At 44.1% G+C, this 57,671-nt stretch carries 46 protein-coding genes, 1 tRNA gene and 1 pseudogene (2 of these 48 only partly in view); 26 read left to right on the plus strand and 22 right to left on the minus strand.

Annotated features, from left to right (window positions below):
* Positions 1 to 19, minus strand: partial view of a glutathione-disulfide reductase gene (gene gorA / locus AB9H30_RS05730; protein ID WP_371193685.1) — the start only. Its footprint begins 1,340 nt before the window's first position; 19 of the gene's 1,359 nt are visible here — the first part of the coding sequence; it begins with the start codon at positions 17 to 19; its stop codon lies beyond the left edge, outside the window.
* A 212-nt stretch (positions 20 to 231) separates the two neighbouring features.
* On the opposite strand from gorA, the gene prlC reads away from it, so the two are divergent.
* The 6 genes from prlC to ubiB all read left to right on the plus strand — a co-directional run bounded on the left by prlC (position 232) and on the right by ubiB (position 8,094).
* On the plus strand, positions 232 to 2,322 hold the full coding sequence (gene prlC / locus AB9H30_RS05735; RefSeq protein WP_371193686.1) for an oligopeptidase A: 2,091 nt from the start codon (positions 232 to 234) through the stop codon (positions 2,320 to 2,322).
* 35 nt (positions 2,323 to 2,357) lie between these two features.
* Positions 2,358 to 3,059, plus strand: a complete 702-nt coding sequence (locus AB9H30_RS05740; RefSeq protein ID WP_371193687.1) for a DNA-3-methyladenine glycosylase I — start codon at positions 2,358 to 2,360, stop codon at positions 3,057 to 3,059.
* Positions 3,060 to 3,181: 122 nt separating this feature from the next.
* Positions 3,182 to 4,891 (plus strand): hypothetical protein, encoded by a 1,710-nt coding sequence (locus AB9H30_RS05745; protein ID WP_371193688.1) that lies wholly within the window; start codon positions 3,182 to 3,184, stop codon positions 4,889 to 4,891.
* A gap of 147 nt (positions 4,892 to 5,038) precedes the next feature.
* Complete coding sequence (gene ubiE / locus AB9H30_RS05750; protein WP_371193689.1) at positions 5,039 to 5,821, plus strand: bifunctional demethylmenaquinone methyltransferase/2-methoxy-6-polyprenyl-1,4-benzoquinol methylase UbiE; 783 nt, start codon at positions 5,039 to 5,041, stop codon at positions 5,819 to 5,821.
* Positions 5,822 to 6,466 carry an SCP2 domain-containing protein gene (locus AB9H30_RS05755; protein ID WP_371193690.1) on the plus strand — a complete coding sequence of 215 codons (645 nt, stop codon included), beginning with the start codon at positions 5,822 to 5,824 and terminating at the stop codon, positions 6,464 to 6,466.
* The gene (gene ubiB / locus AB9H30_RS05760; RefSeq protein WP_371193691.1) at positions 6,463 to 8,094 is read left to right on the plus strand and encodes a ubiquinone biosynthesis regulatory protein kinase UbiB; all 1,632 of its coding nucleotides are present in this window, start codon (positions 6,463 to 6,465) and stop codon (positions 8,092 to 8,094) included. The genes AB9H30_RS05755 and ubiB overlap by 4 nt, the downstream gene beginning before the upstream one ends.
* Positions 8,095 to 8,105: 11 nt before the next feature.
* Here the strand turns inward: ubiB and AB9H30_RS05765 are convergent, their stop codons facing one another.
* Positions 8,106 to 9,614, minus strand: coding sequence for a guanosine-5'-triphosphate,3'-diphosphate pyrophosphatase (locus AB9H30_RS05765; protein WP_371193692.1), 1,509 nt, complete (start codon positions 9,612 to 9,614; stop codon positions 8,106 to 8,108).
* Between the two features lie 27 nt (positions 9,615 to 9,641).
* Positions 9,642 to 10,943 (minus strand): ATP-dependent RNA helicase RhlB, encoded by a 1,302-nt coding sequence (gene rhlB, locus AB9H30_RS05770; RefSeq protein WP_371193693.1) that lies wholly within the window; start codon positions 10,941 to 10,943, stop codon positions 9,642 to 9,644.
* Positions 10,944 to 11,042: 99 nt separating this feature from the next.
* On the opposite strand from rhlB, the gene trxA reads away from it, so the two are divergent.
* Together trxA and rho are read left to right on the plus strand one after the other, a co-directional pair.
* Positions 11,043 to 11,369: a thioredoxin TrxA gene (trxA, locus tag AB9H30_RS05775; protein ID WP_371193694.1), complete on the plus strand. Its 327-nt coding sequence runs from the start codon at positions 11,043 to 11,045 to the stop codon at positions 11,367 to 11,369.
* Between the two features lie 319 nt (positions 11,370 to 11,688).
* Positions 11,689 to 12,954, plus strand: a complete 1,266-nt coding sequence (gene rho, locus AB9H30_RS05780; protein ID WP_371193695.1) for a transcription termination factor Rho — start codon at positions 11,689 to 11,691, stop codon at positions 12,952 to 12,954.
* Positions 12,955 to 13,021: 67 nt separating this feature from the next.
* Here the strand turns inward: rho and AB9H30_RS05785 are convergent, their stop codons facing one another.
* Both AB9H30_RS05785 and AB9H30_RS05790 read right to left on the minus strand, forming a co-directional pair.
* Positions 13,022 to 14,098, minus strand: coding sequence for an SMP-30/gluconolactonase/LRE family protein (locus AB9H30_RS05785; RefSeq protein WP_371193696.1), 1,077 nt, complete (start codon positions 14,096 to 14,098; stop codon positions 13,022 to 13,024).
* 11 nt (positions 14,099 to 14,109) lie between these two features.
* Positions 14,110 to 17,457 (minus strand): S41 family peptidase, encoded by a 3,348-nt coding sequence (locus tag AB9H30_RS05790; protein ID WP_371193697.1) that lies wholly within the window; start codon positions 17,455 to 17,457, stop codon positions 14,110 to 14,112.
* Positions 17,458 to 17,582: 125 nt separating this feature from the next.
* On the opposite strand from AB9H30_RS05790, the pseudogene AB9H30_RS05795 reads away from it, so the two are divergent.
* The 8 genes and pseudogenes from AB9H30_RS05795 to AB9H30_RS05830 form a co-directional block, all read left to right on the plus strand.
* A pseudogene (locus tag AB9H30_RS05795) lies at positions 17,583 to 18,017 on the plus strand (M20/M25/M40 family metallo-hydrolase); the annotation flags it as partial.
* Between the two features lie 173 nt (positions 18,018 to 18,190).
* Positions 18,191 to 18,679 (plus strand): 5-(carboxyamino)imidazole ribonucleotide mutase, encoded by a 489-nt coding sequence (gene purE / locus AB9H30_RS05800; protein WP_371193698.1) that lies wholly within the window; start codon positions 18,191 to 18,193, stop codon positions 18,677 to 18,679.
* Positions 18,676 to 19,821, plus strand: a complete 1,146-nt coding sequence (locus tag AB9H30_RS05805; RefSeq protein WP_371193699.1) for a 5-(carboxyamino)imidazole ribonucleotide synthase — start codon at positions 18,676 to 18,678, stop codon at positions 19,819 to 19,821. Before purE ends, AB9H30_RS05805 begins: the two co-directional genes overlap by 4 nt.
* Before the next feature lie 53 nt (positions 19,822 to 19,874).
* A tRNA-Thr gene (locus AB9H30_RS05810) sits at positions 19,875 to 19,950 on the plus strand.
* Between the two features lie 354 nt (positions 19,951 to 20,304).
* On the plus strand, positions 20,305 to 20,775 hold the full coding sequence (locus tag AB9H30_RS05815) for an isoprenylcysteine carboxylmethyltransferase family protein (protein ID WP_371193700.1): 471 nt from the start codon (positions 20,305 to 20,307) through the stop codon (positions 20,773 to 20,775).
* A 228-nt stretch (positions 20,776 to 21,003) separates the two neighbouring features.
* Positions 21,004 to 21,474 carry a copper chaperone PCu(A)C gene (locus AB9H30_RS05820; RefSeq protein ID WP_371193701.1) on the plus strand — a complete coding sequence of 157 codons (471 nt, stop codon included), beginning with the start codon at positions 21,004 to 21,006 and terminating at the stop codon, positions 21,472 to 21,474.
* Between the two features lie 47 nt (positions 21,475 to 21,521).
* On the plus strand, positions 21,522 to 22,004 hold the full coding sequence (locus tag AB9H30_RS05825; RefSeq protein WP_371193702.1) for a Dps family protein: 483 nt from the start codon (positions 21,522 to 21,524) through the stop codon (positions 22,002 to 22,004).
* Between the two features lie 3 nt (positions 22,005 to 22,007).
* Entirely contained in the window at positions 22,008 to 23,102 is a 1,095-nt protein-coding gene (locus AB9H30_RS05830) for a PQQ-dependent sugar dehydrogenase (RefSeq protein WP_371193703.1), read from the plus strand.
* A 118-nt stretch (positions 23,103 to 23,220) separates the two neighbouring features.
* On the opposite strand, the gene AB9H30_RS05835 is transcribed toward AB9H30_RS05830, so the two are convergent.
* The gene (locus tag AB9H30_RS05835) at positions 23,221 to 23,529 is read right to left on the minus strand and encodes an Mpo1-like protein (RefSeq protein WP_371193704.1); all 309 of its coding nucleotides are present in this window, start codon (positions 23,527 to 23,529) and stop codon (positions 23,221 to 23,223) included.
* 138 nt (positions 23,530 to 23,667) lie between these two features.
* Between AB9H30_RS05835 and AB9H30_RS05840 the strand changes: the two genes are divergently transcribed.
* The 5 genes from AB9H30_RS05840 (at position 23,668) to AB9H30_RS05860 (ending at position 28,167) form a co-directional block, all read left to right on the plus strand.
* Positions 23,668 to 24,525 carry a co-chaperone YbbN gene (locus AB9H30_RS05840; protein ID WP_371193705.1) on the plus strand — a complete coding sequence of 286 codons (858 nt, stop codon included), beginning with the start codon at positions 23,668 to 23,670 and terminating at the stop codon, positions 24,523 to 24,525.
* Between the two features lie 22 nt (positions 24,526 to 24,547).
* Entirely contained in the window at positions 24,548 to 24,733 is a 186-nt protein-coding gene (locus tag AB9H30_RS05845; protein WP_371193706.1) for a DUF2065 domain-containing protein, read from the plus strand.
* Between the two features lie 136 nt (positions 24,734 to 24,869).
* Positions 24,870 to 26,171, plus strand: coding sequence for an adenylosuccinate synthase (locus AB9H30_RS05850; protein WP_371193707.1), 1,302 nt, complete (start codon positions 24,870 to 24,872; stop codon positions 26,169 to 26,171).
* A 137-nt stretch (positions 26,172 to 26,308) separates the two neighbouring features.
* On the plus strand, positions 26,309 to 27,754 hold the full coding sequence (locus AB9H30_RS05855; RefSeq protein ID WP_371193708.1) for an aldehyde dehydrogenase family protein: 1,446 nt from the start codon (positions 26,309 to 26,311) through the stop codon (positions 27,752 to 27,754).
* Entirely contained in the window at positions 27,751 to 28,167 is a 417-nt protein-coding gene (locus AB9H30_RS05860) for a VOC family protein (protein ID WP_371193709.1), read from the plus strand. Before AB9H30_RS05855 ends, AB9H30_RS05860 begins: the two co-directional genes overlap by 4 nt.
* A gap of 24 nt (positions 28,168 to 28,191) precedes the next feature.
* On the opposite strand, the gene AB9H30_RS05865 is transcribed toward AB9H30_RS05860, so the two are convergent.
* The 4 genes from AB9H30_RS05865 to AB9H30_RS05880 all read right to left on the minus strand — a co-directional run bounded on the left by AB9H30_RS05865 (position 28,192) and on the right by AB9H30_RS05880 (position 36,632).
* Positions 28,192 to 29,562: a Na+/H+ antiporter NhaC family protein gene (locus AB9H30_RS05865; protein WP_371193710.1), complete on the minus strand. Its 1,371-nt coding sequence runs from the start codon at positions 29,560 to 29,562 to the stop codon at positions 28,192 to 28,194.
* Complete coding sequence (gene pbp4b, locus AB9H30_RS05870) at positions 29,562 to 32,081, minus strand: penicillin binding protein PBP4B (protein ID WP_371193711.1); 2,520 nt, start codon at positions 32,079 to 32,081, stop codon at positions 29,562 to 29,564. The genes AB9H30_RS05865 and pbp4b overlap by 1 nt, the downstream gene beginning before the upstream one ends.
* Before the next feature lie 53 nt (positions 32,082 to 32,134).
* On the minus strand, positions 32,135 to 33,643 hold the full coding sequence (locus AB9H30_RS05875) for a tryptophan halogenase family protein (protein ID WP_371193712.1): 1,509 nt from the start codon (positions 33,641 to 33,643) through the stop codon (positions 32,135 to 32,137).
* 109 nt (positions 33,644 to 33,752) lie between these two features.
* A complete protein-coding gene (locus AB9H30_RS05880; RefSeq protein ID WP_371193713.1) occupies positions 33,753 to 36,632 on the minus strand; it encodes a TonB-dependent receptor domain-containing protein in 2,880 nt (959 codons plus the stop codon).
* A 328-nt stretch (positions 36,633 to 36,960) separates the two neighbouring features.
* Between AB9H30_RS05880 and AB9H30_RS05885 the strand changes: the two genes are divergently transcribed.
* Positions 36,961 to 38,832 carry a glycoside hydrolase family 3 N-terminal domain-containing protein gene (locus AB9H30_RS05885; protein WP_371193714.1) on the plus strand — a complete coding sequence of 624 codons (1,872 nt, stop codon included), beginning with the start codon at positions 36,961 to 36,963 and terminating at the stop codon, positions 38,830 to 38,832.
* A gap of 5 nt (positions 38,833 to 38,837) precedes the next feature.
* On the opposite strand, the gene AB9H30_RS05890 is transcribed toward AB9H30_RS05885, so the two are convergent.
* A complete protein-coding gene (locus tag AB9H30_RS05890) occupies positions 38,838 to 40,166 on the minus strand; it encodes a M14 family zinc carboxypeptidase (protein WP_371193715.1) in 1,329 nt (442 codons plus the stop codon).
* Between the two features lie 126 nt (positions 40,167 to 40,292).
* Here AB9H30_RS05890 and AB9H30_RS05895 point away from each other — a divergent pair, with 126 nt between their 5' ends.
* On the plus strand, positions 40,293 to 41,141 hold the full coding sequence (locus AB9H30_RS05895) for an SIS domain-containing protein (protein WP_371193716.1): 849 nt from the start codon (positions 40,293 to 40,295) through the stop codon (positions 41,139 to 41,141).
* Here AB9H30_RS05895 and AB9H30_RS05900 read toward each other — a convergent pair.
* From AB9H30_RS05900 to ubiD, 11 genes are all read right to left on the minus strand, one after another.
* Positions 41,138 to 42,373 (minus strand): exo-beta-N-acetylmuramidase NamZ domain-containing protein, encoded by a 1,236-nt coding sequence (locus AB9H30_RS05900; protein ID WP_371193717.1) that lies wholly within the window; start codon positions 42,371 to 42,373, stop codon positions 41,138 to 41,140. The two genes, AB9H30_RS05895 and AB9H30_RS05900, sit on opposite strands and share 4 nt — an antisense overlap.
* 4 nt (positions 42,374 to 42,377) lie before the next feature.
* Positions 42,378 to 43,301, minus strand: coding sequence for an N-acetylmuramic acid 6-phosphate etherase (gene murQ, locus AB9H30_RS05905; RefSeq protein WP_371193718.1), 924 nt, complete (start codon positions 43,299 to 43,301; stop codon positions 42,378 to 42,380).
* Positions 43,301 to 44,884, minus strand: coding sequence for a sodium:solute symporter (locus AB9H30_RS05910; protein ID WP_371193719.1), 1,584 nt, complete (start codon positions 44,882 to 44,884; stop codon positions 43,301 to 43,303). The genes murQ and AB9H30_RS05910 overlap by 1 nt, the downstream gene beginning before the upstream one ends.
* Before the next feature lie 32 nt (positions 44,885 to 44,916).
* Positions 44,917 to 46,029 (minus strand): alanine racemase, encoded by a 1,113-nt coding sequence (alr, locus tag AB9H30_RS05915; RefSeq protein ID WP_371193720.1) that lies wholly within the window; start codon positions 46,027 to 46,029, stop codon positions 44,917 to 44,919.
* On the minus strand, positions 46,026 to 47,180 hold the full coding sequence (locus tag AB9H30_RS05920; RefSeq protein WP_371193721.1) for a dipeptide epimerase: 1,155 nt from the start codon (positions 47,178 to 47,180) through the stop codon (positions 46,026 to 46,028). Before AB9H30_RS05920 ends, alr begins: the two co-directional genes overlap by 4 nt.
* A 4-nt stretch (positions 47,181 to 47,184) precedes the next feature.
* Positions 47,185 to 48,510 carry a hypothetical protein gene (locus AB9H30_RS05925; protein WP_371193722.1) on the minus strand — a complete coding sequence of 442 codons (1,326 nt, stop codon included), beginning with the start codon at positions 48,508 to 48,510 and terminating at the stop codon, positions 47,185 to 47,187.
* 190 nt (positions 48,511 to 48,700) lie between these two features.
* Positions 48,701 to 49,174, minus strand: coding sequence for a thioredoxin family protein (locus AB9H30_RS05930; protein WP_371193723.1), 474 nt, complete (start codon positions 49,172 to 49,174; stop codon positions 48,701 to 48,703).
* A gap of 100 nt (positions 49,175 to 49,274) precedes the next feature.
* Entirely contained in the window at positions 49,275 to 50,063 is a 789-nt protein-coding gene (locus AB9H30_RS05935; RefSeq protein ID WP_371193724.1) for a substrate-binding periplasmic protein, read from the minus strand.
* Between the two features lie 71 nt (positions 50,064 to 50,134).
* On the minus strand, positions 50,135 to 51,529 hold the full coding sequence (locus AB9H30_RS05940) for a M28 family metallopeptidase (protein WP_371193725.1): 1,395 nt from the start codon (positions 51,527 to 51,529) through the stop codon (positions 50,135 to 50,137).
* A 52-nt stretch (positions 51,530 to 51,581) separates the two neighbouring features.
* Positions 51,582 to 52,277 (minus strand): NAD(P)H-flavin reductase, encoded by a 696-nt coding sequence (gene fre, locus AB9H30_RS05945; protein ID WP_371193726.1) that lies wholly within the window; start codon positions 52,275 to 52,277, stop codon positions 51,582 to 51,584.
* A 51-nt stretch (positions 52,278 to 52,328) separates the two neighbouring features.
* Complete coding sequence (ubiD, locus tag AB9H30_RS05950) at positions 52,329 to 53,798, minus strand: 4-hydroxy-3-polyprenylbenzoate decarboxylase (RefSeq protein ID WP_371193727.1); 1,470 nt, start codon at positions 53,796 to 53,798, stop codon at positions 52,329 to 52,331.
* A gap of 206 nt (positions 53,799 to 54,004) precedes the next feature.
* On the opposite strand from ubiD, the gene AB9H30_RS05955 reads away from it, so the two are divergent.
* From AB9H30_RS05955 to rnr, 3 genes are all read left to right on the plus strand, one after another.
* The gene (locus AB9H30_RS05955; RefSeq protein WP_371193755.1) at positions 54,005 to 54,607 is read left to right on the plus strand and encodes a tetratricopeptide repeat protein; all 603 of its coding nucleotides are present in this window, start codon (positions 54,005 to 54,007) and stop codon (positions 54,605 to 54,607) included.
* A 165-nt stretch (positions 54,608 to 54,772) separates the two neighbouring features.
* On the plus strand, positions 54,773 to 55,768 hold the full coding sequence (locus tag AB9H30_RS05960) for a branched-chain amino acid aminotransferase (protein ID WP_371193728.1): 996 nt from the start codon (positions 54,773 to 54,775) through the stop codon (positions 55,766 to 55,768).
* A 154-nt stretch (positions 55,769 to 55,922) separates the two neighbouring features.
* Positions 55,923 to 57,671: the 5' portion of a ribonuclease R gene (rnr, locus tag AB9H30_RS05965; protein WP_371193729.1), read on the plus strand. It continues 651 nt past the right edge of the window; the window shows 1,749 of its 2,400 coding nt (coding positions 1–1,749); the start codon lies at positions 55,923 to 55,925; its stop codon lies beyond the right edge, outside the window.

Here is a 57,671-nt window from a genome sequence, read left to right on the forward strand (position 1 = left end):
GGTTTTCTGAAGTTGTCATAAATGCCCATTGTTGTGTGTTTTAAATAAACTAATGCAATAACTATGCTGATGAGACCTGATTTTTCAAGGTTTCTTTCACTTTTTATATGCTAGTGCAACGTAAATATAGACTATCTGCGTTAAGGATACCTTGTCTTTTTGTGATCGTCCCCCACCTTTACTACTTATATATTGGGCTTGTTCCCATTCATAGACTTTCAGGTATCCTATATGACTCACAGTATCACCCGTATATCTTCGCAAGAGGCCTTAGTCGACTTGCACGCACTCCCACAGTTTTCAAAAATATCACCTGTAAATATTGTTCAAAGTGTCCAAGATGCGATTGCAAAGTGCAAAGATACAGTGGAGTCGGTGGTCGAAAACGGCGAGATAAGCTACCAGAATTTGATTGAGAGACTGGATCAAGCCGACGATGAACTTAGTCAACTTTGGTCGCCAATTGGGCATATGAATTCGGTGCTTAGTTCAGATGAATTGCGAGAGGCTCACGATGCCTGCTTGCCCTTGCTGTCAGAGTATTCAACCTACTTAGGTCAACACGAAAAGCTATGTGCGCTATATCAAGCACTACAAAAAAGTGAGCATTACGCTAACCTAAGCCCACCGCAAAAAAAGGTGCTGGATAATGCAGTGAGAGACTTTACGCTTTCGGGTGTGGCTCTGCCTGCCGATAAAAAACAACGATTTGCAGAAATTCGCAGCCAAATGTCTGACTTGTCGTCGACATTCTCAAATAATGTGATGGACGCCACACTTCATTACAGTAAGCATATTGTTGACGAGTCAGCGCTATCGGGACTGCCAGAGTCGGCTAAAGAAGCGGCTGCGCAAGCTGCGCAACAAAAAGACTTAACAGGCTATATTTTCACTTTAGATATACCCAGTTATTTGCCCATCATGATGTATGCCGACGACGCTGCATTGCGCGAAGAAATATATCGTGCTTACAGCACTCGGGCGTCCTCATTAGATGCGTCTAATGGCAAGTTTGACAATACCGACAATATTAACAAAACACTTGCCTTACGATCTGAAATTTCGCAGCTATTAGGTTTTGATAATTATTCAGAATATTCCTTAGCAACCAAAATGGCGGAGTCTACCGAACAAGTCATCGGATTTTTAGAAGACTTAGCCATACGCTCTAAACCTCAAGCCGAGCAAGACGTAGCCGAATTGAAAGCCTACGCTGAAAAAGAATTCGGTGTAAAAGAGCTTAACGCTTGGGATTACACTTACTATTCTGAAAAGCTAAAACAGCAAAAGTATGCGGTCTCTGATGAAGAACTGCGCCCATACTTTCCTGAAGACAAAGTAATTTCTGGCTTATTCGAGGTAGTTTCACGTCTATATTCGTTAACGATTGTAGAAGTGGAAGGAGTGGACACTTGGCACAAAGACGTACGCTTTTTCGAAATTCGTGATACACAGGTCGATGGCAGCATTGGCGGGCTGCGCGGCAGCTTTTATTTAGATTTATATGCACGAGCGAAAAAGCGCGGCGGTGCATGGATGGATGAATGTCGCGTGAAGCGCACAACTGCAGATGGTACTGTGCAATCGCCCGTGGCGTATCTAACGTGTAACTTCAATGCGCCAGTGGGTAAGAAACCTGCGCTATTTACCCACGATGAAGTAGTGACTTTATTCCACGAATTTGGTCATGGAATACACCACATGCTTACAAAAGTGACGGTAGGGGGTGTGTCGGGCATCAATGGCGTGGCCTGGGATGCTGTCGAGTTGCCCAGTCAGTTTTTAGAAAACTGGTGCTGGGAGCCTGAGGCTTTAGCGTTTTTGTCGGGGCATTATGAAACCGGTGAGCCGCTACCTAAAGATTTATTGGGCAAGCTGCTTGCTGCTAAAAACTTTCAGTCAGCGATGCAGATGCTGCGCCAGCTAGAGTTCAGCTTGTTTGACTTTACCTTGCACCAGTTACCTGCAGATGCTGCGAACGTGCGTAAGGTGTTAAACGAAGTTCGTGAGAAAGTGTCAGTGATCATGCCGCCTGAATTTAATCGTTTTGAAAATAGCTTTGGTCATATTTTTGCTGGTGGTTATGCGGCGGGCTACTACAGCTATAAGTGGGCAGAGGTACTATCGTCGGATGCGTTTTCTAAATTTGAAGAAGAAGGTATATTCAATCCTGATACAGGCCGCAGTTTCTTAGAGAATATTTTAGAGAAAGGCGGCTCTCAGGAACCCATGGAGCTATTTGTTGCGTTTAGAGGACGTGAGCCAAGTATAGACGCTTTGCTGCGTCACAGTGGTATTACCGGCGACGCACAGGCGGCTTAACGCACTTAGTGGGCTTTGTTGAGACAAGGGTTTTTATGGCAATAGAACATTTTGACGCGATTTACCAGCGCGTATGCGAGCGTAAAGGCAGCAAGGCGATGGTGGAATCTTTGCTGTCAGCGCCACTTTCTAAACAGGATTTGGCCGGTGTTCCTGACGATCGTTTTCTGGCTGAGTTTACTAAAAAAGTCTTTCAATCTGGCTTTGTGTGGCGTGTAGTCAGACAAAAATGGCCCGATTTTGAGGAAGTGTTCTGGGGCTTTGATGTGGATAAACTGCTGCTTATGCCAGATGAAATGGTTGAGAAAAAAGCGACGGACCCTAAAATTATTCGGAATTTGTCAAAAGTACGCACGATTCGCGAGAATGCGCTGATGATAAAAGAAGTTAGCCGAGAGCATGGCAGTTTTGGCCAGTTTGTCGCGAAGTGGGATAGTCACGATGTAATTAGCCTATGGGATTACCTGAAAACCCATGGAGCCAGACTAGGGGGTAATACTGGTCCTTACGCTTTGCGATTTTTAGGCGCCGATACCTTTTTATTATCTCGCGATGTAGAAGCGTACTTTGTTCAACACAAAATCATCTCAGGCTCGGTGCGCTCAAAGCGCAGCCTCAACGCTATTCAGAGTGCATTTAATAGCTGGCAAGAGCAAAGCGGGCGCTCACTAACAGAGCTCTCGCAATTACTGGCGTACAGTTCGGGCGATAATTATGTTGGAATGCAGGAAAATTAGTTAGGCACAGCCTTTCCATAGTTGTTTTACTTATTGATAATATTTGAGTTTATCTCTATGTCGTGCATACTTTGTTTAGCGTATTTGAACATCGATTTTTTATAGCAAGGGCTGCAAGCAATATGACATCGACATTGCCATTAAATATTGGTATCACTGGACATCGTGATATCCCTAGTAAAGATCATGCTAAACTACAGAAGACCATCATTGATGAGCTAAATAGCATTCAAAAGCGCTTTCCAAACACCACAATCAATGTGTTATGTGGGCTAGCTGAAGGAGCTGATCAACTAGCGGCAAATGCCGCGCTGAGCCAAAACGTAAATGTGATAGCAGTATTACCGTTTGAGCAAAGTAAATACGAAAAAGACTTTACGAGTCCTAATGCCTTGTCTGACTTTAGGAAACTATTGAAGAGATGCACTGATATCAGAGTTTGCCAAACTACTGCTCACTTGCAAGATGAAGAGGCTTATTCCAAACTCGGCCAAACATTGGTTAGCTGTTGCGATATTGTCTTTGCCTTGTGGGATGGCATGATTGAAGTAGATAAAGAAACAAAAACGAACAATGCACTTCCCGGTGGCACAGCAGATGTGGTCACTATGTGCGTTGCGGGCATTATGGATGAAAACAGCCTGCTATTTTCAAAACCAAATCAAACATACTGTAAATGGCTAGTAACTAATAGAGAGCAGCATGAGTCCTTGCCTTGCACTATTGCATCTGAAAAAGAAATAGGTACGTGGAAAAAGCTGCCCATTTCAGGCAACCAAGATGAGGCCATTTTAGAGGATATTTTAAATAAAATAGAACGCTTTAACCTCGATTCGGCGATGATTCCTCAGCAAGATAAGGATGCCAGCGTTACTTACCTTCTGGGTTCGGTAGAAGCTAAAGCCCTTTTTCCGAGTATTCAAAAGCTTATTGACACTTATAGTGTGGCTGACTGTTTGGCACAAGCTCGGCAAAAACAACGGATTTTCTCCCTCAAACTGATCACCATGCTGTCTTTTATCGCAATTGCTGCGCAGCAGGTGTATGTGAGTCTTTATGCGACCGTTGGTTGGTTTGTTGCCCACCTCGCATTGGTGCTATTGGTAATCACAATTTATCGCTTGTTTTTTGCTGGAACCGAATCAAAAGAGGAGCAATTTGTTGAATGGCGAGTGTTTGCCGAAAATTTAAGAGTTCAAATATTTTGGCATATAGCGGGTATCCCTGATAAATGTGCGAATAATTATCGGACGACCAAATTTAACGAAATGGACTGGATAATAGATAATCTTAATAAGCTATGCTTTACCGTTGATCCGCCGAAGGACGCCAATGTGGCCTTCGTCAAAGAGCAGTGGATTGCCGATCAGCGTGACTACTTTTACGGAGAAAAAGGCAAAAGCGGCAGAGCTGCCCAGCTTTTGTCCAAATCCAATCAATATAAAAAAAGCTCAATGGTCTTTTTTTTACTCGCGCTAATAGCAATGGCGTTCAGTACCTTTAAAATTAAGCTAAACCTTCTACCAATGCTTTCGGACGATATGTTTTTTATCATTGTGGCCTTGTTGTTTATCGGCTCCGCTTTGTTTAAGACTTTTTCAGTGCAAATGGGTTTTGAGGAGTTGAGTCAGCGTTACCTAAGAACTGGTTACTTTTTTCAACAGGCAATTAATAGAATGGACTTACTCGATAGGCAAAAAGCCAAAGGGCAAACGCATGCTATTGAAAAATACCAAAATGTAATCAAAATTATTGGTGTCGAAGCACTAAGTGAAAATGCAGCCTGGCTACAGTTGCACAAAATGAACGCCTATCAGGTGCAGATTACTTAAGTGTTGTTAAATCGTTGTCAAAAAACAGATGTGGCTAACGAGCACAAAGATCATTACATCGCACTTACAACGGAATAAGCAGACATCGTTTAATATCCCACGTATTTACGCTACACTTATCGACACTATATCAATGAGTTAATTCCTATGACCACCGAAAGCGTAAATGCCCCCACGCAACCCGAAAATAACGACACCACTGACTTTGGATTTAAGCAAGTTAATAAGGCTGAGAAGGTGTCGATGGTCGCAGATGTATTTCACTCCGTAGCCGCAAAATATGATGTAATGAATGATTTAATGTCGATGGGCATTCATCGTTTATGGAAGCGCTACACCATTGATTGCAGTGGCGTAAAATCGGGTCAACGGGTACTCGATTTAGCTGGTGGTACCGGCGATTTAGCTGCTAAGTTTAGCCGTATCGTCGGTCCAAAGGGGCAGGTCGTGTTAGCTGACATAAACCATTCGATGTTGAAAGTGGGCAAGGAGAAGCTCACCAATATGGGCATCATCGGCAATATCGACTACGTGCAGGCAAATGCTGAAAGTTTGCCGTTTCCCGACAATCATTTTGATTTAATCACAATTGCCTTTGGCTTACGCAATGTTACCGACAAGTCGGCTGCGCTGGCGAGTATGTTTAGAGTGTTAAAGCCGGGTGGTCGCTTATTGGTCTTGGAGTTTTCCAAACCGACCAGCGAAGCGTTAAGCAAAGTCTACGATACCTATTCGTTTCATATTCTTCCGCGCATGGGCCAGCTTGTTGCCAATGATGCTGAAAGCTATCGTTATTTGGCTGAATCTATTCGCATGCACCCAGACCAAGAAACACTTAAATCCATGATGCAAGACGTAGGCTTTGAGCAAACTACTTATGATAACTTAACAGGTGGTATTGTTGCTCTCCATCGAGGGTTTAAATTCTAGATGCCTGCAAATCAAGCGCTTTGTGCGCTAATTGAACTGTCCATAAATCAAGCCTTAGCAGCTTCTTTAAATGGCAAAGAGCTGATTGCTCCACTCGCTGACAAACGGTGTATTTTATTTTTGCAAGAGCTAGAAACAACGCTGGCTTTCCAGTTTTCGAGTGAGCGCATTGACGTGCTCAGCTTAGATACTGTTGAGCCTGAGTATTTGCAAGAAATGCCCGATGATGAAAGCTACATTTCCGTTTCCCTTTTTGCGCTACCAGAGCTAAAAAAAACCAGTCAACTAACCAAGTTAATTAAGCAAGGTAAGCTTGATTTTTATGGCGATTTAGGAATTGTTCAAAAGTTTTCTCAGGTATTCGCCAACATCGAATTTGATATTGAAGAAAGTCTTTCACACTACATTGGCGATGCGTCCGCTTACACCGTTATGAGTCAATCCAAGAAGTGGCAAACGCATGCGAAAAAACAAGTGGCTTTGTTCATGCAAATGGTCTCTGACGCCGCGCTAGAAGAAAAACCCATTGCGGTTCGCCCGATTATGCTGGCAAACTTTGTAGATGAAGTCCGGCTACTTAAAATGGACACTGAGCGCCTTGAGGCGAAACTCAATCAATTTGCGTTAGCAAGGGAAAATAAATGAAAATTGGTCGGATGTATCGTATTGGCAGCGTTTTGCTTGAGCACGGCTTAGATGAGCTTATCCCAAAACGATTTAGACCTTGGTATTTTAGGTTTTGGCGTAAGTGTCTGTTTTGGTTGCCCAATAAGCACAAAGGTGAATCACAAGGGCGCAGGTTGCGTTTGGCTTTGGAAACGTTGGGCCCAGTTTATACAAAGTTTGGGCAAATGCTATCGACCCGCCGAGATTTATTAACGCCCGATATAGCCAATGAATTGATGTTGCTTCAAGATAAAGTCCCGCCCTTTGACTCAAGCTTAGCTCAGAATATCATCAAAGATTCCTTGGGTATAAAAGACTTGAACGAGCTGTTTGATAACTTTGATCCCAAGCCACTTGCTTCCGCTTCGGTTGCTCAAGTACATAGTGCAAGACTCAAAGAAAACAATGAAGAAATCGTAATCAAAGTGTTACGTCCCGGCATTAAGCAAACCATTGAGCTAGACGTGGATTTGATTCTGTCTTTTGCAAAAATAGTTCAACGCTGGCTGCCTGATGGCAAAAGGCTTAGGCCAGTTGAAGTGGTAACAGAATATCGCCGAACTATTCTAGACGAGCTGGACTTGCTGCGCGAAGCGGCAAACGGTATTCAGATCAAACGTAACTTTGAAGGCTCTGCCGCCTTGTATGTGCCACATTTTTACAGCGATTATTGCACTAAAAATGTGATTGTTTTAGAGCGCATTTACGGCATTCCTGTGTCTGATATAGATGCGTTGATTGCCCAAGGAACTAATCTTAAAATTCTTGCGGAGCGCGGTGTAGAGTTGTTTTTTACCCAAGTATTTCGGGATAGCTTCTTTCACGCAGACATGCATCCAGGTAACATTTTCGTTTCTTACGAACATCCCGAGGATCCTAAGTATATCGGCATTGATTACGGTATCGTAGGTACCTTAAATAAAGAAGATAAGCGATATTTAGCCGAAAATTTTATTGCGTTTTTTAATCGAGACTATCGCAAAGTTGCGCAACTCCATGTCGATTCTGGGTGGGTGCCGGCGAACATTAATGTAGATGATTTTGAAATGGGTATTCGGACAGTATGTGAGCCCATCTTTCAAAAGCCGCTTGCCGATATTTCATTCGGTAATGTGCTAATGCAACTATTCAATACTGCCCGTAGATTTGATATGACGGTTCAGCCGCAGTTAGTGCTGCTGCAAAAAACACTCCTATACGTAGAAGGCTTAGGACGGCAGTTGTATCCTCAACTTGATCTCTGGAAAACTGCTAAACCCTTTCTTGAGAATTGGATGAAAGATCAAATTGGGCCTAAGGCTATGTTCAATCAAATTAAAGAAAATCTACCGTTTTGGTCTGAAAAGCTGCCTGAAATGCCAGACTTAATATATGACACCATGCGGCAAGTAAAACTACTGCCGCGCCAACTCGAAAAGCAACACAAAGAAGAGTTAGCGCAACGTGCACGAATTCAGCAGGCTCGAATTAATGGTCATTTAGCCATCGTATTTAGTGTTGGGACCTTAGCTGCGCACTTGCTCGGTCAGCATCATCTGTATAGTCTAGGATTAGGGCTTATTGCTGTTGTGGCTTGGTACCGTTCGTTCAAGCTACTTTCAGAGTAGACATTAGTCAACTACTCGATAAGCAATTGCCAACCTGCTTTATGTTGTAGCCAGCATTCGTGTACTAATTCGGTATGGATCAGCGGATGGGCAAGCTTCATATTTTTAATGAATGATAAGTGCCACACTCCCTTATCGTCAATAGTTAGGTCAAGCTCTGGCACGGCATCGTCTTTTCTTCGATTGACTAAAATCACGCTAATACGCAATATACGCACGGCGTTTATCAACATTTCTTGCAAGGCTAGTTTGTAATTTGTGAGCACTGATAAATCAATTTCTTGCCTGTGCATTCTGACTAAATCAGTGATCATCATGCGCTGCAGAGAGGTGAAACCGGTGAGTTCAACGTGACTTAATATATATGCGCCATGCTCATGATAAGCTTTGAATCCGATGTGCAGACCTAGTTCATGCAATGCAGCAGCGGTAGCGGTAATGACTTCAGTATCAAAGTCACAAAACGTTGTTTGTTTGCACATTTGCCGACAAAGCTTAGCGGCCACATTTTTTGCTCTACGGCTATGAGCAGGATCGATATGAAAACGAGAAACTAGTTGGTTGATCCCTTGCTCTCGGCGATCGCTCTTTTGATAATTTTCGAGCATGCCATAGAGAATACCTTCGCGAAGTGCGCCTCCTGAAATTTGCATATTTTCAATCTGGAGTGTTTCAAACAGTGCGATTAATATGGCTAATCCACTTGGAAAAATAGCCTGTCTTGCCGGTACTAAACCTTCGATATTAAGTTTTCCAAGATGTTTTGCTGCAATACATTGATGCATTAGGTTATGCAAATAGCTCAAACGAATGGCATCATTTATGCCTTGTTTAACTAATATACCAGTGACTGCTTGAGGCGTGCCAGAGGCCCCTAGGCATTGCTCCCAATCAAAACACAAAAAGGTATCTCGGTGGGCCTCAATCTCACTCTTTGCTTGGTCAATAGCGCCCTCAAAACCGCGGATAGTAATTTCGCCGTCGGCAAAATACCGCTCCATATAGGTGACACAGCCCATATTTAAGCTGGTTAAATATACTGGCTGCAGATCACGCCCTATAATAACTTCAGTGCTCGCGCCGCCGATATCTATGACCAATGAATTGCCTTGGTTTGCAGAGGTATAAGCGACGCCCAAATATATTTGTTTGGCTTCTTCTTCGCCGCTTATAATAGAGACTTTGTGATTAAGAATCGTTTCTGCAGGGGCGATGAAATCAGCGACGTTGCGTGCTAAGCGCAAGGTTGCCGTTGCTACGATTTTGATGTTTTTGGGTGGAATGTCCTGTAACTTTTCGGCGAAATTTCGCAGGCAGTTAAGGCCGCGCTCAATGCTTTCCTTACTTAAGTGATTGTCTTCATCGAGCCCTGCAGCCAGTCTTACTTTTTGTTTGTTTTTACTGACAATTTGCACGCTGCCAGACAGCACGCGCACAATTACCATGTGAAAACTATTTGAACCTAAATCAACAGCGGCATAATACTCATCTTGTATTGCCGGTAATTGAAATTCGCCCATATATACTGCTCTACTATATCTTAATGTTTACGCCTGAGGCTTTCTTGGCGCACGACGACGTGGAGCGTCTTTGCGTGGGCCTCTCGTATTTCGCGCTCCCCCTTTGCCACCTGTTGGTCTGCCGCGCGGACTGCGTGGTTTCATTTTGGGTGGTCTAACATCTTCTAACAGAAACAAAGGGTTATAATCGGTTACGGGTACATCATGTCCAATGTATAGCTCAATCGCAGTTAAGTTTTGTGCATATTTTTCACAAGCAAAACTAATTGCTTTCCCGAGTTCACCAGCTCTGCCAGTTCGACCGATACGATGCACGTAATCTTCAGCATCGTCGGGTAAGTCGTAGTTAAATACGTGGGTGACTTTGTCGATGTGTAAACCGCGAGCGGCGACGTCGGTAGCAACTAAAATATCCAAGTTGCCGTTGGTAAAGTCTTCCAAAATACTTAAACGTTTCTTTTGCTGTACGTCACCGCTTAACAAACCGACTCGATGTCCGTCACCTTCCAACCAGCCTGCAATCCATTCGCAGTCATGTTTAGTGTTGGCAAACACAATCGCTTTATCAGGCCATTCTTCTTCCATAAGCGTTAACAGCAACACCGGCTTGTCTTCGTTAGATGGATAGAACAGCTCTTCGCTAATGCGTGAGTTCGTTTTAGTGTCAGGTGTAGATTCGACGCTAATTGGATTGTTCATGTGTTCGTAGGCAAGTTCCTGCACGCGATAGCTCAGCGTTGCAGAAAACAACATGTTTAATCGTTCGCTTGGCGGAGGCATGCGCCTAAACAAATAGCGGATGTCTTTTATAAAGCCTAAATCGAACATACGGTCGGCTTCATCAAGCACGGCTACTTGGATGTTTTCAAGGCTATATACGTCTTGCTTGTAATAGTCGATGATGCGACCACAAGTGCCTATTAGAATATCGACGCCGGCGGTAAGGGTATCGCGTTGACTTTCGTAACCTTCGCCCCCATATACCACTCCAACTGATAATTCAGTATGTTTACTGAGCAGTTTGGCGTCATTGTATATCTGCACCGCCAATTCTCGAGTAGGCGCCATAATGATGGCCTTTGGGCCATTTTTTGCGTTCTCTTTAGGATTGCTCAGAATATAATGGAATGTAGCGACCAAGAAGGCGATGGTTTTACCCGTGCCTGTTTGCGCTTGACCTGCAACATCTTTTTGTTCCAGCAATAGCGGCAAACTCATGTCTTGTATCGGCGTACATTGAGTAAGTTTAGCTTCATCCAATGCCTTAAGTACTAAGGGGTGGATCGGAAGCGTTGAAAATAACGTATTGGTTAAATGTGTAGTTGGCATAGCTTATAGCTTATCATTGCTTGCATTGAAAACCGGTTCTATATAACACTAGTAGGCAAATCTGAATAAGTCAGACAACATCCTAACTTGGAGAAAAGAATGAGCGACAAAATTATCGCATTAAGTGACGACAAATTCGAAGCCGATGTAATCAAAGCATCTGGTCCTGTTTTAGTTGATTTTTGGGCAGAATGGTGCGGCCCGTGTAAGATGATCGCTCCCATCTTAGAGGAGATCGCGATCGAGTACGAAGGCAAGGTAACAGTTGCTAAGCTGAATGTCGATGAAAATAGTGAAGCACCACCTAGATATGGTATTCGCGGTATCCCAACCTTGCTATTATTTAAAGATGGTGCAGTGGCAGGAACCAAAGTGGGTGCCCTGTCGAAAACCCAATTGAAAGAATTCTTAGACGAACACATTTAAGCCATTTGATAAATGCGATGGTGTAATTAAGCCAATCTGTATGCCCTGAGGCGCACATATTGGCTTTTTTTTAAACTTTTTTATTAATTCATTGGTAAAACTGGACGATAAGTTATTTAGGTGCTACCTTTACAACACTCACCAAGTGTAATCGCTTCGCCTTAGGGCAATTCAAACTAAAAAATATGTATGATGTAAGCCATCAAGCAAATATGTGCGACCTGACCGACGGTTTCGATTACTCAATATCAATTTAACTAAACTTCTTACAAGCAGAATATATTCCGTTTGCCTTTAATAAACTCAAAGACCCTCCAACATGAATTTAACCGAATTAAAAGAAAAACCCATTAGTGAACTAGTCTCCCTAGCTGAATCAATGGGCTTAGAAAACTTAGCACGCGCACGCAAACAAGATATTATCTTCTCTATCCTTAAATCTCATGCCAAAGGTGGCGAAGACATTTTTGGCGATGGCGCTTTAGAAATTTTGCAGGATGGCTTTGGGTTTTTGCGCTCTAGCGACTCTTCATACCTTGCCGGTCCTGACGATATTTATGTTTCACCTAGCCAAATCAGGCGCTTTAATCTTCGCACGGGTGATACGATATCCGGTAAAATCCGTCCACCAAAAGACAGTGAGCGTTATTTCGCCCTGTTAAAGATAAACGAAGTTAATTTTGACCGCCCAGAAAATTCTCGCAATAAAATACTTTTTGAAAACCTGACCCCTCTGCATGCAAATGAACGCTTGCGCATGCAAAGAGGTAACGGCAGTACAGAAGATATTACGGCCCGTGTGTTGGACCTTGCTTCTCCTATTGGACGGGGCCAGCGTGGATTAATTGTGGCACCGCCAAAAGCGGGTAAAACCTTATTGCTACAAAACATCGCCCAATCAATAGCAGCCAATCACCCTGAGTGCCAACTCATGGTTTTGCTGATTGATGAGCGTCCAGAAGAAGTTACCGAAATGCAACGCTTGGTTCAGGGTGAAGTGATTGCTTCGACCTTTGATGAGCCGGCTAGTCGTCATGTACAGGTGGCCGAAATGGTCATTGAAAAAGCTAAGCGATTAGTTGAACATAAAAAAGACGTAGTGATTTTACTCGATTCTATTACGCGTTTAGCGCGAGCATACAACACCGTTATTCCATCATCAGGCAAAGTATTGACCGGTGGTGTAGATGCAAATGCACTGCATAAGCCGAAGCGCTTCTTTGGTGCCGCACGTAATGTTGAAGAAGGCGGAAGTTTAACGATCATCGCAACCGCGTTGATTGATACTGGCTCTAAGATGGATGAAGTGATTTATGAAGAGTTTAAGGGCACGGGTAACATGGAATTGCACCTTAACCGTAAAATTGCTGAAAAGCGGGTATTCCCAGCCATCGATATTAATCGTAGCGGAACACGTCGCGAGGAGCTTCTTACCACTCAAGATGAACTACAAAAAATGTGGATCTTGCGCAAAATAGTGCATGACATGTCTGAAGTCGATGCTATTGAATTTTTAATCAGCCGCTTGTCTATGACTAAAACAAACGATGAGTTCTTTGATTCGATGAAGCGCCAAAAAGGCTAATTTACTCGTAAAGAAAACTAACCTTATCATCCTCAAAGCCTATGAACCTTTTAGTTCATGGGCTTTTTTATTGGACGCTATTGCTTGTAGTAAGCGGCAGAATACCTATGCCATTTGAATGCAGAGACCCAAGGTACAAAGAGCCATTGTGCTCATACGCCGAAGTTACCGTAGTATAGCTATCTGGGGATTGATAGTTGGCCACTACGTTGCCATATAGGTCAAAACCTAATACAAAGCCATATGAGCTACTGGGTTCAAACCATTCTAAAGGAAACGCCCCCATGATGCGGCGCACTGCGGGGTAAGCCGCTAGGCTTTCGACCCGCCAGTCACGCAGACTTACCATTCCGACCCAAAACCGATCGGTACCATTGAAGCTAAGATTATCAGGCATAGCCGGGAGATTATTGGCGAATACTTTAGTCTGGCCTTTGTTTGTTCCGCTTAACTGAAATTTTAATATTCGAGATTTGCCAGTTTCGGCGACTAATAAATATTCATCATTTGGTCCCAGTGTAATGCCGTTGGCAAAAAACAAATTACTCATTAGTTGCGTGGTTTTGCCGCTTGTTGGTGAGTATTTAAAAACACCACCGGTGGCGGTGCCTTCAATAAAATCGTAGATGTAACCATTTAAATCATACCGAGCACTGGCATTAGAAAAATAGATATCGCCATTGGCGGCAATTTCATGGTGGTCAATGAGCAGCAAAGGACTGCCGCCATATTCTTTAACTAAAACAGTAATCTCACCTTCTGGCGTAATAGAGAGCAGGCCTTTCACTGGATCAGATACAATAAGATTACCCAAAGCATCGAGTCTAACGCCAAGTGGCCGTCCACCAGTATTGGCGATTACTTTTAGATCATTTGGGCTGTGCATGGGAAATGCGACTACATCGCCGTTGTTAAGGCCGGTATAGACGATCCCATCAGAACTGACAAACACATCTTCTGGGCCGGCGAGAGCATTCGGGTTGACGACTCTGACATCATCGAGAGTCGTATTTTTCATGAACATGTTCTTCAGGCCGGCATTTGCATCGGGTTGCCAAGATATTGGTCGCACAGGTGAGATAGCATAGAGCACGCCGAAGGCGATAATCAATAAAACTGCCGCTGCAATAAGGGTGTTCTTCATTCGTATTCCTGTTATTTAATATCGTGAGCGGGTGTTTCGACTGATGGAAACGGTAAAGCTTTATAGTCGTTTACTGGCTCAGACACCAGTTTGTTTTGTAAGTACTCGATTGCAGCCATAAGCTGAGCATCTTCACCATTAAAAGTAGCACTCGGTAAATTGGTAACTTCGATATCTGGACTGATACCTCTGCCTTCGGTGATCCAGCGTCCATCCATGGCATATACAGGAAATTCAGCAACTCTAGCAATACCGCCATCGACTACTCGATTACCGCCGCTGAGCCAAACACCAGCGCCGGCGGTTTGTTTGCCGATTACTGTGCCGAGATCAAGGGCTCGAATGCCTGCGGTAAATGTTTCGCCATCTGAATAGGTAAATTGGTCGGCTAACACAACTAAATGACCTCTGAAGGCTTGCTGCATATTCGTTGATTTTCCGCCATCAGTTGATTGCCAAAAGGACCATGCCCTGCGCATAAGTTTTTCAATAATTACGCTGTCGATATTCCCACCGCGATTGCGTCTAACATCAATAATCAGCCCCGGTTTTTCATATTGAGCATAAAATTCTCGCGCGAAACTGGCGATATCATTTGCACCCATGGCATATAGATGAAGATAGCCAATATCACTGTTTATCTGTATTACCTTATTGAGATTAGTAATCACCCAGTCTTGATAACGATATCGAGCTTCTGTTTGATAGCTGGCGGGCACCACAATTGTTTGATGGGATTTGCGTCCACGTTTTAGGTCTAACAGCACTTGAGCGCCAGCGCTATTTAGCAGAGCACTATGAAGTTCCGCGGTATTTTTTATGCTTTTACCGTTGATGGCAGTGATAATATCGCCGTTTTGAGCATTTACGCCGGGCATAGCAAGCGGCGGTGCTTGGCTAAGTTGTTCTCTATCAAACTGATATATTCGCGCAATTTTAACGCCGTTTTTATCGTCTAGATAAGCAGCACCTAAAGAGGCGGGTGCCGGCGCATTCATATCATTACTAATATCCCCACCGCGGACTTGTGAATGCAGAGCGTTTAATTCACCCATCATTTGTTCAAAAATATCGTTGAGTTCGTGCCTAGCGCTTACTCTGCTGAGCAGTGGCATATATTTTTGTTTACTGGCCTGCCAGTCGATACCGCGCATATTGGCATCAAACAAAGAATCACGATGCATTAGCCAGGCGTCTTTAAAGATTTGCTGCCATTCATCCTCTGGCGTAATGGCAAGCGACCAATTTGTCAGTTTTACCGAGACATCATCGGTGTCATCTGGAAATGAAGCGCTGGCCGGGATTACAAATAGCTTAGCGTTTTCGTCGGTTCCTTTTTGAACTAACAGCTGTTTACCATCTCCAGATATCGCTATGTTATTGACACCACCTGTAACATTTTTGAGCTTGTTACCAAAGCCAAACTCAATAGCTTTTAAATCACTGCTGCGTGAGTCATCGCGCTCTAATAAAAATAAATGAGATTCGGTAGCGATCAAGTTTTGATAGTTTCCACTCGGAGCATCGACTTGCCAGAGGCGGGTTTCGATGTTCTCAAAATCAATTTTTGCTGGCGTGTCATTTTCGTCCGCATCATCAGCAATTGGCGTATCTAGCTCGTTAGGCGCAGCAAATGGAAACGAAGAGTTTGTGCCTAAGGAAATTGCAAAAATTTGTCCGCGTTTATCTAACATTTGCCCCATGTTTCGGTCTCCCCAAGGAGAGCCAGGTGTTGGCGTAAAGCTCCTATCCGACAAGAAATATAGCCATTGGGAGTTACTTGAAAACGTTGGAGAATAAGCGTGATATTTTGTTGATGTTAAGAGTTTGTTTTTGCCGCTTTTGATATCTCGCAAATAAATTTGAGCGCGCTCACTGGTACGTGCCTGATACGCGAAACTTAAAAATTGGCTGTCTGGCGAAAAAACAAGGTCGGTAATACTATTTTGCGCCTTAGCATCCATGATGAGTCTATTTTTTCCGCTTGATAAATCGAGTAAAAATACCTTGCCTGACTTATCTGTATGAGCAAGAAGTTCGCCACTCGGCGACAGCCACAGTCCGGTTCGCAAAATGCTACCGTCGTCAGTGAGCTGTTTTGGTGTGTCTTTGCCCCGACCATCGAACTGCCAAATTTCATACTCTCCCGACACATCACTGATGGCGTAAATGTGTTTACCATCTTTGCTCAGAATTCCATGACGACTGCGGGATGTTGGATCGGTAGTAATATTCATCAATCGAGTGGTATCAGTATGCGCAACTGCGATACGTCCTCTGGCCGTTAGCACGACCTTTTTACCATTGTGACCTATGCTGATGTTTTCGAGATATTCTAAGGGATTGTTTATATAATGTGTGCGCAACAAAGTATTGTCTGACTGCAGCAAAATAGAGTAAGTGCTCACTTCATCGGTAGCGAGGTGTAGTTGCTTTAGGTCAGCGCCATGTTGAAAGACAATGCTGTTGTTTGATACAGATGGCGAGCGCACGGCCCAGTCAGTAAAGTTGGTATGTTGGCGAAAATCATCGCCGTTCTTATTCATTGACCATATATTGTCCAAACCAGATTGGTTACTGACAAAAAACAAACGGTCTTGGTAGAGCATCGGATAGCTGACTGAGCCAGAATGTGTGACGCTTAAGTGCCTTGCTTCTCGTTTGCTAGCTAAATCATATGACCATAATTCACCGCTTGCACCACCGCGGTATTGATTGGCGTTATCGCTCGAAATCTGTAAACCAAATTGAATAAAAAACACGGTACTGCCATCTTCAGAGATAGTGCCCTGCACGGCATCTGAAAGCGGTAATGTACTGGTATTAAGGTCGCTAAGATTTAGAGTTTTTAGTTCATAACTGTTGTGCATGCCGGTTGCCGACATTGTGCTGTACAACAAAGTAGTATTATCCACCCAGCCGAGCAGTTTACTTGGCATTAGTTCAAAACTTACTTGACGAGGTGTGCCGCCAATACTCGGCATAACATATACCGATGGGACGCTGGCATAGTCGCTTACAAACGCAAGAGAGTTGCCGTCAGGTGAAATATGAGGCTGACTTTCAACATTAATATGAGAGCTAAGACGCACTGCCATTTGTTCGTTATCAGTGCTGACATCCGCAATCCACAGATCTCCCTGACTCGCAAAGACCAGTGTATTGTCATGCAATGTTGGCTCAGTAAAGTAAGCAGTATTGGCTTGTGCCAACGCATCAGCACTCGAGAACAATGCCACAAATGCTAATAAACTGGCAAGTTTGCGCTTTGCAGACCCGCGTTTAAGTGAATCAAGGAAACGCAAACCAATTTTATCACCCAGGCTTTTAAGACAATAGCTTCGCAACGCTAAATTCATAGTAGTGAAATTCTCATAAGTTATGAAACAGTGCGCAGGATAGCGAGTAAGCCCGATACAGTCAAAATAACTAGTAAAAACTGATAATTTAAGGATGTCGCTCGCAATAAAAATACGCTTAAGCTAAGGTTGTAGGCACTGATAGGCTCATCGAGGTATCGTTGAGTGAACATATGTATGAAGCCATTCCTCGCAAAGTAAAAGGCATTGCCGACAGTATGAATACGGTTGCTGAACTGACTTTACCGTTGGACTATAACTACCCGATTACGTTTAACGATCACGACTTAATGGATCAAATGTTACCTACTTTAGTGCGCACTGCGGGTAGTGACAATGTGATAAATAGTAAGCCAGTGACCGGTGCCGAGGACTTTTCTTTCTTTCAAAAAGAAGTGCCCGGTGTATATTTGTGGGTGGGCGGTAAGCCTCTCGATGTGGCTGAAGAGGATGCTCCAGCGCATCATACACCTGAGTTTTTTGTGGACGACAGCGGTATGAAACTTGGCGTCAAACTACTCACGAACATGACTATCGATTATTTAAATAAGGGTCAATAGCAATTAAATAAACTGAAACTAGCAGCAATATGTGAATGAAAAAGAGTGACAGTTGTCGCTCTTTTTGTTTGTTTTGCCTATAATGTCGAGTTTTCACCACGTGATTGCAGAAACAAGGCGATACAACCGTATATGTATTGTTCTCTCACGTACTATCTTCAAAAGGATACTTCATGGCTCAAGTGGCAATAGTAATGGGTTCTAAGTCTGATTGGCCTACCATGCAGCAGGCAGCAAAAATGTTGCAAAATTTAGGCGTCTCTTTTGAAGCCAAAGTTGTCTCTGCTCACCGCACGCCTGCGTTGCTGACTGAGTTTTCTGAAACCGCTGCCGAAAAAGGCTTTCAGGTAATTATTGCAGGTGCCGGCGGTGCCGCGCATCTACCTGGCATGATTGCGGCCCACACCCACTTACCGGTGTTCGGTTGCCCAGTGCGTTCAAGTCAATTGAGCGGTTTAGATTCATTACTGTCAATCGTACAAATGCCTAAAGGCGTAGCAGTAGGCACGCTTGCGATAGGTGAAGCTGGAGCGGCAAATGCAGGTCTGTTAGCGGCACAGGTTATTGCTTTGACAGACACGCGCGTGCGCGAAAACGTGATTGCCTTCAGACAGAAACAAACCGATACGGTAATCGCAAATCAAAGCTTGGAGCTTGAATGAAAGTACTCGTCTTTGGAGCAGGCCAGCTCGCACAAATGATGTATTTGGCCGCTGCACCATTAGGTGTTGACGTATATGCGGTGGATGTGAATTCACGCGAAGTTGTCAACCCAATGACCAAAGAAAAGCTGGATATGACGATTGAATACGCTGTGTCAGATGTACATGTAGTGACAGCTGAGTTTGAGCATGTGCCTGAAGATTTACTAAATTTGGCTGAAAAAACCGGTAAATTGTTTCCTAATATGAGATCGATTTTAACGGGTGCAGATCGCATTCGCGAAAAACAAATTTTAGACAGCAATCATATAGCCAACTGCCCACACAGTATTGTTTCTCAGATTTCCCAGTTAGACGACGTGCTCAATGCTTTAGGAGATAAACTCATATTTAAAGCAAGCCGTGACGGATACGATGGTTACGGACAGTGGCGACTCTCGCATCGCGATGAGCTCGAACAACTCAAACATGCTTTTGCCAGTTTAGATTTAGTGAAAGTGCCGCTGGTTGCCGAAAAAATGATAGCCTTTGACCGTGAAATTTCAGTGATCGGTGCGCGCAGTGCACACGGCAAAATCGCGTGTTTCAATATCGCTGAAAACTTGCATCACGAGGGGCAACTGCATGTATCTATTGCCCCAGCAACAAATCTTGAGGCTAAGGTACATCAGCAGGCAATAGATATTTTTCAGAGTATTTCAGGCGCGTTAAACTATGTGGGAGTGCTAGCAGTCGAGTTATTTCAAACCAAAGACTCGATCATGGTTAATGAAATAGCACCAAGAGTGCATAACTCCGGACACTGGACGCAGCATGGTGCAGATACCTGCCAGTTCGAGCAACATATTCGAGCAATATTGGGCTTTCCACTCGGAGATACCACGAGCAATAGTGTCACTGCGATGATTAATATCATTGGCTGCACCAGTTTTTCGCGAGATTTAATCAGTATCCCAGGTTGTCATTTACATTGGTATGGCAAAAAATTAAGACCAAAGCGTAAAATGGGTCATATCAACGTGGTTGCATCGAGTTACCTTGAATTGGGTAATAAGCTATTGCAGTTATTGCAGTATTTACCTGAGGAATACTTCCCATTGCTAAAACAGGAGGCATTGCGCTTAATTGAAGTTGATGCTTGACATCCGCTCATAAATTCATAAACTTCGCCGCTCAAAAAGGTTTTAAAAAGTGTGCCGACTTAGCTCAGTTGGTAGAGCAACTGACTTGTAATCAGTAGGTCACCAGTTCGATTCCGGTAGTCGGCACCATTTTAAACTTCCAGCATGAGATTACATTTGCGCTTCGTTTTGATCCAGCTCGAACAGGTGCCTACTGATAAATCAGTAGTGTTTATTGTCAGCAGTTCGATTCCGGTAGTCGGCACCATTTTAAACTTCCAGCATGAGATTACATTTGCGCTTCGTTTTGATCCAGCTCGAACAGGTGCCTACTGATAAATCAGTAGTGTTTATTGTCAGCAGTTCGATTCCGGTAGTCGGCACCATTTTAAACTTCCAACCTAAGATTACATTTGCGCTTTTTATTAAGTACAAATAACACCAAATACTTTAAAGGGACTTAGTAGTATAATTAGGCTTTGTATCTTACTTTAAGTCTATTGTATGTCCTCACATCACTGGTTTGAGTTGAAAATCCCCCCTGTTATTGTATTTATAGCAGCGTTATTTGCTGTTTGGTTAAGCGATAAAATGTTTCCAATGTCAGGCTTACTTTCTGGAATGAACGTATATATCGCGTTAGTTTTTATCATCTTAGGTTTGTTCAGCGGAGTTGCGGGTCTTGTTTCTTTCAAGCTAGCCAAGACCACAGTCAATCCATTGAAACTTGACAAAGCTTCTGCACTGGTTGATTCGGGCATGTATCGATTCAGCCGCAATCCTATGTATTTGGGTATGCTGTTTATTATTCTTGGGCTAATAGTAAGACTCGAGCAACCCTATTCTTTAGTTTGGGCAGTATTATTCATTGCGTTCATGACCAAGTTCCAGATACTCCCAGAAGAACGTGCTTTATCTTTAATTTTTGGTGAGAGCTACTCACACTATAAGCGGCGTGTCCGTCGTTGGCTCTGAGCAATTTAGCGGCACCCTACAGTAGTAATAAAGTAAACTTTTTATCGCTTTTGGTATCCAAAAGCTTGCAAAGTAAAAAGAGTAGTCAAAATTAAGCCATTGTTTGTTTAAATTCGTAATCATAGGCCTCATATACTAACTATAAGGCAATAAACCTTGTAGCTGTGTAGCGCTAGCGTTATTTTTACGTTCCTATCAATAATAAATTAAAATTACGGCAGTATATTTATGAAACATACCTTACTAATCAGTTTCTTCTTGTTGTTTTCAAGCTATAGCCTAGCTCATAACCATGCTGAAAAGTCCATGGCTGAGAATATTGTAATTGAGGCCGCATGGGCCCGAGAAACCTTCAAAATGGCTAAAACGGGTGCCGCTTATATCACACTGAGCAATCCTACTGAAAATGATATTACCTTGGTCTCTGCAAGCGCAGACGAAAGTGTTGCTGGCATGGTCGAAATGCATAATACCGTGGTAGTCGATAATATGATGCGGATGCAAGAGTTAGAAGATGGGCTAATAATCAAAGCAGGTGAAACGATAACCTTTCAGCCAGGCGGCATGCACTTTATGATTATGGGCTTGACCGGCCCATTACTGGGCAACAGTTCCTTCGAACTCGAGCTAGCTTTCGCCGATGACTCGGTTAAATCAACCACGGTAAATGTTCGAGATATGCGAACCGCAGTAGAGTAACAAAAATATACTTTTAACTAGAATAAAAACCAATACCGGAGACCAGCATGTCTAAAATAGATATTGGCATCAACGAGACCGATCGTTATGCAATTGCAGAAGGCCTAAAACGTTTACTGGCAGATTCTTATACACTATACCTTCAAACCCACAACTTTCATTGGAACGTTACAGGTCCGCAGTTTAGAGAGTTACATTTAATGTTTGAAGAACACTACACCGAACTCGCTATTGCGGTAGATGATGTTGCTGAGCGTATCCGTACACTAGACGTTGCGGCGCCAGGCACTTACAAAGCCTTTGCCGAGCTCAGCAGCATTCGCGAGGTAGACGGGGTGCCGAGCGCAACCGAAATGGTAACCCTATTAACACAAGGCCATGAAGCAGTCGTTAAAACCTGTAGAGACGCCTTAAAACTCGCTCAAAATGCAAACGATGAGTCTACTTCGGCATTGGTCAGTGATCGTATGCGTGTGCATGAAAAAACAGCTTGGATGCTTCGTGCAACACAAGCTCCAAAGGGCAACTAAGCTATGAAAAAATATTTGTTCTCAGCCCTAGCAAGCGGATTGATTCTTAGTGCTCAGAGTGCGAGCGCGGTTGAATTTGAAGTGACAGAATTGACTAATGGGTTAAAGCACCCGTGGGGTATCGCTTTTCTGCCTGACGGTAGTGCACTGATTACAGAACGCACTGGTGGTTTACGGCACATGAAACCTGACGGCGTGCTCTCGGAGCCAATTTCAGGCTTACCCGAAGCGGTTACCAAAGGGCAGGGAGGAATGCTAGGTTTAGCGGTGCATCCTAATTTCGCTGAGACCAATGAGGTATACGTTTGCCTATCGGTGGCAGGAGAGGGCGGGCAGTCGAGTGAAGTGCATAAAGGTACGTTAGAAGGTGGCCAATTAACCAATGTTAGCCGCGTGTTTCAGGCACTCCCAAAAGTTGACTCGGCCTTTCATTTTGGCTGCAGAGTTACCTTTGATAAAAAGGGTGACGTGTTTATTTCATTAGGCGACCGGGGTTCATTTAAAGAACGCTCGCAAGAAACAGATGCACATTTTGGTAAAGTCGTCAGAGTGACTCAAGATGGGCAAGCAGTTGCTGACAATCCTTTCATAAACGGTCCTGCACCAGAGATTTATAGCTATGGTCATCGCAATGTTCAAGGAATGACAATGCATCCGGAAACGGGTGAGATATGGACACATGAGCATGGCCCTAAGGGAGGTGATGAAATCAACATTCTAAGTAAGGGTGACAATTACGGTTGGCCGTCAATTACCTATGGGGTGAATTATAATGGCTCAATTATTACCGACGAGACTGAAATGGACGGAATGCGTCAGCCGTTAATTTATTGGGATCCTTCAATTGCACCTAGTGGTATGACTTTTTATAACGGTGATGCGTTTGAGCAATGGCAGGGTGACCTATTTATCGGCTCACTGAAATTCAGGTATCTCAAACACCTAGAAATGGATGGTGATAAGGTTGTCTCACAACGTAATTTGTTAGAAGATCTTGATTACAGGATCCGAGATGTAGTACAAGGTCCAGATGGTAATCTTTATGTGATAACTGATGCCGCCAATGGCAAAGTTTTAAAGATACACCCCACGAAATAAACGACAGTTTTGTCTTCATTAAAAAGGTTTACGGTGTGTTGCTCGTAAACCTTTTTATTTTCCAAAGGATTCGATTTGTTGACGCATAAGTGATGCGTGTTTCACATGTATACCACGATTATTTCAGAGAAACCTTTCCAATCAAGATATCCTTAAACATGACCCAATCCCCTAGAAAGCTATAAAACGGATGTTTAAACGTAGCCGGTTTGTTGTGCTCATAAAAAAAATGTCCGACCCAGGCAAAGCCATAGCCAATAAGTGGAACAAACCAAAGCAGCGTGTACATTCTTGTTGTTATCACAGCAGCGATAAGCGCTAATACACAGCATGACCCTATAAAATGCAGGAGTCTGCAGGTCGCGTTAGCATGCTCCGCTAAGTAGTAGGGATAAAACTCTGAAAATGAATTAAACGGTTTGCTCATATATCAACGGCTCTCAGCTTTGACCAGATGTGTCATAATTATCACGCACTTTTGCACCAAGTTAAATACTAAATATGGTTGCAAAAGTGATTATCATCACCATAATCATCCGTAAGCTAGCAAATTATATGGATGCATATGTTACAACAACACTCTTTGGCAATTGCCCTCAATATCGAGAATTTTAAACAGGTTATTGTTGAAGGCAGTCAACAAAAATTGGTGATCACCTATTTTTGGGCACCTTGGAATGAAGCCTCGGTACAAATGCTTAACACCCTTGAAGCGGTGACGGCACAACATCCAGAGGCTTTAGTACTTGCAACGGTAAATTGCGACGAGCAGCCTGAAATTGTGCAGCAGTTTGGTGTGAAGGATTTACCCACGACGATGTTAATCAAAAATGGACAGCCGGTGGATGGTTTTGCTGGCGCGCAAACGCTAGAGCAACTTCAACAAACATTTTCCCAGCATCTTCCTAGCCCAGAACAAGCGATGTTAGAGCAAGCCGTTACTGCTGGTCAATCAGGAGATATGCAGCAGGCTTTTACACTAGCCAAACAAGCTTTTGATATTAACCCTGAGAATATAGAAAGCCGTTTTTTACTGTCAGACTTTGCTATCGAAACTGGACAGTTAGAGACAGCGAAGGCGCTTATGTCTAAAGTTAGATTGGCCGACCAAGACGCTCGCTACCAATCAATTATGGGCAAGATTGAACTGGCAGAAAAAGCCGCAGAGTCTCCAGAGCTATTGGCCTTGCAAGAAGAATTGACTAAAAACCCTGATGATTTTGATTTAAAAATAAAAGTGGCTATTCAACTGCAGCAAGCACACAAAACAGAGCAGGCACTCGAACTATTATTTGAAGTATTGCATCAAGATTTAAACTTTAGTGACGCAAAAAAAAACACGCTCGATATGATCAATGCGCTACCAGACGGTGAGCCTTTAAAATCTAAATCTCGTCGTAAAATATACAGTTTGTTGTACTAAGTATTAGTCGCGTAAAGTAACTATGGATGCTTTTCTAATAGCAATTTGTTTGCTGATGATTATCGAAGGTTTAGGGCCGCTGCTGTTGCCTAACAAATGGCGAGTACTTTTGCGTGAAATCAGTGAGCAACCTAGTCAAACACTGCGGCGTATTGGCGCGGTATTGATAGTTGCAGGTGTGCTAGGACTTTATTTTATAACGGTTTAAAGACCTGCCTGCCGGCTTCATGTTTTATGGTGATAATGCACATTCGATATTTCTATCAAATTAAACGATATTTACTATCAACATGTTTGCTTAAATTTGCTAGAATCTGCGCCTAATTAATCAACTATTTAATTCCATGGCAAAAAATGTTGTAGTGCTCGGCACCCAATGGGGTGATGAGGGCAAGGGTAAAGTCGTTGACTTACTCACCAATCAAGCGTCTTACGTTGTGAGATATCAGGGAGGCCACAATGCTGGTCACACTCTCGTTATAGATGGCGAAAAGACGGTTTTACATCTTATCCCATCAGGAATATTAAGAGATAACGTTACCTGTGTTATTGGCAATGGTGTGGTATTGAGCCCGCAGGCCTTGCTTACCGAAATGAAAATGCTAGAAGACAAAGGCATTCCGGTAAAAGAGCGTTTGGTTATAAGCGAAGCCTGTCCACTGATCCTCCCCTTTCACGTTGCTCTAGACGTTGCTCGAGAAGTAGCCCGAGGCGCTAAAGCTATCGGTACAACTGGTCGTGGTATTGGTCCTGCATACGAAGATAAAGTGTCTCGCCGTGGATTACGTGTAGGTGATTTGTTTAATCCTCAAGACTTTGCCGCTAAACTTAAAGAGGTCATGGAGTACCACAACTTCATGCTCACAGAATACTACAAACAGCCCGCTGTTGATTATGACACAGTGCTTGCTGAAGCTCTCAGCGTAGCTGACTTATTTAAATCGCTTTCAGTAGACGTAACGGCACTGCTAGAAAATGCGAAAAAGAATAAACAATCGATCATGTTTGAAGGCGCGCAAGGAACTTTGCTTGACATAGACCATGGTACTTATCCCTATGTAACTTCATCTAATACTACTGTTGGCGGCGTTGCGACTGGCGCAGGTTTTGGCCCATTAAGCATCGATTATGTATTGGGGATCGTCAAAGCTTACACTACACGTGTTGGTTCAGGCCCGTTTCCGACTGAGCTAGATTGTGAGATCGGACAACATTTAGGTGTTAAGGGACATGAATTTGGCGCCACAACAGGCCGAAAGCGCCGCACCGGCTGGTTTGATGCGGTTGCAATATGCAGAGCAGTTCAGCTCAACTCAGTAACGGGTTTTTGTTTAACCAAATTGGACGTGCTTGACGGTCTAGACACATTACGCATTTGTGTTGGTTATAAAGATGCCCAGGGTAAAGTAACAACTGCTCCGCCGTTAGCCGCCGAGGGCTACGATGCAATTGAACCTGTGTATGAAGATATGCCTGGTTGGAATGAGCAAACCTTTGGGGTAACTGAATATGAAAAGTTACCGCAGGCAGCTAAAAACTACATTCACCGTATCGAAGAGCTTACCGGTGTCCCTGTAGATATCATTTCGACGGGACCAGATCGCAGTGAGACCATGGTGCTTAGGCATCCATTTGCCGAAGCATAGAACCTATTTGTCTCAAAAACGTCCTAATAGTATTAAAGTAGGCGGTCTTGCATAGCTTAGGCCGCTTTTTTTATCACCAAATGTTGTCGAATCAGAAGTGTTTGTTTGAATTTTACGCTCCCAAAGGAAATTAAATTATGTCTGAAAGTTCTGACACCACACCCTCCGCTGAGCACGGAAATGACCAAAACAATGATTCTTGGCAGCAGCCATTTGATTACGGATCCTTGCTTGAAGGTTTAAATCGTTACTTTTCAAGTCGTGCCACTCGCTCAATAAGCTGGAGAAAGTCTCAGCTAGATGCGTTTCTGAAATTGTTAAATGACAATGAAAAAGCCATTGGTGAAGCCCTCTATCAGGATTTAGGAAAGTGTAAACATGAAGCTTATGTCACTGAAATTGGCTTTTTGAAATCTGACATAAAACATGCTTTGAAACATTTAAAGAAGTGGACTAAAGCGGTAAAGAAGTCGACGCCTTTAGTCGCGCAACCAGCAAAAAGTTTTGTTTATCCTGAGCCACTTGGCTCTGTGCTTATTATTGGTGCGTGGAATTATCCTTTGCAACTGACGCTGAGCCCGCTCATTGCTGCAATTGCGGCTGGAAATTGCGCAGTGGTTAAACCTTCAGAGCTCGCTGTAAATACCTCCGCGATTATTGCTAAATTACTGCCTGAGTACCTTGATAAAAAAGCAGTGATTGTGGTTGAAGGCGGGAAGGAAGAAACAAGTGCATTGCTTGCTCAACCCTTTAACAAGTTCTTCTACACTGGAGGGGAACAAGTCGGCAAAATTGTTATGCGCGCCGCATCTGAACATCTTACTCCAGTTACGCTTGAATTAGGCGGGAAAAGCCCTTGCGTCATTGACAGTGATATTGATTTTGATATCGCAGCGAATCGGATTGTTTGGGGAAAGTGGATGAATGCAGGTCAAACCTGTATTGCACCAGATTATGTTTTGATCAAACAAGAATCTCTCGATGAATTTGTAGCGGCCTTAAAGAAGGCCATTGAATCTCAGTATTCGCTTGATCCTAAGCAACAAGAGGAATACGGAAGGGTCATCAATCAGCGTCATTGTCAGCGTTTGGCCGGTTATTTAGATGGTCAAAACGTCATTTACGGCGGACAAATAGATCTCGATACGTGTTACGTGTCACCCACTTTATTACTAAATCCAGATCCAAACTCAGCCATTATGCAAGAAGAAATATTTGGGCCTTTGCTGCCGATTGTAGTGATGCCGTCAAAACAAAGTATGGCTGATTTTATTAATAAAAGACCACCGCCTTTGGCTGCGTATTTATTTACGAATGATAAAAGCTATGAAGCAGAATTTATCGATAACGTTGCTGCCGGTAACATGTGTATAAATGACTGCACTATGTTTATGCTTAATCATGCCCTACCTTTTGGCGGGGTTGGCAGTAGCGGTATGGGGCGTTATCATGGCAAATATGGCTTTGACACCTTTAGTCATGAAAAAACCGTTATGAAACGTAGCTTTATATTTGAAAACAATTTCAGATATGCGCCATTTACAACATTTAAAAAATTCATGCTCAATAGGTTTATCGGATGATTTCACCTTTTCACTTGGCAATACCGGTTACAGACCTCAAAGCGTCTGCACTATTTTATGGCGAACATGTTGGATGTGGACAGGGTCGCAGTTCAAAACAGTGGATTGATTGGGATTTTTATGGGCACCAATTAGTGACACATTTAGTCGATCGAATGCCACAGGGTGAGGCGGCTAATCAGGTCGACAACAAATCTGTTCCCGTACCTCATTTTGGTTTGGTTCTGCCAAAAGCAGATTGGGAGGCATTGGCCCTCCGATTAGAGCAAGCCGGTTATAATTTTCATATTGCGCCATATATTCGATTTCAGGGAGAAGTGGGTGAACAAGGCACGTTTTTCTTGTTCGACCCTAGCGGCAATGCTCTAGAGTTCAAATACTTTGAAGATATGACGCAGCTATTCGCGTCATAAGTCGCTTTAAGCTTAATTTGTTGGCTAAAAAGCCACCAAACTGATACCTATGTAAGCGGCAATTGTAACACCGCCAACGGCTAGGGCATAAGGCAGTTGTGTTCTTACATGAGTAAGTAAATCGCAACCGGCAGCCAACGAACTTATCGCCGTTGTATCAGAGATGGGTGAACAATGGTCACCAAATATACCGCCCCCTAATATAGCCGCTAAAACAATCTCGGGCGGCAAACCTAAGGATTGCACCAGAGGCATGCCGATAGGAATTAAGATCGCAAAGGTGCCCCATGACGTGCCGGTGGTGAACGAGATGATACCGCCAGCCACAAACAACATCGGTACAATAAGATATAGCGCAAGATGATTACCTACAATCCCTGCTACAAATGTACCGGTGCCTAATTCTTTTAGGCTTGCTCCAAGGGTAATCGAGAGTAATACGATAGTTACCAAAGGCAATAATTCACTCATACCGTTGAACCCCATCTTAAATGCGCCTTTGTGATCAGTCTTTTTTGCAAATACGAGCATGATGTAGGCAACGATGCAGGCTAAAAAGGTCGCATAAAGCACTGATTTACTGCCGCTTCCCGCGGTTAAATCGCCATTTCCTGTCCAAAGCATAAAACCGAGCATTCCACCAATCATCACCATCATCGGCACCAACATAAAGCGCGCTTTGCTAGCTTCAGTTACGGTTAATTTAGTGTCGGTGCTATGCAGATCTACTTCTGCTTGTTTCATTGGTCCATGCACACGGTCAGTAACAATGGTATATGCGACTACTACAAGAGTGAGCCACGCATAAACATTATACGGTAGGGTCGACCATAAAATTTCAAGAGGGTTTTGCTCAAGCTCATAGGTACTCAACAGTGCTAGTATATAAGCTCCCCAACCGTTTAAGAGAATCAGTATACAAACTGGGGCGCTAGTCGAATCTATGACATAGGCCAGCCGTGCTCGACTCATTTTAAATTTATCAAACAGGCCTCTGGCCAATATGCCAGCGGTAAGCACACTGAGATTCGATTCGATAAAAACGGCAATACCGGTAAACATAGTAATACCGCCAACTCGGCGTTTTGTGGAAGCTATCCCTGAGCCGATCAGCTTGTTCACCATCGCCGCTACGCCCCCGGAGTCACGAATAAATGCAAGTAGGGCGCCTACCATTAGTGAAAATATTAAGATGCGTGCGTTGCCAGCATCGCCGACCGTGCTGACAATTCGTTCTATGGTATTTATAGGGGTGGCCAGCAGTGATACTTGACTGTTAAATGTCAGTAAAAATTCGGCGCTGAAGATAGATAAAAGTAGCGCTAAAATGACTTCTTTTTTCCACAATACGACCGTAATCGCAATAATTGGCGGTAATATACTTAACCAATCCATTAGTTGACTCCTTTAAATACGGCTTCGTAAACTAAGCTCATAACACTGCCATATCGGCCAGTTTCAAAGGCATCACCTTCAAACGTTAACTCGCCGCTTTGTGATGTGACAGGTGAGTGTTTCTTGTTGGTGAGCAATATGATGGCCAGATCATATTCAGGGTCAATTAAGGTTGCTGTGCCGGTCCAACCCGTATGTCCGAACGCACGGTTGCTAGCGTAAGGACCAAAATGCCAAGCTAATGAATCGTCGGCAGCTAGTCGCCAGCCCAGTCCCATTGAGTTCTTGCGATACCGAGGGGTGACGAAACGGCTCAATGTTGTGTTACTAAACAGCGATGTGTTAGCGTATCCGCCTTCATTGAGAAGCAATTGTGATAGCAATGCTAGGTCCTTAGCATTGCCAAATAATCCGGCATGTCCAGCTACGCCATGCATTGAGTAAAATGCTTTTTCGTCATGTACTTCGCCCGCCAAGACATGTTCCCTGATCCCAGGAAAGCTCACGTTACCACCACGACTATTGCCGCGAATTTCGGTTGCTGCATATTGAGCGCTTTGTTTACCCTTGTTAAGAGGGTTAAACTGCAAAGACTCCAAACCAAGCGGCCTGTAGATTTGCTGTTCGACATATTCATCCAAGGCCATCCCAGTAACTCTTTCGACCAATAAGCCTAAGATCATGAAGTTAGTATCTGAATAGGTTTGCTGGGTTTGTCTGCCGTTGGTAAATGGAAGCTTAGTGAGCAATAAGTCTTTAGTAACACTTGCATCTAGAGAGTGAAAACTTTCGCCCAGAGGATTGTCCGCTCTGAAGAACTTCACTTCACTGTTATATCCAGAGGCGTGTGCAAGCAAGTCTGCAACGCTTCGACCTTCTCTGCCTTCGCCGCTATATTCAGGCAAATAATTTGAAACACTGTTGTCTAGGGCTATTTTACCTTCATCTACTAATTTCATAATCGCTAAGGTCGTCGCAAATACTTTAGTGTTTGATGCAAGGTCAAAACGTGTATCAACAGACATTGGTCGGGAGGTAATCAGCAACTCACCATTGCTGTCATATTTTTGTGCAGAGCCATAGGCACTGTGCTTGATGATTTGACCTTTGTGAAGGACCAGCAAAACGGCACCTGGAAAACCGTTTTCGATATCTTGCTCAATTAAATGGTCGACCTTGGAGAAGTCGAAACGGGAATTATCATTAGCTATTATTTCTGGGAAGGGTATATGAATATATAAGCTCGCGTTAGCCGGCACAATATTCTCAACTCTTAGGCTATTTAAGCCTGTCCGTGTGCGCTTAGCCAGCGAATATTCATAGTGCTCGTCAAGAGCAAAAGGTTGTGTAATATTCAGCTTTTGCTCATTTACATAAATATCGGCACTTTCTGCACCAAGACTTTGAACATGAATGCTACCGGAGCCAGCATAAGCTCTGAATCTAGCTCGGTTGTTTACTTTTTCGCGTTTATCTGAGCGTTGCAATGGGAAAATACTATTAACTTGGCCCTGCAAAAGTTCATCAACAAATAGGCCCTTGCTCGCTAATTGAGAGAGCAGGCTATCGTTTTTTGTTAAGGGCATGATGGCGCTGGAAGCTAAGGACTCAGTTTCATAGCGCTGCATCAATTGCTCGATTGCATCGGGGAAATACTTTTCTAAGAGCGCGAATAATGCCGCTGCGGTGCTTGAGTCGGGTCTGCCACTTACTTGCCAAGGTAAAAAGTGCATTTGAAATGCGCTTAAAGTATCGACGGTTTGCTGATCAAGTATACCGGTTTCAATGATCCCATATCCGTAGGTACCTAACGCTCGTTGCAATAATCCAATATTTGGAGTCGATTGATTAAACTGCTGCCAGTATCTAGCCAGAGTATCATCGTCATACCACGCACCAACCCCAGCTTGATACAGCTGATACCAAGGGAATCTCGGCCCAGGATCGCTCTTGCGAGAAGGAGCAATATCCGAATGCCCGACGACTGCAGTGGGTGAAATATCCGGATTCCGAGCAAGTATGTCACGGCTCAATTCAATAACTAGTTCAATTTGTTTAGGATCGAAGTCGGGGAAAATACACAGACGATTTGCACCGTGTTCGGCCCGTGACGCCATGCCAGCGGCCTGCATCGCCGCAATATTTTCGAAACATCTGGGGACATTGACAATTTCGATGCCAATTGAGCTATCGTTGAGGCCTGTGCGCCCCTGCCAATAACCCTGCCCCGCGTGCCAAGCGCGCTCTGTCTCATCTACTAGCTGCAGGATTTTAAGTGTGCTGTATGGGTAACTGGGGTCGTTGCTTTCAGGCACTAAATAATGGGAGCTTACGAAGCCTTCTTTTACTAGTGCGTCTACCGAGCGTTGATAATCAATCGCGGTGTAGTGCATTACCAAAGACTTCACTCTAAAACTATAGTTAACCGATGGCAGTTGGGTATAGCTTGAGCTGACGCAACTCGCAATAAACACACAGCTACACAATATCAGGATTGATTTAAGGACTTTATTTTTCATTTAGTGCCTATCACATAGAGGTAAATTGAGTGGTAGTAAAGCTACAAAGCGCTTCATATCTTCACCTTACAGTACTGCTGTAAATACACTTTATGGTTCGGCATATGCTGCTCCGCTTCACGCATTGCCCCAGCAATATGAGACAAGTTTTGCTGACGATGAGATTCTTCCAAATGGTTAGCCAAGGGGTGATAGGCCCTCGGTATTAGACCTTGGCCATTCATGACTGAAAACCAGCTGATTTCATTAAAAAGCTCATTATTCTCTCTGAATAAACGGCCGCTGGCTTGGTATAGCTCAATTTTATCTTGCAGCGAATCGGGTATCTGCATATTACGGCAATACCGCCAAAACTCAGAGTCATCACGCTCTGTAGCCTTATAATGCAGAATAATAAAGTCGCGGATACGCCATAGCTCATCGTCGGTGTATCTATTATAAGTATTGATATTCGCTGGCTCGCATCGTCCGCTAGGAAACAGAGAAAGTAGACGCATGATCGCAGACTGAATAAGCTGCAAGCCCGTAGATTCTAATGGCTCAATAAATCCGGCAGATAGGCCAATAGCAATACAGTTGTTCTTCCATGCTTGTTTACGTTTACCGTTAATCCATTTTAGCTGTCGTGCATCGGCCAAAGCCTTGCTTGGCAATCGTTTTGCTAAGCGATTAATGGCGACTTCTTTTGAGAGGAACTCTGAAGAAAATACAAAGCCGTTACCCATGCGATGCTGCAAAGGGATTTGCCATTGCCAGCCACAATCATGAGCAGTTGAAATGGTGTAGGGCTTAATCTCGGCTAACGATTCACTCGGTTGCGCGATTGCCGAATCGCAGGGCAGGTATTCCCGCCAATCTTCAAAACCCACCTTTAAGGTTTGTGCAATAAGTAAACCCTTAAAGCCTGAGCAGTCGATAAAAATATCGCCATCGATATACGACCCGTCAGCGAGCTCTACCGCTTTGATATCCTCAGAGTTTGTTTGCTGATGGACTTTTTTGATATCGCCCTTAATCTTGTTAACACCGCGCTGCATAGAGAAAGCCGATAAATACTCTGCATATTTAATCGCATCAAAATGATAAGCATATTTGATATTTGCCAGTGCGGAACGCGATTGTGGCTGCGGATGGCAAAATTTATTGTGCAGGGCTGCTCGATATTCCAAGCAATAGTCTGATAGCGGTTGCTCTTTGCCCCGTAGTTTGTCTTTAAGCCAATAGTGATGGAAGGGTATGCCCTGCATCGGAACACCATATGGTCCAAAAGGATGCATGTACTGATGCCCTTTCTTGTACCAATCATGGAACTCAATGCCGAGTTTGAAGGAGCCGTGGGTAAAAGCGAGAAATTCAGCTTCATTAATACCCAACATTTGATTGAATTCAAGGATAGCGGGTATGGTCGCTTCGCCTACCGATACCGTTCCGATACTGTCGGATTCCACCAAGCTAATAGCGTACTGCTCACTTGGTAAAATATGTGAAAAAGCCGCCGCTGACATCCATCCTGCCGAGCCGCCGCCAACAATTACAATCTTTGATTTTTGCTTATTTTCCATATCGTTATCATAAATGGCTTAGTGTTATGAAACAATCCTGAGCCTGCAGTATTTGCCAATAAAAAAGGCGATAGTCTTATCTATCGCCTTTTATTCCGCTATTAATTGATCAGAAGTTGTAGTTCAACTGCACGGTGTAAGCTCTTCCGCGAGGATCAGCAACACGTGGATCAAATGCTGCACCAGGTGAGAAGTCATTCTGGTGAGCTGTAAACGGTGGGTCTGTGTCAAACAGGTTCTTCACACCAACAATCAGTTCTATATCGTCAAAGCCTGTATAATTCATGCTGTAGTTATAGATCAGGTAACTATCAACCGTTTCATCATAAAGCGGCGGATTTGCCTCACCCGAAGCTACGCCTGGTGGTGTTTCGTCATCGTAACCTGCACGGAATACTTGTGTCAGAGTATGATTGAAGTCGCCATAGGCATAATTTAATGAAAGGGTATGCTTCCAACGTAATGGGATGTTGCCACGAGAGTGAGTACCAACTAAGTTAGGACCAAAAGGTGCATTGTCACGCTCTTGAACACGATCCTCAATCAAGTAGCTAGCATTGAAGTTCAGGCCCCAAGTGCCGTCCCATAATTCGCCCTTTGTGACGACGCCAATTTCGATACCGCTAGTCTCGCGACCACCGGCATTGATAAAGCGTCGATCGATTGCAGCAATTGAACCATCTTGAGCGAACACATAGTTATCTCTAAACAGTTCTGGGTTTTCGATTAACTCTCTAAAGCCTGGGGTTTGGATGGTGCCTTCAATTTCAATCTGCCACCAATCAACATTAACGACAACGCCAGCTACGGCCAATAAGAAACCAAAGCTAGCTTGCTTAGATTCTTCTGGACCAAGTTCCGTATCACCACCAAAGAATATCGCAGGTGTAATAGGTTGACAGTTTGGATCGCTAGGATCGGGAACGCCATCTGTGCATAAGAATGGGTTGGCTAAGTCAGTTCCCGTATAGGGTTCTGCAGTTAGGCCATTAAATAACTGGTTGAAACTTGGCACTCTGAAGCCAGTGCTATATGCACCGCGGAACAATAATTCGTCAATGGGCGTAAATTTGAAACCCACTTTAGGATTAGTTGTGCCGCCAAAGCCATCATAATTATCATGACGGATGGCAAGGTTTAACTCTAGGCTATCAACCACGGGAACCAATGCTTCTACAAAAACGGCCTTGATGTCTCGGCTAACATCTTCTAATGCGTTAGCATCATCAAATGGAGCGCCATAAATTGTGGGGCGGTTTTCAGCCGCTCGACGGTCGCCATTAAAAGCGTAAGCCTCGCGGCGCAAGTCGATACCTGCTGCGACGTAGATAGTATCGCCACCAAGACCGAGTTCAAAGCCAGTATCACCTGAGATAGAGGCATCTAGCTGTGTCATGGTCGTTTCACCACCAAATAACACCACGCCTCGTGCTGAGGCTGCATCAAGCGCTGCGAAACCCGCTGCAGTTTGAGTTTGACCCGGCAGAACGAAGGGATTCAAGACTCCGGTTCCCAGTGCTTGTGCTAAACCAGAGACAAAATGATAACCGTCACCTAGTTCTGATTCTGCTTCGTTAGCGGAGCGAGATAATCCCGCTTTGTAATCCCAGTCTCCAATCACACCTTCAATGCCAAGCTGAATTTTATATGATTTGGTAGTGGTTTCAATTTCGCGAGGACCACACTCCATACAGCGCCAGCGATAGGCAATAGGCGCGCCGATATTTAATTGGTCCGCACCATAGAAGTCAGATAGAGCGTTAACGATATAGTCATACGAATCACCCGTGCTTGGATAAAATCCGCCGCCAAATGTATCCCAGTCACCCGCGCCAATTGCCCACGGGGTGATTTGGTTAGGTTCAAAGACTTTTTTGGAAACCACTTCTGAGCCAAGAAGCTCAATAAACGCTTCAGAATCTTCTCCGACCTTGATCGTACCGCGACCCACAAAGTCGATGTTTTCAACCGGCTGTTGTAAAACCGAAGCACGCGGATAATCCCATGAGCAACTTACACCTAAATTACGCGTTCGGTTCCACAAGTCAGCACCGTCTGGACCCATATTCTCAATTGCATCACAACCAGGTTGACCGGGCAGTGCAAGTACGTTTAACACATCGTTTTCTAAACCAGTATTTGGATTAATCAAGCCAGAGCCGACTAAGTTGTACTGGCTAGAAGTAGGATCGTTTGGACGGCTAAACCGGTCGTTTACCGATGCAAATGGTGCTCCGCGAGTATCCGGAGAGAGACCTCTTTCAGGCTGGAATGTGTTAGTGAAGTCGCGATCGTTACCGCGTAATATTTCAGCTGATTTATACGCTAAAGATCCCATAATATTGAAACCGTCGCGCTCTAAGTCACCGGTACCGGCAAGCACGTTGAAGCGATAAATGTTGCCACTGCCACCTTCGGTGTGATCGGCGAATGCGCCAATTTGCGCGCCTTGATAATTGGTTTTTAGGATAAAGTTAATTACGCCACCAATTGCATCAGTTCCGTACACGGCGGATGCTCCGTCGCGAAGCACTTCAACGCGCTCAATGGCGGCGAAGGGAATTGAGTTTAAGTCAACAGATCGCCCTTTTAAACCATGGGTTGCAATACGCCGCCCGTTTAAAAGAACAAGTGTTGAACCAACGCCTTGTTGACGCAGGTTTGCGCTTGATGCGCCATTGTTCCCGCGCTCTTCGCCGCCAACGATACCTGCGTTACTGGCTAAGTTGTCGTTTGAGTTAGAGGAAATGTTTAATTGAAGTAGAAGCTGTTCGGCAGAGGTGATACCAGCAGCATCAATTTCGGCGCGAGAAATAATGGTAAGCGGTAAGTCTCCTTCCAAACTGGTTCGTTTAATGCTCGATCCAGTTACTTCAATACGCTCGACTTTTTGGTTTGAATCAGTGTTTTCTTCAGCAGCTTGTTGGGCGACGGCGTTGACTCCGAGACCTGACATGGCTAGCACTAGTGCAATTTTATTTAACTTCACTGTGCGTTCTCCCTATGTGATTAGTGTTTGGCATATGGTGTCTATCACTCGTGATTGATAGATGTCGAATACTCTACTGCATGTATTCAACGAGCCAGGAGCGTGCGTTACACTTTTTGCTTATAGGTTCACAAGCAAGAGTTTTATTATTTTGCACTCTCCCTTATGTTCCACGTTAGCATAACCATAAATAATGTAAATAATAAATTATTCCAAATATGTATGATAATATTTCAATAAAATATTTTACATTTTAAAACAAGCGTTTAGTCCAATATTGAACTAGAATGTTGGTTAATATGTAATCAAATAGACAGGTAAACCGTAAGTGTTGTCATTTTTCAAGCGAGCACAAAGCAAGTTAGTAGTCACTGTGTTGTGCAGTGTTGGTTTGTTTGCGATATCGGCTGGTTCGGCACTTTCTAGCGACCAGTTTCAACCGACGCTTAGACAAATGCTAGCACAAAAACTATTGATTGATTTACGCTACTATTGCGAAGACCTTGTGCAGCCGAGCCAAGGACAGTTTTGTCAAAGCGCTATGACGCAGCTACCTGATCATTTAGCAAATATGCTGACAAACACCGAGGTTGGCGGCGTAATTTTATTTTCAGAGAATTTGCAAAATGCTGAACAAATATTGGCTTTAACCCACGCAATTCAAGAGACGGTAAACAAAAACAGCGATACTGGTGTTCGTATGAAGTTGCCGATGTATATCGCGGTTGACCAAGAAGGCGGTAGAGTATCTAGACTGCCAAATGACGAGTTTTTAGGGTTTTCTGGGAATATGGCAATTGGCGCCACTTTTCAGCGCCACGGTGTTTTTTACGCTGAGCAAGTCGCGCAGAACATGGCGAAGTCACTCTATGCCTTGGGTTTTAACGTAAATTTTGCACCCAGTGTCGATGTAAATAGTGACCCAGACAACCCCATTATTAACGTTCGAGCATTTTCACAGTCTCAGCAAACCGTCGCAATCCTTGGCGCGGCTCAAATTGTCACGTTCCAAGCAAATAATATTGCTGCCGCTGCCAAACATTTCCCTGGGCACGGGGATACGCATGTTGATAGTCATGTGGGTCTACCGAGAGTAGAGCATAGTAAAGCGACCATTGATGCTGTAGATATTTTTCCATTTAAATATGCAATCGAAAATGCCGATGTAGACATGATCATGACGGCCCATATTCAATATCCAGTGTTGGATAGCACAACATTTTCCTCTACCGACGGCCGAATAACCGAGTTGCCTGCCACCTTATCGCGAAAAATTTTAACCGGCTTATTGCGAGAAGAGCTCAAGTTTCAGGGCTTGATTGTGACAGACGCCCTAGATATGGCGGCTATTACTCAATTTTTAAGTCCAGTAGAGGCGACTGTAAAAGCCTTTGAAGCTGGTGCTGACATTGCCTTAATGCCATTTAGAATTAGTTCAAAGTATGAAGCGGAAGCATTTGAAAAATTTCTCGATGAAGTGACCGCTGCGGTCAAGAAAAACAGCACGCTTGCTCAAGCAGTTGCGACCTCGTACGCGCGAATTGTTGCCCATAAACGTAAGCGCAATATGCATCTTCAGGCTAATAAAAGTCTGCAACAAAAACAAATCGAATTGGATACCTTACGTCTATCAAACAAACAGCATATGCTTGCCAATGCTTTGGGTAAAGATGCTTTTACTGAAATAAAAGCGCTCTCTGCGTCAATTAAACCAAGTCAAAGCGTGTATGCAGTAATGCCTGATAAGCGTCGCTGCAGTGCACTGCAGCATTTTTTAAAACAAGCTGGTTTGCAAGATGTAAGCTGTGTTAGTCAGTTGAGCGAAGCAATTGATACTGCATCTAATGCAGATGTCTTGATTGTGGGTGATGTATCACCTGCACTTTCATTTTTTGAGAGTAGGGCCTTTGAGGGTATACAAGCAAATCAACGTAAGGATGCTATGGCACAAATCGCTGACCTAAAAGCGCTGGTAGCGAACTCTCAGGCCCAAGCAAAAATACTATTAAAATTACGCAGCCCCTACGTTACCCAAAACGACATGCTAGATTTTGATGCTGTCTATGCAAGCTACGATTACCAAGTGTCGTCATTTGACGGTAATCTATTTTCACCGGCTTTGTTTGCATTTGCAGTTCATATTACGGGCCAGCATGAAGCCAAGGGTATCGCGCCAGTGGATATTTTACAGCCTAAGTGAGGAAACTACTGTAATTCGATGAGCGCACCATTGATCACCGCAGCGACAACAGAATCGCCACGGCGCATTAGAAAATATGCTGGCTGCTGTAAAATTAAGGCGTGCGGATCGGCTGGGATCGGCTGGTTAAGCAGTACTTGGTAATCAGATTGATTAATGAGATTGTGTACTTCACCCTGAAACTGGATAACCCCTTGTTTCAACCATTGTTTATAACTCTCATTGCTTATGATGGTTGGCGCATTGAGTGTATGCACATTCCCTGAATCATATGTTAACTCATTGGCATCATACTCGTTCAGCCCTGCTTGAACCCCCAAGTCACCGACGGCATCGATGAAAAACTGATTTGAATAACGTGCCGTCTGCTTAATGCTAACACCGGCTTGATAGGAGTGCGCTCCAACAAAATGCAGCCCACGTATTACCAGTGAAGATAGAGTTTCAGAGGTATTCTCGGGAATGCTCCAATATGCCTGCTGATATTCATTTAAGCACTCAGCGCTGATGCTTCCCTCAGCTTGTTCTTTGAGCAGGCACATTGCTTCTAGCATCGCTACAACGTTCATTCTTCTTGCAACTTGCCGATTGGGATCGTCATAACAAGCACCAGACTCAATCAATATAGTAGCGGCACCCTTGCCCGCAATACGATCACCAAACGAACGTGGCGAAAATGTATCGTCATATCGAGCTACACAATTGGGGATATGAGGTGTAATTGCCTCGGTCATTCTGCCAATTAGTGCCATCGCTAAATGACGGTTGCTATCAACCGTTTTATCAAGATCAAAAGCAGGCGCTAGAAAAGCAATCGTAGAGGGATGACCGTTAGTGCCACACTGATAATAGGGCGATTGATCATGTAAGTTAAACGCAATGTTTGGCTTGAGTGAATCCACCAAGTTCATTAATACATTACCTTCGAGAGTCTGCTTTGCCATAGCATCTCGGTTAATGTCGATAGCTTGTGCATTGTGGCGAATACAGCGTTGCGCGCCGTCAGGATTGAGCATAGGAACGATGTGTAAGGTAAACAAGGCCCGAGCATCACTCAGGCGCTCGTCTTTTTGTTGCAAAAGAATATCGAGCATGTCGAACACAGAGGCTGTTGCGGTCGCTTCGTTACCATGCATTTGTGTCCAGGCTAATATAACTATTGGTCCGCTACCGTAAGTAATGCGCTGAATACTGCGACCTTCGAAAGAGTTTCCTGCATGGTGAATCTGCACTTGGTTGTCATTCTGCAAAGCTTTAAAAAGAGGCTGTATGTCACTATGCGTGATATGTGAGCGGTTCAAAGATGCTAGTAAATGAGAAATCGGTGATGGCATGTGAACAACAATATTTGATGAAGGCTTGAATACCCGTAACAATAGCGAAAAAATGCATCATGTTGCAAATTATTCTATTATTAATAATCAAATAAGAATAATCTATTCCTTAACCAAGGATATTCAATGGCCGCATTTTCAAAAATTAAAGCTCTATTACCTTCGTTGTCCAACAGCGAAGAGAAGCTGGCTCTCTATATATTAAGTTCGCCTGGGGCTCTGCGAGATTTGTCTTCACAAAAGCTTGCTACGACGGTCGGAGTTAGCCAAAGCTCGGTGGTAAAATTTGCTCAAAAGTTAAAGTACAAAGGATATCCCGCGCTAAAACTAGGTATTTTAGATGATTTAAAAAACGTTGAGACAGATCATCAAAAATTACATGGCAGTATTGCCGTAGATGATGACTACGAAACGATGTCGTCAAAGCTACTGCAGAGTAAAATTGCCGTATTAAATCAAACTAAAAATTTAAACGACCGACATTCGCTTGCCGATGCAGTGGAATTGCTTCAAAACGCCAAAAGAGTATTAATTACCGGCTTGGGTGGCTCAGCTTTAGTCGGCAAAGATTTTTCATTTAAATTACAAAAGCTGGGGATCACAGCGATATCAGAAATTGACGGACATGCCCAACTGGCTATTGCTTCGACATTGAATACAGGCGATTTGGTATTTGCCCTTAGTGAGTCAGGAGCAACGCGAGAAGTTGTCAACGTGGTAAATGAAGCAAGGGCAAACAATACCCCTGTTATTTCAGTCACTAAATTTGGCGATACGCCAGTATCACTGCATGCTCAAGTGCGACTTTATTCAGTGGCCGAAGAGGCCGCCACTCGTATATCGTCTATATTAGCGCGCACCGCACAGGAGCTGGTGATTGATATGCTGTTTATTTCCTTAATGCAAAGCTCTAGCAGCCGCAGAGCCGTGTTAGAAAAGTCTAGAGATGTAGTATCTCAATTTCGAAACCTTTAGATGGATGGCGTAAGCGGGTAAAGCAGATAAGGCTCGCGCATTCGCACATATGCCTGCAAGCCTGTTTGCCAAGACTCTCTAATCTGATCTTCGGGCACGCCGGCCTGGATGGCTAACCTAAGTGTATCGGTACCCGCAAGCTTATCCATAAAATCAGCGGCGGTAAAAAAACCTTGCTCATTGTTGGCGAGCCGAAATTGCCTATATGCATTGATAAGAGGTTGTAAGCTAAGTCCTTTTAAACCAGAATTCCGCATATCGATGCCGTAGAGCGTTTGACCTTCTAGTTTAGGGTTTGGCGCTGCAAAGGGCCTCGATTCGGGTCGGAAGGTATGCTTACCTAGTTTCACTTGGTGATGACCAATTTGCTGAAAAGGAAAGTCGGTTCCTCTGCCAACACTCACTGCGCTTGCTTCAAAAAAGCATAGAGACGGGTAGAGTTCAATGGCGATATCATTAGGCAGGTTAGGTGAGGGCGGGATAGGTAAACTGTAGCGCATAGCCTTGTTATAGGCCTGCATCGGAATAACAGTTAAGCGCAGCTTTTCGGCATTTTCAATCCACTTTTCACCTTTGATCATCAGTGCTAATTCCGCAACGGTCAAACCGTGTAAAACCGGGATCTGGTGCATGCCAACAAAGGATTGAAACGCCATTTCAAGTACCGGCCCGTCTACATACATGCCGTTTGGATTGGGTCTGTCTAGTACAATAAAATCGACCTGATGCTTGGCTGCTGCCTCCATCATATAATGCATAGAGCTAATATAAGTGTAAAAACGAGTACCAACATCCTGTATATCAAAGAGAATGACGTCGAGGGTTTGCATGAGCGCATCGGGAGGCGTCTTGTCTTTACCGTAGATTGATTGGATAGCAACCCCAGTTAGCGCATCAATACCGCTGTCGATATGTTCTCCCGCGCCTGCATTCCCGCGTACGCCATGCTCAGGTGCAAATAGGACCCTAACATTGACCTCATTTTTTAACAGAATATCGAGCAAATGCATATCCTGAACTTGTGAGGTTTGGTTAACTATCAAACCGACACGCTTGTTAGCCAGTAAAGGTAAATATTGAGTGAGTCTCTCGGCGCCTAAAATGACTTGAGTGGAAGGTGTCTGCGCTTGGCTTAAGGGGCAAACTAGCAGTAGCAGAATGATTAAATATCCATTCGACCCAATAGTGATGTGCCGGTATGAGTCAAGTAAGTAATGGCTAAATAATTTCATCAGGTTATTTTCCAACTATGGCATCCCGTAAAAACCCTTTTGCATTGTTTAACATTACCAGTGCTTGTTTGGCATCGGTATTTGTGAGAATCATCAGGATGGCTAATTTTGCGCGATTGTCGGCTTGGGTAAGGGCGCGCTCAGCTTCTTTTAGCTCACATTGTGTTGCCTGCATAACGATGCGTATAGCCCTTGCTTGAAGTTTTTTATTGCTAGCATTTACATCTACCATTAAGTTTTGATAAACCTTGCCCAGCTTGACCATGCTTGCCGTGCTCAACATATTCAATACTAGCTTCTGTGCAGTACCTGATTTCATTCTAGTTGAACCTGTTAAGCATTCGGGGCCGACATTTACGCAGATGCCGGTTTTTGCTGTACGCATAAGCGGTGCGTCGGGGTTACATACTAAACAGACCGTTTCGCAGCCCAATTCGTTGGCATATTGTAGAGCGCTGATTACATAGGGCGTGCGGCCGGACGCGGCAATACCTACCACAATATCGCGGCTATCTAAGTGCACGCGCTGTAAATCTTCTATGCCTGCCTGCTCGTTGTCTTCTGCGCCTTCCACGGCATGCACAATTGCCTTTTCGCCACCGGCAATGAGACCTATCACTAGGTCGTCAGAAACGCTAAATGTTGGACGGCATTCCACTGCATCTAATACACCAAGTCGGCCGCTAGTGCCTGCACCCATGTAAATTAAGCGCCCACCTTTTTTAAGGCTATTAACAATGTGGTCAACCGCCTTGGCGATTTCAGGCAACACAGCATTAACTGCATGAGCAACCTTTTGATCTTCAGCGTTAATTATTCCAAGCAAAGACTGTGTGGTCAGAGTGTCTAAATTCATGGTCTCAGGGTTTCTTCCTTCTGAAACCAAGGTATCTAGCTGTTGAATCAAAGTATGTGATGATAATGGCATTAGGCAAAACTCCCTTTTTCAGAATGCGCTGGTGCTTGATTGGCTTTGCCGCTGAGGCATACTGCTAGCGATAAAAACGTGCCAATCACTAATTGCCACGTAAACCCTAAATCAAACTGCAGATGCTCCGGTAAGTAAATAGATTGAATATAGGGTTGCATGAGTACGGGTGTCAGAAAGCCCACAACTAAGGCCAATATTATCGACAGAGGTGAGCCCCGCTTACTAAACAATGCGGTAAAATAAATACCGAGCAAGCCAGAGTAGGAAAACACCATGACACTTAATGCAAAGGCTAGTAAAGGCATATCAGTATATTGTTGCCAGTAATAACACAACGCCGCCATACCTGATAAGGCGATGGCAACAACACCCATACTTACGCGGCCTGCAGTAATCAGCTTTTTCTCAGAAAGGTCTTTGTTTTTGTGAATCAAACCGCGATAAATATCTTGGATAGCTACTGAAGACATAGAATTCAGGCCGGAGTTTAATGTCGATAGCGCAGCGGCGATAATCCCAATAGTGATGATGGCTTTAATGCCATTGGGCAAATCAGTGAGTACGTAGTACATAAAGATGGTGACTGTCTGTCCGCCAAATTCAGGTACCGGCGCGCTTAAGCCTGCTTGAGACATAATGTCTGGGCGCTGATAATAAATAAATAGTAACAAACCGATGCAAACAAATATCAGCACTACCGGAATGCCCATTATAATTGACGATACAAGGGCTTTGGTGGCGCTTTTTGAGTCTTTACAGGTTAGCATGCGTTGCGTGACATCTTGGTCCAGACCAAAAGCGGCGATATTCAACAGTACAAACCCAGTAATAATTGACCAAAAACCAAAGACCCCAGCGCTGGAAAAATCTAACGAAAAATCAATAAATGTTAGCTTTGAGGCTTCACCGGGAGCGGGAGTTTGTAGTGCTTGTATGATAGTTGCAAAATCTACAGGAATACTGTTATAGAGATATCCTAGTACCAACAGCGCAGCGCTTATGTAAACTAAACATTGAATCGCGTCTGAGTAAATGACGCTGCGAATACCACCGTACATGGTATACGCAAAACCAATGCCGGCGATGATAAGAATGGAAATGATCACGCTGCTGGCTTCAAAATTGCCAAACAAAATCATGGCTACTGCAATGGCCGCCATGTAAAGTCTCGCGCCGCTTGCAAACAGTCTTCCGCTTAAATAAATCATGCCTGCTTGGTATTTTGCATTAGGGCCAAATCGCTGATCCAATAGTTCGTATACCGTGTACACCTTGAGCGCATAAAAGCGTGGTAGTAAAAATATAGCAACAAATAAAGCGGCAATGAAGCCCGCTATGTTGGTGGCTAAATAGGTCAAATCACCACGATAGCCCTGATCAGGTCCACCTAAGAATGTCGCAGCAGACTGAGAAGTAGCTAACACTGAAATACCCACGACCCATATAGGCATGGTGTTTCCACCCAAAAAATAGTCTTTTGTGCTGTTACTCTTACGGTTAAAAATATAGCCGGTAACGAGTAAAATGAGCCCGTAGACTAAAAATACAGACCAATCTAGTAGGGAGAATTGGTCAATCATAGCTTTGTTCTGGTCGCAGTTTGAATGTGCATTTATCGTTCCTTTTTAGAAGCCGGTTCGGGCCCATATTCATAATGCCTAGGCACCCTTGCAGAAACCCTTGTCATTAGCTCATAGCCAATGGTACCGGCCCATTCGGCCACTTCATTTATTGCTAGCTGTTCGCCCCAGAGTTCGACCTTATCGCCAATTTTCACCGCTTCTGCGTCGGTTACATCGAAGGTCAGCATATCCATTGAAACTCTGCCCACCAAGCTTATACGCTGCTGGCGGCATATTGCGGGCGTCCCGATTGGAGCATGGCGAGGATAACCATCAGCATAGCCAATGGCAACGGTTGCAATAATGCTTGGCCTTGCTGCTACCCAAGTTGCACCGTACCCGACGCTATCACCTGTAGGTATTGAGCGTAAGGCTATAATGTGGGCACTCAACGACATCACCGGCAGCAGAGTCATTTGTGTATTGTCCGCTTCAAAGGGTGAGCTACCATATAATGCAATGCCGAGTCGATTGTAGGCTTGTCGAGCATTATGGTGAGCTATGGTGCCAGCCGAATTGGCAATGGAAAGGGGCATTGAAGCTTGGGCCACCTGTTCTAAAAAACGGTCTATTTGCTGAGTCGTATGTGCAGTATCATTTTCATCAGCGCAGGCAAGATGGGTTGCAATCACGCTATGTTGGTTAATATATTTTGCGTGTTTTTTTAGCAACGCATGAAAATCTTCGATGGCAAAACCCAAACGGTGCATACCAGTATCAAACTTCCACCAAAGGTGTGCGCCCCAATTCTCATCGCAATTATTGCTATTTGATAGCCACTCTATTTGTTGCTGATTGTGCATCATCCAGTGCAAATTGTGTGAAAAGGTGTAACTTAGTTCACTTGACTCATGTGGACCTTGCAAGACCAAAATGGGTGCATGTATGCCGACTTTCCGTAATGCTAGCGCTTCGTCAACGATCGCTACAGCAAACATGTCGACATCCGCTTCTATATATCGAGCGACTTCTATTGCGCCATTACCATAGGCATCCGCTTTGACTACCGCCAGGGTTTTGCTACTGGGCGCCTTGGCCTGTAGAGCATGAAGATTAGCCTTTAACGAGGCGAGCTTAATAGTTGCTAATGTCTTGCGCGTCATGCTTCGCCCCACTTAGGCAGCCCATGTTGGGCGCCAATACCCAGTCCTGGTGTATTGTTCAAAAAAATATGTGCATCCTCAAATGTCGTTGCGCCTTTCACAGGGTCATATTGGCCGAGTGTTGGACCATCTAAATCGATAAGTGTTATTACATCTGGATAAGCTACCGCAAGATGCGCTGCTGCGGCAACACCAATACTTCCTTCGAGCATGCAGCCTATCATGCACTTTATCGCATTTGAGCGACAATAATCAGCAATTTGCATAGCAGGGTAAATCCCACCGGCTTTGATCAGTTTGATATTAATGATGTCAACTGCATCGAGACGGTGGAGTTGCTTTACCTGCTCCAAGTTAAAGGCGCTTTCATCAGCCATAATGGGCGTCTTAATTGCGCGTTTAATTTCAGCAAGACCTTCAATGTTGGCGGCGATGAGTGGCTGCTCTATTAGTTCGAAGTGTATACCTTGTTGCTCTAGCTCAAGCATGATCTTAATCGTGGTTGGCACGTCCCATCCTTGATTAACGTCGAGGCGAAGCGTAACTGCCAGATGCTCATTCTGCTTGCCCTGCACATGGGCATAAATTGCACGCAGTCTTTGTAAATCAAGTTCCGGCTGATTACCAATTTTGATCTTTAAACAGCGATAAGCTCTTGCGACAGCGGTATCGATATCTTGGCACATTTGCTCAACGGGATTAACGCTAATAGTGTAATCAGTTTCTAATACTGGATCGCCGATTTTGATGTTTTGCGTTGAATTCCCAAAGCGAGCTATGACCTCATAAAGGGGCTGTTGCTTGGAGTTTGCGTGCAAATCAAAAAGAGCGATATCTATGGCTGCTTTTGCATTGCTCCCAACCTGTTTGATGTGGTGAATTTTTTTGACTAAATCTTCAAAATCTTCCAAAGACTGATTGACTAACATGGGACTTATTACATTTTCAATTGCGCCGAGAGTGCTAACATGATCTTCGCCGGTAATAAGCAATGTTGAGGGCGCAGAGCCATAGCCAACATGTCCATCGCTACTGCATAGTCGTACAACTAGATCGTGAATATGGGTAACCTCACGCACCGCCGTTTTAAAAGGCGTATGTAAGGGTACCTTTAATGCCAAAAGCTCAATAGATTGAATAAAGATAGGCATTACATTACTTCGCTGTTGGCTCATTAAAATACTGCGTCAAACTGGCTTGTAACAATGCCTGCATTTTCTCACCTGTCTGCGATAGATTTTCTTCTTTAGCTTCTGGTACGGCGACTTGTGCTGCAACCGTAAATTCTCTGCCACCTTGAAAATGAGGTAAGCAAACATGCGCCAAAACGACATTTTCGGTAGTGGAGCGAGTTTCACTTGGCCCCCATCCAATTTTTTGGAACACTCGCCATTTGCCATCGGTCAAATTATCAAGGAAGGCTTTCGGGTCGCTTACATTCTTACCATTAATTGCGTTGGCGATAGCATGTTGCAGCATATTTGAAATACCAAGCGTCATACCTGCAAATCGCCCATCTGGATATGAGTGACCACTGCCATAAAAAAGAGTTGATACATCGTCTTGGTTTAGATTGGGATGTCTAGTTATTGCATCTCTATCATGCGCCGCTAAGCGCTTTAACCACTCTGCTTGTGACAGAGTCGTCATGGGCTTGTTGCCATTTAGACCGCAGTTTTCACAGCGATAGCTCAAATACCCGGGGTCGTCAGTTGCAGCTTTGAAGGGCGTGATCAGCTTCGAACGACTATTGTCGAGCATCTGCCATTGATAGCTGCTCGGCTGAAAAGCTTCGGGGCCGTAGGCGCCGCGAAAATATATATTTGGAGTAGATAGTTTTAACCAATTGTCGTAAAAAAGACCCGTTAAATATTCACGCCCAGCGATGTTTGCAAAAAACGTAGCCAGTGCATTGGACTCGCCCGAAGCGGTACCGAAATTTTCATAGCTATTAATACCGGTGAGCATATCTGCCACGTAGGTATCGCCGATTTTAGCTTGAGCACCGAGATCTTGCTTTCTCAATGTCGCGATCGCGCCTGTAAACGCAAATATTTTCGATGAACTCCATGGCTCATAAAGCTCGTTGTAGGTATTGTCATTGCTCAGATACCGATATGCCAATGCATCCCCTTTTTGCGCAATATCAATAACAAGAATGCGGCCTTCAGTAGAGGATGCTTTGAAAAACGTCGGTTGATGCGCGATTCGGCCTTCCCAACCGTAATCGCTGTAGTTTGCTTCTAAAGAGGTAAGATATTTATCGCTCTGTGCATTAAGAGTAAGAATATTGCCGCAAGAAATGTGTTTTTCGGACATGTCTGCAGGCATAAAAGGAGCGGCTTTCATCACAACGTTGTAAAACTCCTGTGTTGGCGAGGTATCAGTATTACTCGAACTAATGGTAAGGGCTGATTCAGAGCGATCTTCAGTTATCTTATGCTCATTATTTACTGGGCTGCAAGCGTTTAGGATAGCCATACATAGAAAAAAAAGCCCATAATTCACAAATAGATTTCCGGTTGCCGCAGGGTAAGATAAAGCACTCTGGAATTTCCTATTAGGCATTATTCTAATTTGCTCTTTAAATTTGGAATAATTTATTAATGCTTTTTTGCGCCTGAATGTCAATGGAATAATCGACTATTGCCAACACAATCGGTGCATCAGTTTACAGAGTGTTAGGCTGATCAAATGCTGTAAGCACACGCTGCAGGTTTGCTTTATAGTGGATTGGGTTAAAGGTTAGCGGCAATTCAGTCAACTGTTGACCATCATGATTTAACACCAGCACTCGAGGAAAACCTGATAACTGATGTTGTTTAGCGAAGGCTATTCCTTGCTCAGTTGCTTGATCGACTGATACAAACGTAAAATTAGCGGATATAAGGCTCGCAACATCTGGATCAGCAAATACCTGTTTATCAAGTTTGCGACAGCTTGGACACCAAATTGCCGTGTAGTCTGCAAGTATCAATTGATCATTGAGGGCTGCGTGAGCGAGACCTTTATCCAAGGAGTGGATTTTAAAGACAATATTTTGCTTTGCCTGCTTACCTAAATGCGACTGTATAAACCGATTACCAAAGTATACAACGCTAAACACTGTCAAAATGGCAACAGTATTCGTGATAAATCTCTTCATGCTATTAGATTGCTCTGTGCGCTTTTATAAGAAGACCAGAGAAAATCGATATAACTTTCAAGTTTACTGTTAAGTAATACCAATTATGCTGTTGAATGCTTTACCAGCGCTTTATCATCTCTTCATAGATGATAGCGTCTAGTATGCTCTCAGCACCGCTGTCTGGTAGATAAATCTCTTCGTATCTACCTGAATCCCGTAAGGCTTGAATACCACTTTCGAAGCTTTCTATGATTTGTTGTGCTTTGCCATAATCGCTGCGCATGGCTAAACTGACATCCACAGTAAAAATCGGCTGCGCCGCGATGTAGAGTGTCTCTTGGCCCACTGCAACTAGCTTTTTATTCATTTCATCTAGCATGACTTTGTCGGCGACAATATAATCAACACGACCTTCCGCCAGTTGTTTAATATTATTAAAAAAGTCTTGGGTTCTCGCCCAACTGACAGAGCGCTCACTGCGCACTTGGTCAGTATTTGCAAACCTTGTTTCTAAGCCAACTCTCTGACGATTTAACTTATCAAGGCGGCTAATATTGCTCGCTCTTGATTCGGTAGAAGCGACATGCAAAAAAAGCTGTACGTATGGAGCAGAGTGTATGTAGTTTTGTTTTGGGTCGTTTAGCGAATAATGGTCGATATAACCATCAAATTGACCATTTCTCAGACCACTTCCTGACCAGGCTTGGGTGGTAGCGGTTATTTCATGTGGCGTTTTCTCTAACGCAGCACTAACTAAGGAGGTTAAGCGTGACGGTTGGTCGCCATCATTGATAAAGGTTTCCACTTTATTTCCAACCAATCTTACTTCTTGCGCATAAGCAATTTGAACTACGCCAATGCACAAACATGATGCGAATATCGCACGATTGAACCATCGCTTAACCATTTAAAACCTCAACATACTTTAATGTACTGTTAAAACGTGAAATTCCGGATTATGGATTAGAACTTTCGAACTTATTCACCAAAGGCTCCCGCTGCCCCAGGATAAACCACCGGACTTTCATAGCCATCTTTACTGACACTAGCCACTCCAAAGAAGTAGTTATCAATCACAATGTTTTCAAGGGTAAACTCAGTCACATTGCCAACGTAGCGACTAAATTGCCATTGCGGTGCATCCGTGTATCGCCAGTATATTTTATAACCTTTTAAATGTGGGTTTTGCGTTTTGTCTAATGCAGCCCACTTTAAGGTAGTCGAGGGCTGCACTGCGCCACTTATTTCGACGCTTGTCGGTGGCTTAGGCGCCCACGCCATGCTCGCCAGTGAGACCGCGTTGAGTGCAGTAAGTTTGGCTGCATACTCAAAATTTACGCCGTCGATAGTGTCGCCATACCTTACGCCATCTTCTGTGCGTAGGTCTTGATGTTGGCGATCGTAATGCTCATTTGTTTCCATGATGCGTACACCAGGATAGCCAAGATCGTTGAATGGACGGTGATGGCCTCCGCGTCTGAATCGGTCTAGGCGATAGACTACCATGGTGTCTAAATTTTCGATGTAGCGGTCTGCCATATAGTCTATGTAGCGCGCTAAGTTGCGACTTGGTGAGTCAACCTCGCCGCCAGTAAAGCGACGTAGGCGTGCCTCATCAGGGGTTTCGGTGTGACGAGTTCCCTCTGCAAAAATTCGCGCGGTGGTATTATTAATCACGCCGTTAATGCCCTCGATATTACCAATCATATCGTTGTTAAGCACCGCCTTTAACTGCCAGTTGTTTGCTTTTGCATAGTCGGCTAGTATTCGGCCACCAAATAGACCTTGCTCTTCACCGGCTAAAGCCGCATATACTATGCTGCCATTGAATTGGTATTTGCTCAGTATCCTGGCGGCTTCCAGCGTCCCAGCCACGCCAGAAGCATTATCATTTGCGCCTGGCGAATCATCAGTGTAATTCATAACATCACTAACACGAGAGTCGATATCGCCACTCATCATTACATAACGATTTGGATCGGTAGTGCCTTTTTGGATCGCTATTACGCTAATAACTTCAACCGGATCTGGTATGCGGCGCTCACCTGAAATAACTTCGCTCTGGTAAAAGACTTCCAGACAACCACCACAGTCTGCAGAGATTTTATCAAACTCAGCTTTTATCCAGCGTCTTGCAGCACCAATACCGCGCGTATCTGACTCGGTCTCAGACAAAGTGTGGCGAGTGCCAAAGCTAACAAGTGTTGTTATATCCTGTTCAATATTTTTAGCTGACGCACTTTTTGCAATCTCGTGAAGTGCTAGCTGATCCTGATAGACAATACTATTACGGGCATCTGCGCCGCCGGCGGTTGAACTGAGGCCTAACAAAACGACGGCTGCAATGGCGCCGCTTATCAATTGTATGTTCATAGATATCACTCTTTTATAAAATCAAAGATGAAATGCGGTTGTTTGAATGGGGCTAAATAAATGCGAATGCATCACCTACAAGGTTTTCAGGAAGTAAACCAAGGGGCAAAAAGTCATCTTTAACGACTTTTGCCATCTCAAAGCGGCCCGCCACATAGACTTGTTTGTCTGAAAAGTTTGTGACGTCCTGCATAACAGCATGATGCACAAACCCCACTTTACCTTGCCAGCCGTCTGCAGCAACTTCGACTACCGGAATAAATGTAAACTTGGCGTGTTGTTGACTCAACTGTATCAGAGCTTCTGCTTCGTATAGGTCTTCAAGATGTTTCGCGCCCCAATATAAAGTGACGTTGCGATTAGCTTGATTTTGCAACATGTCCAGTAAAATCGACTTAGCGTATGAATAGCCAGTTCCGCCTGCGATCAATATGGCGTCTAGCGAACTGTCTTGAATATATGCGTTGCCGAGCGCGACTTCCAATACCAAAAACTGCTGTTCGTCTAAACGTTGCATCACCTCATAAGCGTATGGGCTTTCTGGGGTTGCTCCTATATGCAGTTCGATGTAATCAGAATTTGCAGGCATATTGGCGATAGAAAATGGACGTTTGTCTTTATCGCCCATCACCACTTGAAGATATTGCCCTGCTTTAAAGCTGACTTTTTTTTCTGGTTTTAGTATTACTTTATATACATATGGCGTAAGTGATTCTTTACTAACTAAGTTAGCTTTAGTGAGTGTCATGCTGTTCCTAAATGTGCTGCTTTCGCAGAATTATATTTTTATCGATATAGACTATTTTAACAGGCCTAATTCATCCCAAATTGCGTCTACTTTGTGTTTGACCGCTTCGTCCATAACGATAGGTGTGCCCCATTCACGGTCTGTTTCCCCAAGCATCTTATTTGTTGCATCTAAACCCATTTTTGAGCCAAGGCCTGATACTGGGGAAGCGAAGTCCAAGTAGTCAATGGGTGTGTTTTCTATCAAAGTAGTGTCTCTAGCAGGATCCATCCGAGTCGTGATTGCCCATATTACATCGTTCCAATCGCGAGCATTGACATCATCATCACATACTATCACGAATTTGGTGTACATGAATTGCCGTAAAAACGACCACACGCCCATCATCACTCGCTTCGCATGTCCGGGGTATTGTTTTTTCATCGTAACAATAGCCATTCGATAAGAGCAGCCTTCCGGAGGAAGATAAAAGTCAGTAATTTCTGGGAACTGCTTTTGTAAAATCGGAACAAACACTTCATTAAGTGCGACACCCAATATTGCTGGTTCATCGGGGGGTCTGCCGGTATAAGTACTGTGGTAAATTGGATTGTCCCGATGGGTAATGTGAGTAATAGTAAACACTGGAAATGAATCGACTTCATTATAATAGCCGGTATGATCCCCATACGGGCCTTCATCTGCCATTTCATCTTGCGCGATATAGCCTTCCAGCACGATTTCTGCACTAGCAGGCACTTGCAAGTCGTTAGATATGCTTTTTACGACTTCGGTTTTGTCCCCGCGTAACAAACCAGCAAACGCGTATTCCGAGAGGGTATCAGGCACTGGGGTTACTGCACCTAAAATAGTGGCGGGATCGGCCCCTAGCGCAACTGATACTGGATATGGCTCTCCAGGATGAGTTTGGCACCATTCTTTGTAGTCTAAAGCGCCACCTCGATGAGAAAGCCAGCGCATGATAATTTTGTTTTTGGCAATAACCTGCTGTCGATAGATGCCTAAGTTTTGACGTTTTTTATGCGGACCGCGAGTTACCGTTAGCCCCCATGTAATTAGCGGCGCTGCGTCGCCTGGCCAGCAACGTTGAATCGGAAATTTATAGATATCCACGTCGTCGCCACTGATAATGTTTTGTTGGCAAGGGGCTTTGCGGACAACTTTGGCAGGCATATTCAGGACTTGTTTAAATACGGGGATTTTACTAACTAAATCTTTCAGCCCTTTCGGGGGCTCGGGCTCTTTTAAAAAGGCCAGCAATTTACCTACTTCTCGAAGTGCTTCCACCGATTCTTGGCCCATTCCAAGGGCAACACGCTCAGGCGTACCGAATAAATTAGCGAGGACGGGAATATTACTCCCTTTCGGATTCTCAAATAAAATGGCTGGGCCACCTGCTCTGAGGGTGCGATCGGCAATTTCGGTCATTTCGAGGTCAGTATCGATTTCCATTGAAATTCGTTTCAACTGGCCTTTCTTCTCTAGCTGTTCAATAAAGTCGCGCAGGTCTTTGTATTTCATGTCTCAGGCTTAACTCTCTATTTGGGAAGGTAAATGGTCGTGCGTGACGTGCACCTCTGTAAATACTACATCAATTTTACCGTTCACGATTAACCGTAAAGTAATTCTTTTCTACTTAATGTATTTTTGAGTATGCCGATATCGATACTAGATTGGCTTTTTAATAGGTGCGTACAGTGAAGTTTTTTATCTCCTTATCCTGCGTGATGCTGGTTATAAGTGTATTTTATTCAAATACAGTAAATGGACAGCAACTAGAGGCTGTGCAACTCTATTCACAAGATGAATTAATCAAGCTGATTAATAAAAATGCACATTTAGAACGCGTTGTAGCTGACCGCTGTCAGCTGGTCCAAGACATTGAAGCTCGCGCGGATATTATGCGTATACCCGCTTATCAATTTTTATGGGGAGATATGCTGGCGTGGGGGGTTTGCGTTGAGCAAAAACCAGTTCAGGGCATCTATTACATGCGAGAGGCCGCCGGACAAGGCTTGCCTGCAGCTCTTGAGCAACTCGGGCGTTACCATGCGAATGGAACCTTAGTGCAAGAGGATAAAAAAAGAGCCGTAATCTATCTTCGAGAAGCATCAGCGTTAGGCAGTCTAAGAGCGCAAATTCAGCTAGCCGAACTATTCATTGATGGCTATGGTAGTCCATACGATTTTGAAGATTTATATCACTGGCTTTATAACGCGGTTACCAGTGACACCAGCATGCATCAAAAAATAGCGATTTATATGAGGGAGTTAGAATACCTAATGCATCCCAGAGCCGTGCGCACTGCCCGGAGACCATTGGCCGACTGAGTCGACTTTTTGTTCCTGTTTAAGATACAAGTACATCGGCCAACATTTATTTTTATTTTTCCTGTCGTTTAAAGCGGTCAATGTCCTAAAATTTCTATATAATCGTGTTTATTGGCCCCATCCATTGTTGGGGCAATTTGCCTTTTATGGAGAAATGAAAAGACTATGGCAGCATTTGGAACGGTTTTTATGCCTGAAATGGCGATGACTAGCTTTGAAAATGGTCATTGGAGTCCCGCTACTTTTGTGAGTGCAAACAGCATACAGATGCATCCAGGTGCTCATGTTTTGCACTATTCAAGCACCTGTTTTGAAGGCCTCAAGGCGTTCAAGCATGAAGACGGCAGTATTAACATTTTCCGAATGGACCAAAATATTAAACGTATGGCGCAAAGCAGTCGCTTGTTAAACTTGCCGCCGGTTGATGAGAAGCAACTCTCTAACATGATTCTCGATATTGTCAGAAAATATGCTAACGAAGTGCCCAGCCCCCCAGGCTCGATGTATATCCGTCCAACACACATAGGCACGGAGCCCTCAATTGGCAAAGCAGCAGCGCCATCTGCTAGTTCGATGCTTTATGTACTTTTGTCTCCTGTGGGAGATTACTTTGCCGGTGGTGCAAAGCCCTTGAGATTGCTTCTCGCTGACGATGGTATGCGCTGCGCACCGCATATGGGAATGATCAAAAGTGGCGGTAATTATGCCAGTGCCTTAGGCCCAATTTTAGATGCGCGAAATAAAGCTAACGCCGACCAAATTCTATTTTGTCCAAATGGCGACGTACAAGAAACCGGGGCCGCGAATTTTGTATTGATTGACGGTAACGAAATTATTACTAAGAAGCTTGATAGTACGTTTTTGCATGGCGTAACCCGTGCATCTCTTTTAACCATTGCCTCAGAGATGGGGATGACGGTTAGTGAGCGTGTACTTTCAGTGGCAGAGCTGCTAGAACGGGCGGCTAAACCTCATAGCGAAGCTGCTTTGTCGGGCACCGCGGCGGTATTAACGCCAGTGGGTACTTTGATTCACAATGGTCAAGAAATCGCTGTCGGTAACGGTGAGTTAGGCCAAACTACTCAAAAGCTGCGACTAGCACTCAACCAGATTCAGTGGGGACAAACGCTAGATAGACATAACTGGCTGACTAAAATTTAGTTTGTTGTTAGAGCCCTTCTGCCTCTGCGCAAGTTTAGTATTGTAAAACGCTTGCGCAGGGACTTATGCTTTTGCCGATTGATTGATGTCGTTTTTATCTGCTAAGTCCTGTTATACTGTGCCCTGAAATTAATCAAAAAATTGAAATCACTGAATGAGTAAAGACCCGCATTTTGCGCGTGAACAAGAAAAATACGAAAATCCTGTTGCCAGCCGCGAATATTTATTGAGCGTTCTTAAAGAGCAAGGGCAGGCGCTTTCGTTTTTAGAGATATGCCAAATAGTAAAAGCGAAAGATGAGGATAGTCGCATCGGCATCCAACGTCGACTTCGAGCAATGGAGCGTGAAGGCCAGATTGCATTTAATCGCGACAAAAAATATGAAGTACAAAAGCAAGCAGAATTAATCCGCGGTACGGTTATTGGTCATCGCGACGGCTTTGGTTTTTTAAAGCATTCCCTTACCGAAAAAGACTACTTTATCCCCATTCACCAAATGGCTACCGTCATTCATGGCGACCTTGTTGAAGGCACAGTTGACGGGCAAGACCGTCGCGGCCGCACTGAATTTAGAGTCAATCAAGTAATAGAGCCGCGTCAAGACGCCATCGTTGGACGATATTACACTGAAAGCGGTGTTGGTATGGTGATCCCCGATGACAACCGAATTTGCCATGAAATTATGATTTCGGATGAGCACAATATGGGCGCTCGCCAAGGTACAGTAGTGGTAGTTGAGATTATTCAAAGACCGCGTCGACGTGTCAGTGCTATCGGCAAAATTATTGAGGTACTAGGCGAGCACATGGCGCCGGGTATGGAAATTGAAACCGCGCTTCGCAATTTTGATATTCCGCATCAGTGGCCAAAAGGGGTATTAAAATCGGTTGAAAGTTTAGAAGAGCAAGTACCTGACGATGCCAAGCAAGGCCGCATCGATTTACGTCAACTTCCTTTGGTCACGATTGACGGCGAAGACGCTCGAGACTTTGATGATGCAGTATACTGCCAACCTCTTGACGGCGGTGGCTGGCAGCTTTGGGTCGCGATTGCCGATGTTAGTAGCTATGTTCGACCGGGCACGGCGCTTGACACAGAGGCTCAAAATCGCGGCAATTCAGTATATTTTCCTGAAAAAGTTATTCCGATGCTGCCAGAGCAGTTGTCAAATGGCTTATGTTCACTGAATCCAGAAGTTGACCGCTTATGCATGGTCTGTGAAATGACGATAGACGCCCGTGGAAAATTAAAAGAGTATCAGTTTTACGAAGCGGTAATGCGTTCTCATGCGCGGCTCACTTACACTAAAGTCTGGCATATCCTGCAAGGCGACGAAACGTTAATCGAGCGCTATAAGCCGAGGGTCAGCGACCTGCAGCATTTGAATAGTTTGTTTGGGGCTTTGAAAGTTGCGCGAGCCGGTCGTGGGGCGATAGAATTTGAAACCCAAGAAACTAAGTTTGTGTTTAACGCCCAACGTAAAATTGAAAATATTGTGCCATTGGTAAGAAACGACGCCCACAAAATCATTGAAGAGTGCATGATTATGGCCAACGTATGCGCGGCGCAATATATCGAAAAAAACAACGCTGAGGCGCTTTTTAGAGTGCACGACAAACCAGATGCCGATCGTTTATTGACGTTCAGAAATTATTTGCGAGAAATTGGCATTGAATTTACTGCGGCTGAACAGCCAACTCCGCATGAATTTACTAACGTGATTAAAAAGACCGAACATAGAATCGACAAAGAACTCATACAAACGATGCTATTGCGCTCTATGAAACAGGCCGTTTATGACGGTGCAAATTTAGGGCACTTTGGTTTAGCGCTAGATGCTTATGCTCACTTTACATCGCCTATTAGGCGATACCCTGATTTAATTGTGCATAGAGTTATCAAA

It is taken from the genome of Glaciecola sp. SC05 (assembly GCF_041380235.1).
Lineage (GTDB): Bacteria > Pseudomonadota > Gammaproteobacteria > Enterobacterales > Alteromonadaceae > Glaciecola.

What these genes read in the sequence shown, in the direction of transcription:
- pbp4b (WP_371193711.1), bottom strand. Translation starts at nt 32,081, where the DNA reads ATGAAAAATAAAGTCCTTAAATCAATCCTGATATTGTGTAGCTGTGTG.
- AB9H30_RS05825 (WP_371193702.1), top strand. Translation starts at nt 21,522, where the DNA reads ATGTCTAAAATAGATATTGGCATCAACGAGACCGATCGTTATGCAATT.
- AB9H30_RS05830 (WP_371193703.1), top strand. Translation starts at nt 22,008, where the DNA reads ATGAAAAAATATTTGTTCTCAGCCCTAGCAAGCGGATTGATTCTTAGT.
- trxA (WP_371193694.1), top strand. Translation starts at nt 11,043, where the DNA reads ATGAGCGACAAAATTATCGCATTAAGTGACGACAAATTCGAAGCCGAT.
- AB9H30_RS05820 (WP_371193701.1), top strand. Translation starts at nt 21,004, where the DNA reads ATGAAACATACCTTACTAATCAGTTTCTTCTTGTTGTTTTCAAGCTAT.
- murQ (WP_371193718.1), bottom strand. Translation starts at nt 43,301, where the DNA reads ATGCCATTATCATCACATACTTTGATTCAACAGCTAGATACCTTGGTT.
- fre (WP_371193726.1), bottom strand. Translation starts at nt 52,277, where the DNA reads ATGACACTCACTAAAGCTAACTTAGTTAGTAAAGAATCACTTACGCCA.
- AB9H30_RS05865 (WP_371193710.1), bottom strand. Translation starts at nt 29,562, where the DNA reads ATGGATTGGTTAAGTATATTACCGCCAATTATTGCGATTACGGTCGTA.
- AB9H30_RS05935 (WP_371193724.1), bottom strand. Translation starts at nt 50,063, where the DNA reads ATGGTTAAGCGATGGTTCAATCGTGCGATATTCGCATCATGTTTGTGC.
- AB9H30_RS05910 (WP_371193719.1), bottom strand. Translation starts at nt 44,884, where the DNA reads ATGATTGACCAATTCTCCCTACTAGATTGGTCTGTATTTTTAGTCTAC.
- AB9H30_RS05755 (WP_371193690.1), top strand. Translation starts at nt 5,822, where the DNA reads ATGCCTGCAAATCAAGCGCTTTGTGCGCTAATTGAACTGTCCATAAAT.
- AB9H30_RS05890 (WP_371193715.1), bottom strand. Translation starts at nt 40,166, where the DNA reads ATGCCATCACCGATTTCTCATTTACTAGCATCTTTGAACCGCTCACAT.
- AB9H30_RS05740 (WP_371193687.1), top strand. Translation starts at nt 2,358, where the DNA reads ATGGCAATAGAACATTTTGACGCGATTTACCAGCGCGTATGCGAGCGT.
- rho (WP_371193695.1), top strand. Translation starts at nt 11,689, where the DNA reads ATGAATTTAACCGAATTAAAAGAAAAACCCATTAGTGAACTAGTCTCC.
- ubiE (WP_371193689.1), top strand. Translation starts at nt 5,039, where the DNA reads ATGACCACCGAAAGCGTAAATGCCCCCACGCAACCCGAAAATAACGAC.
- AB9H30_RS05745 (WP_371193688.1), top strand. Translation starts at nt 3,182, where the DNA reads ATGACATCGACATTGCCATTAAATATTGGTATCACTGGACATCGTGAT.
- AB9H30_RS05765 (WP_371193692.1), bottom strand. Translation starts at nt 9,614, where the DNA reads ATGGGCGAATTTCAATTACCGGCAATACAAGATGAGTATTATGCCGCT.
- AB9H30_RS05815 (WP_371193700.1), top strand. Translation starts at nt 20,305, where the DNA reads ATGTCCTCACATCACTGGTTTGAGTTGAAAATCCCCCCTGTTATTGTA.
- alr (WP_371193720.1), bottom strand. Translation starts at nt 46,029, where the DNA reads ATGACGCGCAAGACATTAGCAACTATTAAGCTCGCCTCGTTAAAGGCT.
- prlC (WP_371193686.1), top strand. Translation starts at nt 232, where the DNA reads ATGACTCACAGTATCACCCGTATATCTTCGCAAGAGGCCTTAGTCGAC.
- AB9H30_RS05805 (WP_371193699.1), top strand. Translation starts at nt 18,676, where the DNA reads ATGAAAGTACTCGTCTTTGGAGCAGGCCAGCTCGCACAAATGATGTAT.
- AB9H30_RS05790 (WP_371193697.1), bottom strand. Translation starts at nt 17,457, where the DNA reads ATGAATTTAGCGTTGCGAAGCTATTGTCTTAAAAGCCTGGGTGATAAA.
- AB9H30_RS05895 (WP_371193716.1), top strand. Translation starts at nt 40,293, where the DNA reads ATGGCCGCATTTTCAAAAATTAAAGCTCTATTACCTTCGTTGTCCAAC.
- AB9H30_RS05860 (WP_371193709.1), top strand. Translation starts at nt 27,751, where the DNA reads ATGATTTCACCTTTTCACTTGGCAATACCGGTTACAGACCTCAAAGCG.
- AB9H30_RS05850 (WP_371193707.1), top strand. Translation starts at nt 24,870, where the DNA reads ATGGCAAAAAATGTTGTAGTGCTCGGCACCCAATGGGGTGATGAGGGC.
- AB9H30_RS05930 (WP_371193723.1), bottom strand. Translation starts at nt 49,174, where the DNA reads ATGAAGAGATTTATCACGAATACTGTTGCCATTTTGACAGTGTTTAGC.
- AB9H30_RS05925 (WP_371193722.1), bottom strand. Translation starts at nt 48,510, where the DNA reads ATGGCTATCCTAAACGCTTGCAGCCCAGTAAATAATGAGCATAAGATA.
- AB9H30_RS05875 (WP_371193712.1), bottom strand. Translation starts at nt 33,643, where the DNA reads ATGGAAAATAAGCAAAAATCAAAGATTGTAATTGTTGGCGGCGGCTCG.
- AB9H30_RS05845 (WP_371193706.1), top strand. Translation starts at nt 24,548, where the DNA reads ATGGATGCTTTTCTAATAGCAATTTGTTTGCTGATGATTATCGAAGGT.
- purE (WP_371193698.1), top strand. Translation starts at nt 18,191, where the DNA reads ATGGCTCAAGTGGCAATAGTAATGGGTTCTAAGTCTGATTGGCCTACC.
- AB9H30_RS05940 (WP_371193725.1), bottom strand. Translation starts at nt 51,529, where the DNA reads ATGAACATACAATTGATAAGCGGCGCCATTGCAGCCGTCGTTTTGTTA.
- AB9H30_RS05855 (WP_371193708.1), top strand. Translation starts at nt 26,309, where the DNA reads ATGTCTGAAAGTTCTGACACCACACCCTCCGCTGAGCACGGAAATGAC.
- ubiD (WP_371193727.1), bottom strand. Translation starts at nt 53,798, where the DNA reads ATGAAATACAAAGACCTGCGCGACTTTATTGAACAGCTAGAGAAGAAA.
- rhlB (WP_371193693.1), bottom strand. Translation starts at nt 10,943, where the DNA reads ATGCCAACTACACATTTAACCAATACGTTATTTTCAACGCTTCCGATC.
- AB9H30_RS05960 (WP_371193728.1), top strand. Translation starts at nt 54,773, where the DNA reads ATGGCAGCATTTGGAACGGTTTTTATGCCTGAAATGGCGATGACTAGC.
- ubiB (WP_371193691.1), top strand. Translation starts at nt 6,463, where the DNA reads ATGAAAATTGGTCGGATGTATCGTATTGGCAGCGTTTTGCTTGAGCAC.
- AB9H30_RS05920 (WP_371193721.1), bottom strand. Translation starts at nt 47,180, where the DNA reads ATGCCTATCTTTATTCAATCTATTGAGCTTTTGGCATTAAAGGTACCC.
- AB9H30_RS05785 (WP_371193696.1), bottom strand. Translation starts at nt 14,098, where the DNA reads ATGAAGAACACCCTTATTGCAGCGGCAGTTTTATTGATTATCGCCTTC.
- AB9H30_RS05835 (WP_371193704.1), bottom strand. Translation starts at nt 23,529, where the DNA reads ATGAGCAAACCGTTTAATTCATTTTCAGAGTTTTATCCCTACTACTTA.
- AB9H30_RS05955 (WP_371193755.1), top strand. Translation starts at nt 54,005, where the DNA reads ATGCTGGTTATAAGTGTATTTTATTCAAATACAGTAAATGGACAGCAA.
- AB9H30_RS05900 (WP_371193717.1), bottom strand. Translation starts at nt 42,373, where the DNA reads ATGAAATTATTTAGCCATTACTTACTTGACTCATACCGGCACATCACT.
- AB9H30_RS05840 (WP_371193705.1), top strand. Translation starts at nt 23,668, where the DNA reads ATGTTACAACAACACTCTTTGGCAATTGCCCTCAATATCGAGAATTTT.